The 55,868-nt window shown below is 65.3% G+C and carries 56 protein-coding genes (1 of these 56 only partly in view); 40 read left to right on the top strand and 16 right to left on the bottom strand.

Annotated features, from left to right (window positions below; translation table 11 throughout):
- Together FGS76_RS15230 and FGS76_RS15225 are read right to left on the bottom strand one after the other, a co-directional pair.
- Positions 1-1,129: the 5' portion of a CoA-acylating methylmalonate-semialdehyde dehydrogenase gene (locus tag FGS76_RS15230; RefSeq protein WP_138773492.1), read on the bottom strand. 377 nt of this gene lie to the left of the window's left edge; 1,129 of the gene's 1,506 nt are visible here — the first part of the coding sequence; its start codon is at positions 1,127-1,129; the stop codon falls past the left edge of the window.
- Positions 1,130-1,177: 48 nt separating this feature from the next.
- On the bottom strand, positions 1,178-2,488 hold the full coding sequence (locus FGS76_RS15225; protein ID WP_138773491.1) for a GntP family permease: 1,311 nt from the start codon (positions 2,486-2,488) through the stop codon (positions 1,178-1,180).
- A 141-nt stretch (positions 2,489-2,629) separates the two neighbouring features.
- Here FGS76_RS15225 and FGS76_RS15220 point away from each other — a divergent pair, with 141 nt between their 5' ends.
- The 5 genes from FGS76_RS15220 to FGS76_RS15200 all read left to right on the top strand — a co-directional run bounded on the left by FGS76_RS15220 (position 2,630) and on the right by FGS76_RS15200 (position 10,867).
- Positions 2,630-3,544: an AraC family transcriptional regulator gene (locus FGS76_RS15220; RefSeq protein ID WP_138773490.1), complete on the top strand. Its 915-nt coding sequence runs from the start codon at positions 2,630-2,632 to the stop codon at positions 3,542-3,544.
- A gap of 106 nt (positions 3,545-3,650) precedes the next feature.
- Positions 3,651-6,785 (top strand): carboxypeptidase-like regulatory domain-containing protein, encoded by a 3,135-nt coding sequence (locus FGS76_RS15215; protein WP_170214491.1) that lies wholly within the window; start codon positions 3,651-3,653, stop codon positions 6,783-6,785.
- 2 nt (positions 6,786-6,787) lie between these two features.
- Entirely contained in the window at positions 6,788-9,262 is a 2,475-nt protein-coding gene (locus tag FGS76_RS15210; protein WP_138773488.1) for a TonB-dependent receptor plug domain-containing protein, read from the top strand.
- The gene (locus tag FGS76_RS15205; protein ID WP_138773487.1) at positions 9,259-10,383 is read left to right on the top strand and encodes a cytochrome-c peroxidase; all 1,125 of its coding nucleotides are present in this window, start codon (positions 9,259-9,261) and stop codon (positions 10,381-10,383) included. The genes FGS76_RS15210 and FGS76_RS15205 overlap by 4 nt, the downstream gene beginning before the upstream one ends.
- 136 nt (positions 10,384-10,519) lie before the next feature.
- Complete coding sequence (locus tag FGS76_RS15200; protein WP_138773486.1) at positions 10,520-10,867, top strand: hypothetical protein; 348 nt, start codon at positions 10,520-10,522, stop codon at positions 10,865-10,867.
- A 118-nt stretch (positions 10,868-10,985) separates the two neighbouring features.
- Here FGS76_RS15200 and FGS76_RS15195 read toward each other — a convergent pair whose 3' ends face one another.
- Genes FGS76_RS15195 through FGS76_RS15180 form a run of 4 tightly spaced genes read right to left on the bottom strand, consistent with a single transcriptional unit; the run spans position 10,986 to position 14,623 of the window.
- On the bottom strand, positions 10,986-11,579 hold the full coding sequence (locus FGS76_RS15195; protein WP_138773485.1) for a hypothetical protein: 594 nt from the start codon (positions 11,577-11,579) through the stop codon (positions 10,986-10,988).
- An 18-nt stretch (positions 11,580-11,597) separates the two neighbouring features.
- On the bottom strand, positions 11,598-13,031 hold the full coding sequence (locus tag FGS76_RS15190; RefSeq protein WP_138773484.1) for a GTPase/DUF3482 domain-containing protein: 1,434 nt from the start codon (positions 13,029-13,031) through the stop codon (positions 11,598-11,600).
- Positions 13,028-14,365, bottom strand: a complete 1,338-nt coding sequence (locus FGS76_RS15185) for a DUF2868 domain-containing protein (RefSeq protein ID WP_138773483.1) — start codon at positions 14,363-14,365, stop codon at positions 13,028-13,030. The genes FGS76_RS15190 and FGS76_RS15185 overlap by 4 nt, the downstream gene beginning before the upstream one ends.
- Positions 14,366-14,623, bottom strand: a complete 258-nt coding sequence (locus FGS76_RS15180; RefSeq protein WP_138773482.1) for a hypothetical protein — start codon at positions 14,621-14,623, stop codon at positions 14,366-14,368.
- Positions 14,624-14,764: 141 nt separating this feature from the next.
- On the opposite strand from FGS76_RS15180, the gene FGS76_RS15175 reads away from it, so the two are divergent.
- The 7 genes from FGS76_RS15175 to FGS76_RS15145 all read left to right on the top strand — a co-directional run bounded on the left by FGS76_RS15175 (position 14,765) and on the right by FGS76_RS15145 (position 21,448).
- Positions 14,765-15,529 carry an ATP-binding protein gene (locus tag FGS76_RS15175; RefSeq protein ID WP_138773481.1) on the top strand — a complete coding sequence of 255 codons (765 nt, stop codon included), beginning with the start codon at positions 14,765-14,767 and terminating at the stop codon, positions 15,527-15,529.
- Between the two features lie 209 nt (positions 15,530-15,738).
- Positions 15,739-18,537, top strand: a complete 2,799-nt coding sequence (locus FGS76_RS15170) for a monovalent cation/H+ antiporter subunit A (protein WP_138773480.1) — start codon at positions 15,739-15,741, stop codon at positions 18,535-18,537.
- Positions 18,537-18,872 (top strand): Na+/H+ antiporter subunit C, encoded by a 336-nt coding sequence (locus FGS76_RS15165; RefSeq protein WP_138773479.1) that lies wholly within the window; start codon positions 18,537-18,539, stop codon positions 18,870-18,872. Before FGS76_RS15170 ends, FGS76_RS15165 begins: the two co-directional genes overlap by 1 nt.
- Entirely contained in the window at positions 18,872-20,353 is a 1,482-nt protein-coding gene (locus FGS76_RS15160) for a monovalent cation/H+ antiporter subunit D (protein WP_138773478.1), read from the top strand. The genes FGS76_RS15165 and FGS76_RS15160 overlap by 1 nt, the downstream gene beginning before the upstream one ends.
- Entirely contained in the window at positions 20,350-20,835 is a 486-nt protein-coding gene (locus FGS76_RS15155) for a Na+/H+ antiporter subunit E (protein WP_138773477.1), read from the top strand. The genes FGS76_RS15160 and FGS76_RS15155 overlap by 4 nt, the downstream gene beginning before the upstream one ends.
- Positions 20,829-21,098, top strand: a complete 270-nt coding sequence (locus tag FGS76_RS15150) for a K+/H+ antiporter subunit F (RefSeq protein ID WP_138773476.1) — start codon at positions 20,829-20,831, stop codon at positions 21,096-21,098. The genes FGS76_RS15155 and FGS76_RS15150 overlap by 7 nt, the downstream gene beginning before the upstream one ends.
- 17 nt (positions 21,099-21,115) lie before the next feature.
- Positions 21,116-21,448, top strand: coding sequence for a Na+/H+ antiporter subunit G (locus tag FGS76_RS15145; RefSeq protein ID WP_138773475.1), 333 nt, complete (start codon positions 21,116-21,118; stop codon positions 21,446-21,448).
- A gap of 568 nt (positions 21,449-22,016) precedes the next feature.
- On the opposite strand, the gene yihA is transcribed toward FGS76_RS15145, so the two are convergent.
- Positions 22,017-22,652, bottom strand: a complete 636-nt coding sequence (gene yihA, locus FGS76_RS15140) for a ribosome biogenesis GTP-binding protein YihA/YsxC (protein ID WP_138773474.1) — start codon at positions 22,650-22,652, stop codon at positions 22,017-22,019.
- A 217-nt stretch (positions 22,653-22,869) separates the two neighbouring features.
- Between yihA and FGS76_RS15135 the strand changes: the two genes are divergently transcribed.
- From FGS76_RS15135 to FGS76_RS15120, 4 genes are all read left to right on the top strand, one after another.
- Entirely contained in the window at positions 22,870-23,166 is a 297-nt protein-coding gene (locus tag FGS76_RS15135; RefSeq protein WP_138773473.1) for a c-type cytochrome, read from the top strand.
- A gap of 24 nt (positions 23,167-23,190) precedes the next feature.
- Entirely contained in the window at positions 23,191-23,844 is a 654-nt protein-coding gene (locus FGS76_RS15130; RefSeq protein ID WP_138773472.1) for a c-type cytochrome, read from the top strand.
- Between the two features lie 183 nt (positions 23,845-24,027).
- A complete protein-coding gene (locus FGS76_RS15125) occupies positions 24,028-24,675 on the top strand; it encodes a thiol:disulfide interchange protein DsbA/DsbL (RefSeq protein ID WP_138773471.1) in 648 nt (215 codons plus the stop codon).
- Positions 24,676-24,694: 19 nt separating this feature from the next.
- On the top strand, positions 24,695-25,594 hold the full coding sequence (locus FGS76_RS15120) for an endonuclease/exonuclease/phosphatase family protein (RefSeq protein ID WP_138773470.1): 900 nt from the start codon (positions 24,695-24,697) through the stop codon (positions 25,592-25,594).
- Positions 25,595-25,600: 6 nt separating this feature from the next.
- On the opposite strand, the gene FGS76_RS15115 is transcribed toward FGS76_RS15120, so the two are convergent.
- Entirely contained in the window at positions 25,601-26,788 is a 1,188-nt protein-coding gene (locus FGS76_RS15115; RefSeq protein ID WP_138773469.1) for a helix-turn-helix transcriptional regulator, read from the bottom strand.
- Positions 26,789-26,965: 177 nt separating this feature from the next.
- Here FGS76_RS15115 and FGS76_RS15110 point away from each other — a divergent pair, with 177 nt between their 5' ends.
- The gene (locus tag FGS76_RS15110; protein WP_240692570.1) at positions 26,966-27,310 is read left to right on the top strand and encodes a gamma-glutamylcyclotransferase family protein; all 345 of its coding nucleotides are present in this window, start codon (positions 26,966-26,968) and stop codon (positions 27,308-27,310) included.
- Here FGS76_RS15110 and FGS76_RS15105 read toward each other — a convergent pair.
- Positions 27,304-28,656 (bottom strand): deoxyguanosinetriphosphate triphosphohydrolase, encoded by a 1,353-nt coding sequence (locus FGS76_RS15105; protein ID WP_138773467.1) that lies wholly within the window; start codon positions 28,654-28,656, stop codon positions 27,304-27,306. The genes FGS76_RS15110 and FGS76_RS15105 overlap by 7 nt on opposite strands.
- A gap of 177 nt (positions 28,657-28,833) precedes the next feature.
- On the opposite strand from FGS76_RS15105, the gene FGS76_RS15100 reads away from it, so the two are divergent.
- A complete protein-coding gene (locus FGS76_RS15100; RefSeq protein ID WP_138773466.1) occupies positions 28,834-29,508 on the top strand; it encodes a type 1 glutamine amidotransferase domain-containing protein in 675 nt (224 codons plus the stop codon).
- Between the two features lie 9 nt (positions 29,509-29,517).
- On the opposite strand, the gene FGS76_RS15095 is transcribed toward FGS76_RS15100, so the two are convergent.
- A complete protein-coding gene (locus FGS76_RS15095; RefSeq protein WP_138773465.1) occupies positions 29,518-29,943 on the bottom strand; it encodes a DUF3617 domain-containing protein in 426 nt (141 codons plus the stop codon).
- Positions 29,944-30,127: 184 nt separating this feature from the next.
- Between FGS76_RS15095 and FGS76_RS15090 the strand changes: the two genes are divergently transcribed.
- The 18 genes from FGS76_RS15090 to FGS76_RS15010 all read left to right on the top strand — a co-directional run bounded on the left by FGS76_RS15090 (position 30,128) and on the right by FGS76_RS15010 (position 45,016).
- Positions 30,128-30,472, top strand: coding sequence for a hypothetical protein (locus FGS76_RS15090; RefSeq protein ID WP_138773464.1), 345 nt, complete (start codon positions 30,128-30,130; stop codon positions 30,470-30,472).
- A 249-nt stretch (positions 30,473-30,721) separates the two neighbouring features.
- Positions 30,722-31,663 (top strand): hypothetical protein, encoded by a 942-nt coding sequence (locus FGS76_RS15085; RefSeq protein WP_138773463.1) that lies wholly within the window; start codon positions 30,722-30,724, stop codon positions 31,661-31,663.
- Between the two features lie 111 nt (positions 31,664-31,774).
- Entirely contained in the window at positions 31,775-32,002 is a 228-nt protein-coding gene (locus FGS76_RS15080; protein ID WP_240692557.1) for a Flp family type IVb pilin, read from the top strand.
- 57 nt (positions 32,003-32,059) lie between these two features.
- On the top strand, positions 32,060-33,454 hold the full coding sequence (locus tag FGS76_RS15075) for a pilus assembly protein TadG-related protein (protein ID WP_138773462.1): 1,395 nt from the start codon (positions 32,060-32,062) through the stop codon (positions 33,452-33,454).
- Positions 33,451-34,254: a hypothetical protein gene (locus FGS76_RS15070; protein WP_138773461.1), complete on the top strand. Its 804-nt coding sequence runs from the start codon at positions 33,451-33,453 to the stop codon at positions 34,252-34,254. The genes FGS76_RS15075 and FGS76_RS15070 overlap by 4 nt, the downstream gene beginning before the upstream one ends.
- Positions 34,255-34,256: 2 nt before the next feature.
- Complete coding sequence (locus tag FGS76_RS15065) at positions 34,257-34,922, top strand: hypothetical protein (protein ID WP_138773460.1); 666 nt, start codon at positions 34,257-34,259, stop codon at positions 34,920-34,922.
- Entirely contained in the window at positions 34,919-35,092 is a 174-nt protein-coding gene (locus FGS76_RS19480; RefSeq protein ID WP_170214489.1) for a hypothetical protein, read from the top strand. Before FGS76_RS15065 ends, FGS76_RS19480 begins: the two co-directional genes overlap by 4 nt.
- 16 nt (positions 35,093-35,108) lie before the next feature.
- A complete protein-coding gene (gene cpaB / locus FGS76_RS15060; RefSeq protein WP_138773459.1) occupies positions 35,109-36,008 on the top strand; it encodes a Flp pilus assembly protein CpaB in 900 nt (299 codons plus the stop codon).
- Positions 35,998-37,308: a type II and III secretion system protein family protein gene (locus FGS76_RS15055; RefSeq protein WP_170214488.1), complete on the top strand. Its 1,311-nt coding sequence runs from the start codon at positions 35,998-36,000 to the stop codon at positions 37,306-37,308. Before cpaB ends, FGS76_RS15055 begins: the two co-directional genes overlap by 11 nt.
- Before the next feature lie 6 nt (positions 37,309-37,314).
- Positions 37,315-39,009, top strand: a complete 1,695-nt coding sequence (locus tag FGS76_RS15050) for a TadA family conjugal transfer-associated ATPase (RefSeq protein ID WP_138773457.1) — start codon at positions 37,315-37,317, stop codon at positions 39,007-39,009.
- On the top strand, positions 38,999-39,853 hold the full coding sequence (locus FGS76_RS15045) for a type II secretion system F family protein (RefSeq protein WP_138773456.1): 855 nt from the start codon (positions 38,999-39,001) through the stop codon (positions 39,851-39,853). The genes FGS76_RS15050 and FGS76_RS15045 overlap by 11 nt, the downstream gene beginning before the upstream one ends.
- Positions 39,846-40,733 (top strand): type II secretion system F family protein, encoded by an 888-nt coding sequence (locus tag FGS76_RS15040; protein ID WP_240692556.1) that lies wholly within the window; start codon positions 39,846-39,848, stop codon positions 40,731-40,733. Before FGS76_RS15045 ends, FGS76_RS15040 begins: the two co-directional genes overlap by 8 nt.
- Entirely contained in the window at positions 40,730-41,089 is a 360-nt protein-coding gene (locus FGS76_RS15035; protein ID WP_138773455.1) for a DUF192 domain-containing protein, read from the top strand. Before FGS76_RS15040 ends, FGS76_RS15035 begins: the two co-directional genes overlap by 4 nt.
- On the top strand, positions 41,046-41,501 hold the full coding sequence (locus FGS76_RS15030) for a tetratricopeptide repeat protein (RefSeq protein WP_138773454.1): 456 nt from the start codon (positions 41,046-41,048) through the stop codon (positions 41,499-41,501). The genes FGS76_RS15035 and FGS76_RS15030 overlap by 44 nt, the downstream gene beginning before the upstream one ends.
- The gene (locus tag FGS76_RS15025) at positions 41,498-42,295 is read left to right on the top strand and encodes a TadE/TadG family type IV pilus assembly protein (RefSeq protein WP_138773453.1); all 798 of its coding nucleotides are present in this window, start codon (positions 41,498-41,500) and stop codon (positions 42,293-42,295) included. The genes FGS76_RS15030 and FGS76_RS15025 overlap by 4 nt, the downstream gene beginning before the upstream one ends.
- Before the next feature lie 3 nt (positions 42,296-42,298).
- Positions 42,299-43,333: an OmpA family protein gene (locus FGS76_RS15020; protein WP_138773452.1), complete on the top strand. Its 1,035-nt coding sequence runs from the start codon at positions 42,299-42,301 to the stop codon at positions 43,331-43,333.
- Complete coding sequence (locus tag FGS76_RS15015) at positions 43,314-44,501, top strand: hypothetical protein (RefSeq protein ID WP_138773451.1); 1,188 nt, start codon at positions 43,314-43,316, stop codon at positions 44,499-44,501. Before FGS76_RS15020 ends, FGS76_RS15015 begins: the two co-directional genes overlap by 20 nt.
- A 38-nt stretch (positions 44,502-44,539) precedes the next feature.
- Entirely contained in the window at positions 44,540-45,016 is a 477-nt protein-coding gene (locus FGS76_RS15010; RefSeq protein ID WP_138773450.1) for a glutathione peroxidase, read from the top strand.
- A gap of 12 nt (positions 45,017-45,028) precedes the next feature.
- Here the strand turns inward: FGS76_RS15010 and FGS76_RS15005 are convergent, their stop codons facing one another.
- From FGS76_RS15005 to trhA, 4 genes are all read right to left on the bottom strand, one after another.
- A complete protein-coding gene (locus FGS76_RS15005) occupies positions 45,029-45,436 on the bottom strand; it encodes a DUF6691 family protein (protein WP_138773449.1) in 408 nt (135 codons plus the stop codon).
- Positions 45,433-45,873: a YeeE/YedE family protein gene (locus FGS76_RS15000; protein ID WP_138773448.1), complete on the bottom strand. Its 441-nt coding sequence runs from the start codon at positions 45,871-45,873 to the stop codon at positions 45,433-45,435. The genes FGS76_RS15005 and FGS76_RS15000 overlap by 4 nt, the downstream gene beginning before the upstream one ends.
- A gap of 2 nt (positions 45,874-45,875) precedes the next feature.
- A complete protein-coding gene (locus FGS76_RS14995; protein ID WP_138773447.1) occupies positions 45,876-46,214 on the bottom strand; it encodes an ArsR/SmtB family transcription factor in 339 nt (112 codons plus the stop codon).
- A gap of 101 nt (positions 46,215-46,315) precedes the next feature.
- Positions 46,316-46,975, bottom strand: a complete 660-nt coding sequence (trhA, locus tag FGS76_RS14990) for a PAQR family membrane homeostasis protein TrhA (protein WP_240692555.1) — start codon at positions 46,973-46,975, stop codon at positions 46,316-46,318.
- A 211-nt stretch (positions 46,976-47,186) separates the two neighbouring features.
- Here trhA and FGS76_RS14985 point away from each other — a divergent pair, with 211 nt between their 5' ends.
- The 4 genes from FGS76_RS14985 to FGS76_RS14970 all read left to right on the top strand — a co-directional run bounded on the left by FGS76_RS14985 (position 47,187) and on the right by FGS76_RS14970 (position 53,019).
- Positions 47,187-47,636, top strand: coding sequence for a Dps family protein (locus tag FGS76_RS14985; RefSeq protein ID WP_138773446.1), 450 nt, complete (start codon positions 47,187-47,189; stop codon positions 47,634-47,636).
- Between the two features lie 239 nt (positions 47,637-47,875).
- Positions 47,876-48,949 carry an efflux RND transporter periplasmic adaptor subunit gene (locus FGS76_RS14980; RefSeq protein WP_138773445.1) on the top strand — a complete coding sequence of 358 codons (1,074 nt, stop codon included), beginning with the start codon at positions 47,876-47,878 and terminating at the stop codon, positions 48,947-48,949.
- Positions 48,949-52,020, top strand: coding sequence for an efflux RND transporter permease subunit (locus FGS76_RS14975; protein WP_138773444.1), 3,072 nt, complete (start codon positions 48,949-48,951; stop codon positions 52,018-52,020). Before FGS76_RS14980 ends, FGS76_RS14975 begins: the two co-directional genes overlap by 1 nt.
- Positions 52,021-52,212: 192 nt before the next feature.
- A complete protein-coding gene (locus FGS76_RS14970) occupies positions 52,213-53,019 on the top strand; it encodes a metal-dependent hydrolase (protein WP_240692554.1) in 807 nt (268 codons plus the stop codon).
- Here the strand turns inward: FGS76_RS14970 and FGS76_RS14965 are convergent.
- Together FGS76_RS14965 and FGS76_RS14960 are read right to left on the bottom strand one after the other, a co-directional pair.
- On the bottom strand, positions 53,016-53,843 hold the full coding sequence (locus FGS76_RS14965) for a mechanosensitive ion channel family protein (protein ID WP_138773442.1): 828 nt from the start codon (positions 53,841-53,843) through the stop codon (positions 53,016-53,018). The two genes, FGS76_RS14970 and FGS76_RS14965, sit on opposite strands and share 4 nt — an antisense overlap.
- A complete protein-coding gene (locus FGS76_RS14960; RefSeq protein WP_138773441.1) occupies positions 53,836-55,791 on the bottom strand; it encodes an ATP-binding protein in 1,956 nt (651 codons plus the stop codon). The genes FGS76_RS14965 and FGS76_RS14960 overlap by 8 nt, the downstream gene beginning before the upstream one ends.
- Between the last annotated feature and the right edge of the window lie 77 nt (positions 55,792-55,868).

The raw sequence follows: 55,868 nt of genomic DNA, 5'->3' as shown, positions 1-55,868 counted from the left end.
CCATTTGGGGCGTCACATCGGAGAACAGGGTGGGGCCCACCCAGTGGCCATCCGGCAAGCCCTCCACGCTGCACTCGGAGCCGTCCAGCAGGCAGGTGGCGCCTTCTTCCTTGCCCTGTTGGATCAGGGTGAGAATGCGCTCCCGGGCCTTGGCGCTGATCTGCGGGCCATAGGCGGCCTGGTCGTCGTCCCAGGCGCCCGGGCGCACCGCCGCGAACTGGTCCTTGAGTTCGTCCAGCCATTGTTTCGAATCACCCACGAACACCGCCACGCTGATCGCCATGCAACGCTGGCCGGCGGCACCGCAGGCGGAACCCACCAGGTTGCTGAGCACCTGGTCCTTGCGGGCGTCGGGCATCACTACCATGTGGTTCTTGGCGCCGGCGAAACACTGGGCGCGCTTCAGATGGTCGGTGGCGGTGCGGTACACGTGCTGGCCCACCGGCACCGAGCCGACGAACGACACCGCCTTGATCTCCGCATGGGTGAGCAGGGTGTCCACCTGGGTCTTGCCACCGTGCACCACCTGCAGAAGGTTCTTCGGCGCGCCGGCCTCCAGGAACAGCTCGGCCAGCAGGTTGGGGGTCATCGGGTCCTGTTCCGAGGGCTTGAGCACGAAGCTGTTGCCGCAGGCGATGGCCATGGGGAACATCCACAGCGGAATCATCGCCGGGAAGTTGAACGGGGTGATACCGGCGCACACGCCCAGGGGCTGGGTCCAGGAATGGCTGTCGATGCCACGGGCCACGTTCTCCACCGTTTCGCCCATCATCAACGAGGCGATGTTGGCGGCGTGTTCCACCACTTCAATGCCCCGCCACACGTCGCCCTTGGCGTCGGCGAATACCTTGCCGGTTTCCTTGGCCAGGACCTTGGCGATGTCGTCATGGCGCTCCTTGAGCAGATGCTGATAGCGCAGCATCAGCCGGGCACGCTCGGACACCGGCACGTCACGCCATTCCAGAAAGGCGGCCTTGGCGGCGGCGATGGCCTGCTCCATTTCGTCGGCGGTGGCCGCCGGCGCTTCGCACAGCACTTCGCCGCTGGCCGGGTTGGTCACGGGGATCCAGGTGTCGGTGGCGCTTTGTCGGAACTCGCCCTGAATCAGTTGCGGAAGTCGGTTGCTCATAACGCTTTCTCCTTGCATTTTTTTGGCCGTATTCGGAGGCCGGCGTCGTTACACCAGCGTATACAGAACCACCGCCAATACCAGCACCACCGAGGGCACCAGCACACTGGCGATGAACACCATCGGGTAGGCCCGCTGGTGGGTTTCCTTGCAGACCGCGCGGATGGTGGTGACCACGTAGCCGTTGTGCGGCAGCGAATCCAGACCGCCGGAAGCCAGCGCCGAAATCCGGTGCATGGCGCCGTTGTCCAGGCCCATGCCCTGGTAGATCGGCGCCAGGATCGGCAGGGCGATGCCCAGGCCGCCGGAGGCGGAGCCGGTGATGCCGGCGATCACCGTCACCGCCATGGCCAGGCCGGCGTATTCCAGCCCGGGCAGGCCGGTGAGCACCGCCACGATTTCCTTGAACGCCGGCGTCAGTGCCGCCACCGCGCCGAAGCCCACCACCGCGCAGGTATTGGCGGTGGCCACCAGCGCGTTGTCGGCGCCGGTGCCCAGGGTGCGGGCGCGCTGATGAAGAGGACGGCGGAACAGCACGAAGCCGAGCAGCAGGCTGGCGCCCATGGCCACCAGCAGGGCCTCCACCGGGCGCATGCCCAGGGCCAGCGACAGCAGGTTGAAACCGCCCACCAGCACCAGCAGGGGCAACAGGGCCGCCCAGGTGGGCACCGCCACGCCGTCGTCCCGGCCGTGCTGGCGCACCGCCGCCGCCGGCGGGTCGAAGGTCTCGCCGGCGTTCACCGCCCGGCGCACCCGGTGGCGGATTGCCCAGGCGCCCAGCACCAGAATGGTCAGCGCGCAGATCACCCCGATCATGCCGCCGGCCACCGCGGTGGTGCCGAAATGCTCGGTGGGAATCAGGTTCTGTACTTCCGGCGACCCGGGGGAGGTCATGGTGAACGAGATCGACCCGAACACCATGGCGCCGGGAATAAAGCGGTGGGGCAGGTTGGCCGCCTTGAACAACTCGAAGGCGATGGGGTAAACGCTGAAACCGACCACGAACACGCTGACCCCGCCGTAGGTGAGGATCGCCGAGGCGCCCACCACCGCCATGATGGCGCGCTTCTCGCCAAACCAATGGCTGGACTGGCGGGCGATGGCCTTGGCGGCGCCGCTGTCGTCCATCAGCTGGCCGAAGATGGCGCCCAGCAGAATGGCCGGAAACCAGGCGGTGAAGAAGCCGGTGAAACCGGCCATGTAACTCTCCAGCATGGCCTGGTCCAGTGGCAGGCCGCTGCACACCGCCACCAGCATGGCGCACAGCACCGCGGAGATGATGATGTTGACGCCTCGCATGGTCAGCACCACCAGTAACGCCAGGCCGGCGAACAGCCCGAGGAAGCTGGCTACAAGCATGAGCTCTCCCTGTTTATCCTGTTGTTGTTCTTCCGATGAGGCAGGTTCGGCACCATCGCGTTTTTCAATTATTGCTATGGTGTACCACAGCCCAATGGGCGATAAGATGGCTTTAATTGATGGGGGATGGACAGAATTGCTATGAGCGGAACCGGTTCACAGGTGGAAACCTCCCAGTGGCCGCTGCCGGAAAGCGGCCGGCGGGTGGTGATTCCCCAGAGCCTGGTGGCGGAGCTGGCGACGCACCCGCTGTGCCGTGACTGCCTGCCCCTCGGCGCCGGTTTTTACCCCAGCGCCGCCGGCCATCACATGGATCGCCGGGCCCCCCGGGACCACCTGTTGATCTATTGCCTGGCCGGGTCCGGGGAGGCGCGCCTGGAGGGCCGCTGGCGGCCGGTCAGCGCCGGCGACGTGCTGCTGTTCCGTGAGGGCCGCCCGCACCGCTACCGGGCCAACCCGGACGACCCCTGGACCATCTACTGGGCCCACCTGGGCGGCGACCGGGTGGACGACTATTTCGACGCGGTGCTGGACCGGCCGGACGCCTTTGCCGCCCATGTCGGCCATCACCCGCGCCTTACCGAAGACCTGGACGCCCTGCTGGTCACCGTGACCCGCTTTCGCGGCGACCACCTGATCTACGCCGCCAACCTGCTGAAAAGCCTGCTCTCCTACATGGCCCTGATGCGCCGCCAGCGCCAGGAGCGCAGCGACGCCCTGGACGTGGCCCGGGTGCAGGCCTGGCTGCGCTTGCGGCTGCACGAACGGGTGGACCTGGACACCCTGGTGGCCGCCACCAGCGACCTGTCCCGCTACCACTTCATCCGCGAATACAAACGCCAGACCGGCCAGACCCCGATGCAGGCCTTTCAGCATCTCAAGGTCAGCCGCGCCTGCTACCTGCTCGACATCACCGACCTGAGCGTGGCCGACATCGCCCAGCAACTGGGCCACGACGACCCCTACTACTTCTCGCGCCTGTTCAAGAAAGTGATGGGCATGGCGCCCCGGGACTACCGCCGGGAGCATCTGGCCGGCGGTCAACTTCCTACATAATATTGCGAATCATTATCACTTAGATTATCTTCCCCGGCGTCCTTACACCGAAGCGAACCTGGGGGAACCCGTCATGTATCAGCGATGCACGCGCTGGGCACGGCCCGTGGCCGTGGCCCTTTTTCTTGCCCTGCTGGCCGCCTGCGGCGGCGGTGGGGGTAGCAGTGGCGGGGGGGACGGAGGCGCAAGCGGCTCAGCCGGCGTGTCCGGCCGCGTCACCGATCCCGGCATTGCCGGGGCGTTGGTCAAGCTGCAAAGCGCCAGCGGTAACGCCCTGGCGGTACCGGTGCGCAGCGACGCCAACGGCGGCTTCCGGTTCTCCGTCTCCTCCGGCGCCAACCTGAGCGGTGCCCGGGTGGTGGCCCAGGGTGGCGTGGATTCGCAAACCGGGCAGGACTTCACCGGGCTGACCCTGGTGGGGCCGGTGTCCGGCGGCAACGGCCTGGCCACGCCGGTGAGTACCCTGGTGATGGCGCTGGTGGACGACGGCAGCGATCTCGACAGCGCCGGCCAGACCGTGGCCGGCTGGCTCGGCCTGGACGCCACCCGGGTGCTGGACGACCCGGCCACCGACGGCGACCTGCAACGCCAGTCCCTGCGGCTCACGCTGCTGGGCGTGGCCCTTAACCGGGAAAGCCGGCCCATGACCTGGCTGGTCGACGCCCTGCGCGACACCGGCGACCTGGACGCCGCCCGTGAATGGCTGGCCACCGATCCCAAACTTACCGAGGCCAGCCGCCAGCGCATCATCGGGCTGGAACAGCAATTCCAGGCGGTGGCCGAAGCCGCCCCGGGCCAGGGCGCCGACGCGGTGGTGGCCGCCGCCAAACGCATCGCGGTGCGCCAGGGCATCACCCTCTACCTGCGCGATGCGTTCGGGCAAAACACCGACGACGAGACCAGCCAGGCCAACATCGCCGCCCTGGCCGACACCCTGATCAGCGCCAACGGTGGCGCCGGCGTTCCCGCCGGCGGCGCCCAGATTCGTAACCTGATGCGCTATGTGCTGCAAAGCTACCAGCTTGACCCGGCCGCACTGTCGCAAAGCGGCTTCACCGTCCCCGCCGGCCTCGGCGGCGACAGTGACATCGCCCGCATCACCGGCCTGCGCGCCCTGGACCACCGCATTCCGCTGACCAACGCGGAAAAACTCGGCATGGACAGCGACGCCCGCCGGGAATACTTCTACGCCTCCGATCTGTCCCCGTTCCATCGCGCCGAACGGCTGTTTGATGGCGTGCTCGACGACCTTATCCTCGACCCGGTGTATGAAGAAATCGCCGAAGGGTTGGCCTTCGCCGGCCAAGTTGGCGAAGCAAAAACTGTTCTAAGGACCCGCGTCTTCCAGCCTTTCCTGCGCGCGAGGACGGCGCAAAGGATCGCGTACAGGCTGATCGAGACGGGTTCGCATAACGAAGCGAAAGCGATGGTCGATACTTCCCTCTCCGAGTTGGACGGAATTATCGAGGCAAAGGGATTGGAAAACCTTACTGCCCCGGAAGCCGATCTTTACAACTCGCTGGTGCTGGACTACCGGCGACTGGGAGAGATTGAAGCTTCACAGAGGGCCATCGATAACGTGATCGATTACGTCTCCCTCTATGAGGGGCGCCCTTATCAGTCGGTTTACGGAAAGCTGCTGACGGCAATACGTGATAACGCTGAATTATCAGTAGAAAAAGCGGTTGAACAGGAGCTTGTAGAGCCCTTTCTGAATGATGCCATACAGAGTGTCGATCTTTTCACTCGATTTGTTCTCGGCACCGGATACCAGGTCAGAAGTGGTTGCACGCACTATAAGCTGCGTACTTTCTATCTTACCTATTCGGCCGGTTACTACTACGCGTTAGGTGCGGACCAGGAGCTCGAAAATATCATCGATCTTTTCGAGCAAACCAGAAATTTAACGCCATGTAACCTGGAGCAGACGGATGTCTACGTGGAAAGGATGGCTGCGTACTACGTCGCAACCGATCAAGTGGACCGTTACCTTCAACAGGTAGAAGAAACCATTACGGATCCTCGCGAGATTGAAGATGCTTTGCAGAACATCAATGTCGGAATAGCGTTTGAGGCTGTCGTGGAAGGAGATCTGCAAGGGGCTCTCGACGGCTTGCGGCGGAACTACCCAGAGCCGGAGGAATATCTGGGGTACCTGATTGATCAGTCGGGTACCGCGCACGGGCTCGCGGAGGCTCTCTACAGAAATGGCTATGTTTTGCTTGGCGATCAGGTAAGAGGCGCTGCCTGGAACTTCTATCTATCCGACGAATATCGGGATACGTACGTGCAAGATTACAACGCCTTGCTCGGTAACGGTTGTTTGAGACTGGTTCAGTTCGCGGAAAATTGGGGCGACATTGATACCGCCCGCAGCTGGATGGGCAATTGTGCCTCCGTTGCGGATGAGATTCTGAAAAGTATCACAGGCAAGGATGAGAGATTTGCAATTCTTACCGGGATTGCCATCTACCAGAATCGCCTGGGGCTGATTGCCGAGGGGAGCGCCACTATTGCCCGGGCGGAAAGTGAGATCTCCGCCATGTTGGGAAGGGATTACGACAAAGCATTACTACGGTTGATCTCTCTGTCGCTGGACAACGACAACCTGGGCCTGGCGCTGGACTACGGCCGCGAAGCGCAAACCCGCTACTTCCAGGAAGCGGCGGGCGCCACCAACGACAGCACCCGCAGCTCGGCCATGTCCGGTGGCCTGTCGTTGGCCACCAGCCTGAACCAGGTCGCCGAACAGGCGGGCCGCATGGCTCTGCGTGCCGGTGCACTAAACGTCACCGACCAGCAAAACGTGGCGGACGCCCGGGCGGCGGCGCGGGATCTGATTCTGGGTAACGGTAACCAGCTGGGCGTGGCCAACCTGGCCGACGCGCAGCTGTCCGACAGCTCACGGCTGACCTATCTGAATCAGGCCGTGCTGGTGCTGGCCAAAGCCCGCTACTACGACGAGGCGGTGGCGCTCACCGAGAAGGATGGCCTCTCCAACAACGACCGCAATCTGATGCTGCAAAGTATCGCCACGGCAATGACCGGTGAAAACGATTTCGCCAAGGGCGCCATCGCGGTACGGGATACGGATGGCGATGGCCGCCCGGACTTTTTCAACCTCGGGGTCGACGCGGAGGACATCGCGGCCAGTGCTTTGCAGCTGGATAACGATCTGGACGGTGACGGCATCACGGACGATGAGGATTCCACGCCCTTCTGCGCGTCCTGTGATGGCTGATCATGACTGACTACTCTTTTTGGCCGGCGGCACTGACCGCCGGCCTGTTTTTTTTCGTGCTCTCCGCCCACGCCGAGGACGACGTGGAAACCCTCAATCCGGTCTATGTGCACGGCGACGGCGCCGCCCAGCCGGTGACCACCGAGCCGGAGGGCAGCTACCGGCTGGACCGGCACATGCTGGACGACTATGGCAGCGCCAACGGCAGCGTTACGGAAGCCCTGGAGGTGTTGCCCAATATTCAGTTCAGCGAGGATCGTTATAAACCGGAAAGCCTCTACGATCTGAAACCGGCATCGATTTCCATTTCCGGCGGCCGTGCCTACGAGAATAACTTCCAGCTGGATGGCGTGGACATCAACAGCCGGCTCGATCCACTGGCGGACAAGCCCAACTCGATCACCGACGTGCCCGGCCATGAGCAGTCGCTGTTTATTGACGAGGACATGCTGGAATCGGTGACCGTCTACGACAGCAACGTGCCGGCGCGCTTCGGTAATTTCACCGGCGGCGTGGTGGACATGAAAACCCGCCGTGCCGGCCAGGGGCCGCGGCGGGTCAATCTGTCCTACAGCACCACCCGTTCCGATTGGGTGGACTACCGGGTGTTCCACCATGTGCCGGACGACGCCGAGAACCCCAAGGAGCCGCCGGAGCCGGACTCCTTCAAGCGCGAACGGATGGGCATCAGCGTGGACCAGCCGCTGGCCGGTGGGCGCGGCGTTTATCTGGGTGCCACCCGCTCCTATTCGCGCAACCCGGATGTGTCGCTGGGCGAGATCAAGGATCAGGAACAGGAGAACCTGGGGCTTAGCGGCCGCTTCTACACGCCGGTATGGGACCAGGGCTGGCTGGACCTGGGGCTGGCGGTGGCGCCCTACAAAGGTGAGTACTTTATCAAGGACGCCAAGGACAGTGACTTCAGCGTGCGCGGCGGTGGCCTAACCGGCAACGGCAAGCTGTCCTGGCTCACCGACCGCCACGACATCACCGCCCGCCTGGCGGTGTCGTTAAGCGAGAACAGTCGTCGCTCCCCGCAACACTTTTTCAACTGGCAAAACAGCCCGAGCCGCCACTGGGGCATCGAAAATGATCTGGCTTTCAGTCGCCAGGGCGGCTTCGGTGACCTGGACCGCGAGCAGCAACGCTACACCTTCGGCTTGGACGCCCAGCGCCAGCCGGTCCGCTGGCTGGGGCGCCGCTGGAACCTGGAGTACGGCGTCGACCTGAGTTATGTGCGGGTGATCGAGGACCGGCCGGCCACCTCCTACATTTACCAGAACGGCATCGTCAACACGGAGATCCAATGCCGGGGCGTCAGCCTGGATTGCGTGGACGGCGAGCAATTCTTTTCCACCCGCAATGTGTACGCGGCCCACGACCTGGACGTGGGCCTGGCCCAGGCCGCCGCCTACACCGAAGCCTCTACCCATTGGGGGCGGGTCAAGACGGTGTTCGGTGCCCGCTACGATTACGATGATTTTCTCGGCAACCTTAATTTTTCCCCGCGCTTTCGCGGCGCCTTCGATATGTTCGGCAATGGCCGCACCAACCTGACCTTCGGCGCCAACCGTTACTACGGCGCGCCGCTGCTTTCCTACAAACTGCGCGAAGCACGCCAGCCCCACTACACGGAATACCGGGGTTCCGTGGCCAACGTGGTGGGCGACTGGGAAAGCGATTCCGGCGGCGCCCGCACCCGCTATGTGTTCTCGGACCTGAATACGCCCTACAGCGACGAACTTTCCGTGGGCCTGAAGCAGGCATTCCTGGGCGGCATTGTTGATCTGAAATACGTGCACCGGGAAGGCCGCGACGAACTCTCCCAGCAACGCACGGACATCCAGGAAGATGGCTTCGAACTGTACCGGCTCAGCAACGACGGCAGCAGTCGTTACCAGGGCATTTCCCTGGCCTGGTACCGCACCTTCGGCCGTTACCATCTGGGGCTGAGCACCACCTGGTCGGAGGCGGAAACCTCCAACTCGGACTACGACGTAAGCGCCGATAATCCGCTCGCCGATGAATACATCTATTACCGGGGCAAGCGCATGCGCCAGGGCGAACTGGAGCAGGTCCGCTATGACTACAACCGCCCTCTGGTCGCCACCGTCAGCCTGGCGGCGGATCTCCATCGCAACCTGCGCGCCAGCCTGGTCACCACCTGGCGGGATGAGCAACGCTATATCGCCAACTCCGGCCGCTCGCAAAAGGGCGAAACCATTACCTTGCCGAATGGCCAGACGGTGACCGAATCCCTGCCGGTGTACGAGGACCGGCAGCGGCCGGCCACCTGGATCAGCAATCTGAAACTGACCTGGCAGGTCACCCGTAAGCCGGGTCTGGTGCTGGACGCGCAGATCAACAATGTGTTCAACGCGCGCACCTACACCGCCGATGACGGTAACCCCAACACCTATGATTCCGGCATCGAGATTGGCCGCAATTACTGGCTGGGTATGAAGGTGCGGCTATGACGTTGAGGTTGCGGTGGGCGGCGGTGGGTGGTTTGCTCGGTGCGATGTTACCGGCCTTGGCGTTGGCCGCCGACGCCTGCCCCGATGCCAACGCGGATCGTCTGGACCGTTACCGCGCCGGGCCGGCCTGCTGGCCGGCGATCCAGGTGGACGCCAGTGTGGACGCGCGGCCGCTGGGGCCGCTGCCGCCCACGCCGAAAGTGGACCGGGCGCTGCGCGACCTGGGCGAAACCCTGTTCTTCGATCCGCGCCTGTCCGGTTCCGGACAGATCGCCTGTGCCTCCTGCCACGATCCGGAATGGGGCTGGGCGGATGGCCGCCAGGTGCCCTACGGCCACGACCGTCAACGGGGCCGGCGCAATACGCCCAGCGTCGCCAACGCGGCCTTTCAGCAGGCCCAGTTCTGGGACGGCCGCGCCGCCACCCTGCGCGAGCAGGTGCTGATGCCCATCGCCAATCCGGAGGAGATGCACGGCACGCCGGACGGGGCGGTGGCATCGATCAACGCGGTGCCCGGTTACGCCCCCCTGGTCCGCGATGCCTTTGGCGAAGCCACCCTGAACCCGGAGCGGCTGGCCGACGCCCTGGCCGCCTATCTGACCACGGTGGTCACCGGCCCCACCCGCTTCGACCTGTTTTACGGCGGCGATGCGGACGCCCTCAGCGAAGCGGAGATTCGTGGCCTGGATCTGTTCCGCACCAGCGCCGGCTGCATGAACTGCCACCACGGCCCGTTGTTCACCGACGGTCAGTTCCACAACCTGGGGCTGCATTTCTACGGTCGCAAAAACGAGGACCAGGGCCGTTATGCCGCCACCGGCCGCAAGCAGGATATGGGCGCCTTCAAGACCCCGGGCCTGCGCAACGTGATGGCCACCGCGCCCTGGATGCACAACGGCAAGTTCACAAAGATGCACGGCATCCTCTCCCTCTATAACGCCGGCGGCGTGCATCCACGCCCCAAGGGCGCCGAGCAGGATGATCCGTTGTTTCCGGTGACCAGCCCGTTGCTCAAACCGCTTCGGCTGAGCCAGACCGATCTCGCCGACCTGGAAGCTTTTCTGCACAGCCTGGACAACCAAAAAACACCGTACTTCAAGATTCCGGATCTGCCGCGATAGCGGCGAGGATTATGCGGGAATGGGTAACGATCGGCCGGCCGCCTGTGCAATGGTTCTCAAAATATAAACAAAAATTTGTAATGCAAAAAAATATTCATTTCATAAGGGGGGGGGTGGTTAATGACAAGGAGAGAAAATGGCCCTTTCAATGGAAGAAAAACAGCGTTACCACGATTTAATACAATCTATATGGTCAGGGTCGGTGAGTTCTTCGCCGAGCCAGATTACCGAAGCTGTAGCGGATATCGTTGATTCCGTTCTCAATCAATCTTACCAGTGCTCAGAGAACTTTTCTGGAACCTTGAGTTTTTTAGCGGTGATCGGAGGCGCTTGGATATTGCCACGAAATATTGTTAAGCACTATTTCGAAGCCTTGAATACCTGGTTGTCCGCGGTCGAAGGGAGTGTTACCTACCGAGCCTGCTTGAGTCAGGCCGCTTTGAACTGGAAAAGCCCGCTGGTACTTGCTCTTATGGGCCTGTGAGATATGGATTTTCTTAGGGTTTGTTTCTGGATTCTCGCCGCGATAAGCACGGTCTGGTACTTCAAGGACCGGGATAGCTGGGTGTTCCGCGCTTCCTCGGCGGCGGCCACGATCTTGATCACCTTCCTGCTTTTTCGGAGGATATTGAGTTGATCGTGGCCGTTTGAAAGAGTTGGAGGGCTTCGGCTTCACCCATCAAAAGATCAATGTAGTGCGTTTTCTTATTCGTAAAAAGCATAGTGCGATATCCTGCGGAGTTCTTCGTGGTCCGCAGGTACAGCGAAGAACCTCCGATCTTCCTTACGCGGATTTCCGGAGGGAGCACCGTGGTGGATTTCTTCCCTGGCTCTATCGAAGGAAGGAGAATTTTTTTGGCTCGTTGTGCTTCAGTATGGCCATCTTTGTACAGCGCGGACTCTTTCTCGCTGAGCGTTCTGTGAGTGAGCGTATTCCCGTTCGCGTACTGGACGATAACGATGCCGTCACGGTGAGCGATGGTTTCCAGGCCGTGTTCGGGTAGGAGTAGCCTCAATGGGCCAAGCACGACTTTGAGGGGGGCGGGCAGAGCTGGTGCCTCGATATCAGGCGGGCCGGGTTGCTCCTTGGAGGCGGCGTTGGCCAGAGCTGGAAAAACAAATAAAAAAAGTAGCGTACTTGTTGCCATGATCCAGGCGTGTAGGCTTTTCCGTGGAATCCATCCCATCTGTTTCAAACCTCATTCGTAACCAGATTATTCGGAATCTTCATTGCCGCTTCGCCATTGCAGAAAAGCGCCGCCGGCGTTTTCCACCGCCTGTTCCAGGGCCTGGCGGCGTTTGCCGTCGCTGGGGTGGCGGGGCGGGTTTTGCAGGGCTTTTTGCAGGCGCTGGCGGTCGGCGCGGGGCAGTTGTTCGAGCCAGTGCCGGTCGCCGTGGTCCAGGGTCAGGGGGGCGCGGCCGGCGTGGTTGCGGTGGCTGACCTGGAACCAGTGCTCCAGGGCGCGGCCCAGCACCACATAGCCGAACTGCGGGTCGCGCACCGGGCCGAATTCCGCCCGGCGGCCGCCGCCGGCCAGGGGTGCCAGCAGTTTCAGGGCGCCCAGTTTGTCGGCGTACTTGCCGCCGTAGTAGAGGCTGCCGGCGGCGCCCAGCACGCCGCCGATCAGGGCGCCGGTGCCCAGGGAGTGGCCGGCGGCCAGGGCGTCGATGCCGGCACCGCCGAGGGCGCCGGCGCCGAAGCCGGCGGTGGCCAGGTAGGTGCGGCTCACGCCCCAGGCCCGGCGCGCCTGGTCGCTGAACAGGTCCTGGCCCGGTTCCCAGTCCAGCGCCTGTTCCCGCCGGTGCAGATGGCGGTGGCGGTAGAGGGCTTCCACGTCCCGACGCAGGCTCTGTTCGCGTTGCCGCTGGCGGTCCCGCCAGCGGCGGGCCAGGTCATGTTCCAGGGCGTCGCGGTTGTCGTGCTCGCCGAAGCGGGCGCTTTCCGCGTGGGTGAGCATGTCCGCCAGGGCCTCGGCGATCAGGGCCAGGGCGCGGTGCTGGCGGTGGTGCCGCTGGTCGCGCAGATGGTTCGCCGCCTCTTCCAGGGGGCCTTCCCAGTCCGGTGCCAGCTGGCCAAAGCCGCGCAGCAGGCTCAGGTGGGTGTCGAAGGGCGCGTTGACCGCGTCGAAGTCGCGCACGATCTGGAAGTACTGGCCCAGGGCGGCGCGCCAGTCGGCCAGGTGATCGCCGTCGCCGATGCGGTTGATCAGCGCCAGGCTGGGGCGGCCGGTCCAGCGCAGGATCTCCATTTCCGCTTCCTGTTCCGGGCTGTAGGGCACGGCGCCGTCCACCACATAGAGAATGCCGGCGCCCTCCAGGATCGGCGTGAGCAGTTCGCATTCATCGTGGAAGCGTGGGTCGTCCCGGTGCTGGGTGACGAAGGCGCGCACCGTTTCCGGCCGGTCCGAGGCGCTGGCGCTGTGCGCCTGCAGCCAGGCCAGCACCCTGCGCGGGCGCTGGAAGCCGGGGGTGTCGATCAGCTCGTAGAGAACATGGCCGTCCACGCTTAACGGATAGCGGTGGCTGTCCCGGGTGGTGCCGGGCTCCAGGGCGATGGCGATGCCGTCGTTCTGGGCCAGGGTGGCGACGATGCTCGACTTGCCCTTGTTGGGGTGGCCGACCACGGCGAAGCGGGGTGGGGCGGTCATGGCGTGGCGGCCTCCCGGTCCGGCGCCAGCGGCGGGCACAGTTGCAGGGCCGGGTCCTGGCGGCGGGCGAGAAAGCGCTGCCAGGGGGCCAGGGCCTGGTCGTCGGTGGCCAGGGGTTGCAGCAGGATCGGGGTGGCCGGGCCCCAGTGGGCGCGGGCGTCATCGAGAAAATCGGCCAGATCGCCGGTGGGCGGTTCCCAGGCGCGCACCAGAATCACCACCGGGCGGCCGCCGTCGGCCCGGTTCAGGGTGTCGCGGTCCTGCTCCAGGGTGGCGGCGCCACCGGCGTCCAATATTGGCACCTCGCCCACCAGGTGGCGGACCAGGTCGCCGTCGCCGGCGCCGGCCCAGCGAATCAGGGTGCCGGTGTCCGCCGGCGGGGGCGGTGCCGGGGCCGCCGCCGGGGTGGTCAGGGGCGTGGCGGCGGGGGCCTCGTCGCCGCTGTCCACCCAGGGGGTGGCGAAGCGTTCGCGCAGGGCGGCCACGCCGGGATGGTCGCGCAGCAGGCGCCGGGCCCGGCGGCGCAGGTGCGCCTGGGCGAGCAGCAGCAGGGCCAGCCGGGGCATCACCACATAGGTGAGCCAGGTCATCACCAGAAATGGCCACCAGCCGCCAAGCAACGCCGGGTCCGCCGGCGCGCCGCTCTCCAGCCGGAAGTAGCGGGATTGGGCCACCAGCTCCAGGCCCGGCACCGCCCCGGGCAGCCAGCCGCGCCAGGGCCAGGCCAGGGTTTCCACCAGGCGGTGATAGGCCGGCGCCGAGGTTTGCAGGGTGGTGCTCCAGCCGAACGCCAGGTCGCGCACCAGAATCTGGGCCAGCAGGGTGAGCAGGGCGGTGACCGCGAACGCCAGGCCGCCGGTCTGGGCGGCGCGGGCCGCCAGCTGCGGTTGCAGTTGGCGCAGCGCCGGGGCGCCCTGCTCGGGGCCGCCCCGGCCCAGCAGCCCGCCCCAGGGACGCCAGCCCACCAGGGCCTGGCCGGTGGTGGCCAGCGCCAGCAGCAGCTGCATCAGTACCAGCGCCAGAAACAGGGTCACGTTGATGCGCGCCGGGCCGGTGACATACAGCAGGCCGAGCATGGTCAGCACGCCGAGCACGCCACCGGCCAGCAGCAGACCGCCGTTCAGGCGCCGCCAGCGGCGCAGGGAGGTGGTGTCGTGGCGGCCGTTGCCCACCGCGTGCAGCCACTCCGCCAGGGACGGCGGGGTGGCGCCGGCCTGTTCACGCACCAGGGCCAGGCGGCGGTCCCGCCGGTGCAGAAAGGCCGGGGTCTGGTCACGGTCGCGGCGGTATTGGGCGTCGAAATCCAGCAGCAGACGCAGGGGTGACGATGACAATTAGCGCGTCTCCTTGCCCTCGGGCAGGGTGTAGTGAACGTTTTCCTGGCCACAGGCGTGGCAGGCATTGCCGAATTTGCCCACCGGTTCACCGGCGCGGTCGTAGCCGATCACCGGACGATATTCCATGGTGCACATCTGCGGGCGTGACTCCGGGCAGACCCGGGCTTCCTCGGGTAACTGAGCGGCGGGCTGTTGGGCACAGCCGCTGGCCAGGGCGGCCAGCGCGAGCAGCAGCGGGGGCAGTAAACGGGGCATCGAACTCTCCTTATTGCGATCAGGCATCCATGGTACCGCGTGGGCGGACGTTTGGGGGCCACCGTTTGCGCACGGGTGCCAAGACAAGCCCGTTGACCTTATCATTGGGCCCCGATACCCAGGTAAAGAGGACTCCGGAGCATGAACGAGGTGGATTGGCGAAACGAAGTGGCGGCCATCTGGCGGTCCCGTCAGCAGCGGCTGCGTCCGGTGCGCAATCTGGACCCGGTGCGCCTGGACGACCTGCTGGGTATCGAAACCCAGAAAGCCAAGCTGATCCAGAACACCGAACGTTTTCTGGCCGGCAAGCCCGCCAACCACGCGCTGCTGTGGGGCAGCCGGGGCACCGGCAAATCGTCGCTGGTGAAGGCGCTGCTCAATGCCTACGCGGCCAACGGCCTGCGTGTTATCGAGGTGGAAAAGCACGACCTGGTGGACCTGCCGGAGATCGTTGACGACATCCGCGAGCGGGCCCAGCGTTTCGTGATCTATTGCGATGACCTGGCCTTCGAGGACGGCGACAACCAATACAAGCACCTGAAAAGCGTGCTGGAGGGGTCCCTGGAATTGCCGCCGGCCAACGTCAAGCTGTACGCCACCAGCAACCGCCGCCACCTGGTCAGTGAGTACCGGTCGGACAACGACCAGAGCCGGGTGGTGGGCACCGAGATGCATCACGGCGACGTGGTGGAGGAGAAGATCTCTCTGGCGGACCGCTTCGGCCTGTCGCTGAGCTTCTACCCGATCAACGAGGAACGCTATTTCGAGATGGTGGACCACCTGTTCGGCCCGGTGGCCGACCCGGAGACGTTGCATATCCGCGCGCGCCGTTTCTCCATGGAGCGGGGCGTGCGCTCCGGGCGCACCGCCCGTCAGTTTTACAACCAGTTCATCGGCGAGTTCTGACAGCGGCCGGCACTCATGGCATACTGAGGCTTCATTTCGTCAGAGTCTCGTCCATGGAGCGCCATTCGCCCCACAATCGGATGATGATCACGCCCGCGCACTGTCCACGACGCGGGCGCCGCCCCTATTTCCCCGACCCGCCCCGTTGTCGCTGAGCCTCGACCTGTTAAGCTCAAAGCGGCCTTGCCGCGACGGATAACGGAACTTCTATGACTCTCGCTATTCTGGTGCTGCTGCCCTTTCTGGGAGCGGTGCTGCCCCCCCTGGCCGAGCGTCTGGGCGCCTCGCGCACGGTGCTGTCGCTGAGCGCCGCCCTGATGCCCGCGCTGGCGCTGGTGTTGCTGATCGGCCCGGCCGGGGCGGTGTTCGACGGGCAGACCGTGCATGCCCTGGTGCCCTGGGTGCCGAGCCTGGGCCTGGAGCTGGCTTTCCGGCTGGATGGCCTGGCGCTGCTGTTCGCCTTGCTGGTGCTGGGCATTGGTCTGCTGGTGATTCTCTACGCCCGCTACTACCTGTCCGCCAAGGAAAAGGCGGGCCGCTTCTTCGCTTTCCTGTTGCTGTTCATGGGCGCCATGCTGGGCGTGGTGACCAGCGACAACCTGCTGCTGCTGGTGCTGTTCTGGGAGCTGACCAGCCTCAGTTCCTTCCTGCTGATCGGCTTCTGGTCCCACCAGAGCACCGCCCGCAAGGGCGCGCGCATGGCGATGACCATCACCGGCATGGGCGGGCTGGCGCTGCTCGCCGGGGTGCTGCTGATCGGCCAGGTGGTGGGCAGCTATTCCCTGGGGGACGCCCTGGCCAGTGGCGACGCAATCCGTGCCAGCGGGCTCTATCCGCTGATTCTGGGGCTGGTGTTGCTGGGCATCTTCACCAAGAGTGCCCAGTTCCCGTTCCACTTCTGGTTGCCCCATGCCATGGCGGCGCCCACGCCTGTGAGCGCTTACTTACATTCCGCCACCATGGTCAAGGCCGGGGTCTTCCTGCTGGCCCGCTTCTACCCGATGCTGGCCGGCACCGACCTGTGGTTCGATGTGGTCTCCCTGGCCGGCATGATCACCCTGCTGTGGGGGGCGGCGGCGGCCCTGTTCCAGCACGATCTGAAGGGCCTGCTGGCGTATTCCACCATCAGCCACCTGGGCCTGATCACCCTGCTGTTCGGCCTCAATACCGAGCTGGCGGCGGTGGCGGCGGTGTTCCACATCATCAACCACGCCACCTTCAAGGCCAGCCTGTTCATGGCCGCCGGCATCATCGACCACGAGACCGGCACCCGCGACATGCGCCGCATCAACGGCCTGTGGAAGTACATGCCCTACACCGCGGTGCTGGCCATGGTGGCTTCGGCGGCCATGGCCGGGGTGCCGCTGCTGAACGGCTTCCTGTCCAAGGAAATGTTCTTCGCCGAGACCCTGGAATCCGGCCGGCTGGGCGCCATGAGCTGGGTGCTGCCGCTGGGCGCCACCCTGGGCGGGGTGTTCTCGGTGGCCTATTCGGCGCGCTTTATCCACGACGTGTTCTTTAACGGCGAGCCGGTCAACCTGCCCAAGTTTCCGCCCCATGAGCCGCCCCGCTATATGAAGGTGCCGGTGGAGATTCTGGTGGCCCTGTGCGTGGCGGTGGGGGTGTTGCCGTCGATCACCGTGTCCGGCCTGCTGGCGGTGGCGGCCAGCGCCACCCTGGGCGGCGATCTGCCGGCCTACCATCTGTCCATCTGGCACGGCTTCAACCTGCCGCTGCTGATGAGCGTGGTGGCCCTGCTCGGGGGCGTGGCGGTGTACAGCCAGCGGAACTGGCTGTTCCGGCAGTACGAGCGCTTGCCGGAGATCAACGCCAACCTGATTTTCGAGGGCCGCATGCAGAGGCTGGTGCGGGCCGCCTCGGCGCTCAGCGACACCCTGCGCAATGGCTCGCTGCAAAGCTACGCGGCCTGGTTGCTGGCGCTGGTGGCGTTGGTGCTGCTGGTGTACCTGTCGCCGGCGGTGCTGGACGGGCAGCGTCAGCTGCTGCCGCTGGATGGGGTATCGCTGCTGGCCGGCGCCATGCTGGTGGTGGCGGCGCTGATCACCGCCATTCTGCATCGCCACCGGATGACGGCGATCATGTCCCTGAGCGCGGTGGGCCTGGTGGTGTCCCTGGCGTTCGTGCGGCTGTCGGCGCCGGATCTGGCGCTGACCCAGCTGTCGGTGGAAATCGTCACCCTGCTGCTGCTGATGCTGGCCATGTATTTCCTGCCGGTGCGCACTCAGATGGAGTCCGGCTGGCCGAGGGTGCTCCGTGACATGGTGCTGGCGGTGGTGATCGGCGGCGGCGTGGGGGTGATGGCGTTCGCCATGATGACCAGCGACTTCCAGTCGATCAGCGGCTACTTCCTGGACAACGCCAAATCCGGCGGCGGTGGCACCAATGTGGTCAACGTGATCCTGGTGGACTTCCGGGGCTTCGATACCTTCGGTGAGATCACCGTGCTGGGCATCGCCGCCCTGGGCATCTACGCGCTGCTGCGCGATCTGGACCTGCGCTCCGCGTCCAGTGATTCCCTGGGCCGGCCCTGGGCGCGCGATGCCCATCCGCTGGTGCTGGTGACCATCTCCCGGCCGCTGCTGCCCCTGGCGCTGCTGATCTCGGTGTACATCTTCCTGCGCGGCCACAATCTGCCCGGCGGCGGTTTCATCGCCGGGCTGATCACCTCGGTGGCGCTGCTGCTGCAATACGTGGCCTCCGGGGTGGCCTGGGTGCACCGGCGCCTGCCCGGCGACTACCACCCGGTGGTGGCGGTGGGCTTGTTGCTGGCCGGTATCACCGGCGTGGCATCCTGGTTCTTCGGCCATCCGTTCCTGACCAGCACCTTTGACTACCTGTACTGGCCCCTGGTGGGCAAGTTCGAGGTGGCCAGTGCCATGCTGTTCGACATTGGCGTGTTCCTGACCGTGGTCGGCGCCACCCTGTTGATGCTCGCCAACCTGGGCAAGCTGTCCATGCTGGATGACAAAGCGAAGGAGGGTGCCTGATGGAAGCCTTGGTTGCCGTCATGATCGCGGTGCTGGTGGGCACCGGCGTCTACCTGGTGCTGCGCGCGCGCACCTTCCCGGTGATTCTGGGCATTACCCTGCTCAGCTACGGGGTCAATCTGTTCGTATTCATCTCCGGCCGTCTGGCCGTGAACCAGCCGGCCATTGTCGGTAACGGGCCGGCCTCCGACCCGCTGCCCCAGGCACTGGTGCTGACCGCCATCGTGATCGGCTTCGCCATGACCGCCTTCCTGGTGGTGCTGGCCCTGCGCGGCCAGGGCGAAACCGGCACCGACCATGTGGACGGCAAACGCGACGACGGAGGGGAGGGCTGATGGAACATCTGATCATCGCGCCGATTCTGATCCCCGCCTTCGCCGGCATGTTGCTGCTGCTGGAGGTGCGCGAGCATCAGCCGCTGCGCCGCTTCACCGGCATGCTGTCGGTGCTGGCCCTGGTGCCGGTGGCGCTGGCGCTCTACCAGCAGGCCGCCGGCGGCGAGATTCAGGTCTACCGGCTGGGGGACTGGGCGGCGCCGTTCGGCATTGTGCTGGTGCTCGACAAGCTCAGTGCTCTGATGGTGCTGCTGTGCACCGCGCTGGCGGTGCCGGCGCTGCTCTATGCCTGCCGGGCGGACGACAAGCGCGGCGCCAACTTCCATGCCCTGTTCCAGTTCCAGCTGATGGGCATCAACGGCGCCTTCCTCACCGGTGACCTGTTCAACCTGTTCGTGTTCTTCGAGGTGCTGCTGATTGCCTCCTACGGGCTGGTCCTGCACGGGCGCGGCCCGGCCCGGGTACGCGCCGGCATCCATTACGTGGTGCTCAACCTGATCGGCTCGGCGCTGTTCCTGGTGGCGCTGGGGTTGGTGTACGGCACCACCGGCACGCTCAACATGGCGGACTTCGCGGTCAAGGTGAACCAGCTCGACGGCGGCGCCCTGGAACTGGCTCGCATCGGCGGGCTGTTGATGTGGGTGGTGTTCGGCCTCAAGGCGGCGCTGTTCCCGCTCTACTTCTGGCTGCCGGCGGCCTACGCCAACGCCACCGCCGGGGTGGCGGCGTTGTTCGCCATCATGACCAAGGTGGGGGTTTATTCGGTGGCGCGGGTTTACGGCCTGGCCTTCGCCGACGGTGCCCTGGCCGGGCTTGGCCGCGATGCGCTCTGGGTGATGGCCCTGCTGACCCTGGTGCTGGCCGCCATCGGCGTGCTTGGTGCCCGGCGCCTGGGCGAGGTGGTGGCCTATATGGTGGTAATGTCGGTGGGCACCCTGATGGCCGGCCTGGCGTGGGCCACCCCGGAGTCGTTCGGCGCCATGCTCTATTACCTGATCCACACCACCCTGGTCAGCGGCGGGCTGTTCCTGCTCGCCGACCTGGTGGCCCGGGGCCGTGGCAAGCTCGGTGATCAACTGGTGGCCGGGCCGGCGCCCGCCGGCCGCGCCGGTCTCGGCGTGCTGTTCTTTATCGGCGCGGTGGCGGTGATCGGGCTGCCGCCGCTGTCCGGCTTCATGGGCAAGGTGGCCCTGCTGCAAACGGTGCCGGCGCCGTTGTACTGGCTGTTCCTGCTGGGCGGCGGCTTGCTGGCCCTGGTGGGGATGAGCCGCGCCGGCTCCACCCTGTTCTGGCGCGCCACCGGTGACGGCGCCGAGCGCCGGGTGGACCGGCCCCGTCTGGCGGCCACCCTGCTGCTGCTGGCCGCCGCGCCGCTGCTGGCGATCTGGGCGGAGCCGGTGCTGCGCGCCACCGTGGCGGTGGCGGCGCAGTGGGCGCAGCCGGAGCTTTACATCGACGCGGTGCTGGGAGGAGGAGTATGAGACGCCTGTTACCGTTTCCGATGCTGAGCCTGCTGCTGTGGCTGAGCTGGCTGCTGCTGAATGGCTTTTCCTGGGGCCACGGCCTACTGGGCCTGGTGCTGGCGGTGGTGCTGCCCCTGGGCACCCGGCCGTTCTGGCCGAATGTGCCGCACCTGCGCAATTTCCCCAAGCTGGTGCGGTTCGTGCTGGTGGTGCACTGGGACATCATCACCGCCAACGTGGCGGTGGCGCGGCTGATCCTGCGCTCGCCGCGCAAGCTGCGGCCGGCGTTCGTGGAGTTGCCCCTGGACCTGGAGGACGACTTCGCCATCACCCTGCTGACCAGCACCATCTCGTTGACGCCGGGCACGGTCAGCGCCGATGTCAGCGAGGATCACCGCACGCTGCTGATCCATACCCTGGATATGGAAGACGAGGCGGCCTTGGTGGCGCAGATCAAGCAGCGCTATGAGCGGCCCTTGAAGGAGATTTTCGAATGCTAGAGATCGCCCTGCCCATTGGTTTCGGCCTGATCGTGGCGGCCCTGGTGCTCAATCTGTACAGGCTGCTGCGCGGACCCACCCTGCCGGACCGGGCCCTGGCGCTGGACACCATGTACATCAACGCCATCGCCCTGATCGTGCTGTACGGCATCGCCAACAACAGCAAGCTGTATTTCGAGGCCGGCATGCTGATCGCCCTGATCGGCTTCGTCAGCACCGTGGCGGTGGCCAAATACATGACCCGCGGCGACATCATCGAGTAGCGGTACGGGAGAACGTTATGGATACCCTGGTTGAGTTTCTGGTCAGCGCCGCCATTCTGGTGGGCGGTGTGTTCGCCCTGATCGGGTCCATCGGGCTGGCGCGGCTGCCGGATTTCTATCTCAGGCTGCATGGCCCCACCAAGGCCACCACCCTGGGCGTGGGCGGCACCATCTTCGCTTCGCTGCTGTTCTTCTCATGGCAGGAGCAGGGATTGAGGCTGCAGGAGCTGCTGATCGTGCTGTTCCTGTTCATTACCGCGCCGGTGTCGGCGCACATGCTGGCCAAGGCGGCCATGCACCGTCAGCTGCGCCACCGGGAAGACACCCGGGGCCGGCCCTGGAAGCAGTAACGGGAGCAGTAAAAACAGGCGTTGGGAAAAGACGGCGCGCGAGCGCGCCGGAGCTTGGATTCGAGAGAAAAGATGAAATTTGTAAAACGTGAGATTACCGGGAAACTTTTTTGAATGGCGGCCGGTCCTAACTAATGGCTGCGGACCGGTACCCCCGATCCCCCAGTACCCTCACCGGTTCGTAGCTTCTGGACACCCCAGCCTCTCCCCCAGGAGGCTGGGGCGGCAAGCCTCCCTGGCAGCGCAGTCGTTCCCTTCCCCCCACTTGCTGCCAGGGATTTTTTTTGCCTGTCGAAACAGGCTTCCCCCCCTTCGGTGTTCCGTTCTCGGCGTATTCCACCCATTACCCGGGTGACTTCCGGCCATGTCCCCACATGCCCGGGCTGCCTTTGCCACTAAATAAGCAAACCCCGTGCCGCCTTTACGGCGCAGCTTCGTATTCCTTTAAAAACAGGTGCTTACGATAGGGGAGGCGAGAGGGCGCCGCCTTGACGGTCATCAATATAGTGCCGAAAAGCGTCGGCATTGTGACAGGGTGGGGCAGTCGGGCGGTCTGGCCGTCCGGTGGTCAGCGTGCCGGTGTGTCGTCCGCCGGCACCCGCAGCCATTGGCCGAGCCGGGCCCAGGCCTCGTCGCAGCCGGTGCCGGCGGTGGCGGAGAACAGCTGGGCGGTGAGCGGCGCCGGATGATCCTTGAGGGTCTTGCGGACCTGCAGCAGGGTGCTCTTGGCGGCGCCGAACTTGAGCTTGTCGGCCTTGGTGATCAGCAGATGCAGGGGCATGCCGGCCTGGGCCGACCAGTCCAGGATCAGCTGGTCGAATTCCTTGAGCGGGTGGCGAATGTCCATCAGCAGCACCAGGCCGGTGAGGCAGCGGCGCCGGGCCAGGTAGTCGTCCAGGTGACGTTGCCACTGCAGCCGGGTCTGCTTGTCCACCTTGGCGTAACCGTAGCCGGGCAGATCCACCAGCCGGCGCTGCTCGTCCAGTTCGAAGAAGTTCAGCAGCTGGGTGCGGCCCGGGGTCTTGGACGTGCGGGCCAGGGAGCGCTGGCCGGTGAGCCGGTTGATGGCGCTGGATTTGCCGGCGTTGGAGCGCCCCGCGAACGCCACCTCGAAGCCTTCGTCCGGGGGGCATTGCTCCACGGTCTGGGCGCTTTTCAGGAACTGGGCCTGGTGCAGCAGGCGCTGGGTGGGGTCTTGGGGCATGGCCGGATCTCGCTGTGGGCCGGGGGCGGAAAACCCGCACCCTTAATAAGGCATATGACGGGAGCGGACCTCTGGTATATAATGCGCGCCGTCGCGCGTTCGCCGCGTGGCCGATGTTCTACAGGTCTTTGTCTTTAAAGGCAAATCAAAGACAACGCCGGGAACAAAGACGCAGAATAAAAGCCAGCATGTCGCCAGCTCCACGGGGAGATACCGCATGAAAGGTTTGATCGCAGGGCTTGCCCTGATGTTTACCTTGAGCCTGACCACCGGCGCCCAGGCCGATGCCGTTAAGGAACGGTACGATCAGAGTTGTACCTATTGTCACTCCAGCGGTGCCGCCGGCGCCCCCAAAACCGGTGACCAGGCTGCCTGGAAGCCGCGCCTGGAGAAGGGCATGGATACGCTGGTCAAGCACGTCAAAGAGGGCTACAACGCGATGCCGCCGGGCGGCATGTGCGGGGACTGCTCCGACGAGGAATATCGCGCTCTTATCGAATACATGTCGAAGTAAGTCGCTGTTTTTGAAGGAAAGGCCATGAAGTGTTTCAAGCTGATCGTGCTGCTGACCGCCATGGCGGTCGCTCCTTTCGCGCTGGCGCAGGGTAATGCCGAAGCCGGCCAGGAAAAATCCCAGACCTGCGCGGCCTGTCACGGGCCCGACGGCAATTCTCCGTCCGGTATGTACCCGAGCCTGGCGGGCCAGGGTGAGAAATATCTGGTGGAACAGCTCCACGCCTTCAAGTCCGGCGCCCGGGAAAACGCCATCATGCAGGGTCAGGTGGCCAATCTCAGCGACCAGGACATGCAGGACCTGGCGGTTTACTTCGCCAAGCAGGACATCACCACCGGCCAGGCCAGCCCGGACTGGGTTGAGCAGGGCGAACGCCTCTACCGGGGCGGTGACGTGAGCAAGGACATCCCCGCCTGTTCCGGCTGCCATGGCCCGGCGGGCCAGGGCGTCGACGCCGCCGGCTTCCCGGCGCTGGCCGGCCAGCACGCGGATTACGTGGAGGTGCAGCTGAAAGCCTTCCGCGCCGCCGGCAACGAGTCGATTGGCGATATGGCCAAGCGGAGCAACGATCCGCAGGCGATGATGCGCACCGTGGCGGGCAAGATGAGCGACGCCCAGATCAAGGCGGTGGCCAGCTTCGTGTCCGGTCTGTCCGAAGGTCAGGCGGCTGCGGAATAACCGCATTCGCCGGGCATAAAAAGGAAGGCAGCCAGTGGCTGCCTTTTTTTTGCACGATTTTTACGCAAACCCGGCGTGGGCAAGCGCCCCGCTAAGACGTCATAATGAAAAACCGGGCCGTGGGGAGCGTTTGCCGCTCCGCGCGGTCACAGAGTGGACCAAGTCGACAACAAGGAGAATTTCATGCTGCGGAAGCTCATGACAGCGATGGCGCTGCTGGGGGGGTTGGCCCTGGCCGGTACGTCGGTGGCCGCGGAATCCGGCGACCATGTGCGCTATGCGGAAGGGACCCATTACAAGATACTCGATGCCCAGGGCAATGTGGCCGAGCCGGGCAAGGTGGAAGTGCGGGAGTTCTTCTCCTACATCTGCCCCCATTGCTACGCCATGGAGCCGCTGGTGGACGATTGGCTGGAGAACAAGCCGGACAACGTGAACTACGTGCGTACCCCGGTCACCTTCCTGCGCAACGGCGAGCCGCTGGCCCGCGCCTACTATGTGGCCGAGGTGCTGGACATGGTGGACGAGGTGCACAAGCCGATCTTCGATGCCATCCACAAGCACCGGGAACCGCTGTTCACGCCCACCGCCCTGGCCGATTTCTTCGCCAAGTACGGTGTCGACAAGGACGAATTCAACCAGCTGTACGGCTCCTTCGGGGTGTCCACCAAGCTGCGTCAGGCCGATGCTCTGGCCCGCGACTATGAAATCCGTGGCGTGCCCTCCTTCGTGGTCAACGGCAAGTACCTGGTGCTGCGCGAAGGGCTGAAGAGCAACGAGGAAATGTTCGACGTCATCGATTATCTGGTGGCGAAAGAAAGCAAGCAGTAGCCGGAGGCGCCGAGGGTTCATGTTGCTGGACCGCGCACGCATCGCCTATCAAACCTGGAAGGCCCGCCCCGCGGGCTTTTCGTTTGCCCGTGAGGGACACCGCCGCACCCGGCGGGTGCGCGAGGTAACGCTGCCGGAAGACAGCATCAGACTGCTCAGCTTCAACATCCAGGCGGGCATCGGCACCAGTCGCTTCCGCGACTATGTGACCGGCAGCTGGAAGCACCTGGTGGCGCATCCGCGCAGTGTGGAAACCATCGAGCAGATCGCCCAGGTGGTGCGTAACTTCGACGTGGTCGGGCTCCAGGAAGTGGACGGCGGCAGCCTGCGCTCGCGCAACGTCAATCAGCTGGTGCACCTGGCCTCGATGGCGGACTTTCCGTTCTGGCACCAGCAGCTCAACCGCAATCTGGGGCGCCTGGGACAGTTCAGCAACGGCTTCCTGAGCCGCCTCACGCCGTTCGCGGTGGAGGATCACACCCTGCCCGGCCTGCCCGGCCGGGGCGCTATCCTGATCAAATTCGGGCACCCGGTGCAGCCGCTGGTGGTGGCGGTGGTGCATCTGGCCCTGGGTGAGAAAATGCGCAACACCCAGCTGGGCTATGTGACCAGGTTGCTGCGCCCCTACCGCTACGCGGTGGTGATGGGCGACTTCAACTGCCGGCTGGAACACCTCACCAACTCACCGATCGCCGAACTGGAGCTGCGTGCCCTGGAAGGCGACCTCTATACCTTCCCCAGTTGGGCCCCGGACCGGCACATCGACCACATTCTGATGTCGCCGGAGCTGGAAGTGCGCCACACCCGGGTACTCACCGACTGCCGGCTCTCCGACCATCTGCCGCTGGCCACCGAGATCCGCATCCCGGATGCGGTGCGTGCCGCCACCCTGGAATACCGTCTGCCGTTGATCGACTAGCGCCTGTTATGGCCCGCCATGGGGCAGGGTGATGGGCGCCGCTTCCGCCGGTCGCAGGGCCGGGGATTTGAGAATGCAGGCGGCCAGTTCGTTCTGCCGCGAGGTGCCGGTTTTGCGGAACACCGCCTTGAGCTGGGCACGCACGGTCTGCACCGAAACCCCCCGTGCCCGCGCCAGGCCGGCGAGATCGTGGCCCTCCGCCACGCCCCGGGCGATGCGGGCCTCCGCCGGGGTAAGGTCGAACAGGGCGGCCAGCTGGCTTTCGTCCACCCGGCCTTCCTGTTCCGGCAGATGGAAATAGACCAGCGCCCGGCCGCCGCCGGGCAGCAGGGCGCGCGCCACTTCCGGCGCCAACGGGCTGACCACGCACACCAACGGCCGCTGGCCCGGGCGCGGTATCGCCAGGGCGCCGCCGGCATGGCTCCAGCCCCGGCCGGCGCCGGCGAGCACGTCGTGCAGCAATTGCCGGAAGTGTTCCCGCAGCCGGGGCGGGCGCGGCGTCAGGCGGCCGTGGTGGTGGATCAGCTGCGGTTCATTGGCCACCAGGATGCGCGCCCGCTCGCACAGATACTCCACCCGGCCATGGGCGCCCACCACCGCGTAGGGCCGGCAACCGGCCACCGCCGCCGCCGTCCCCTGCCAGCGCAGCCGTTGCCCGTGGCGGTTGAGTTCGATGGCCCGGCGCACATGGGGCACCAGATGGTTGAACCAGGCGGTATCCGGTTGGTCGTAGGGGCCCTGGCCGCCGGTGCGCTGCACCAGCAGCTGGATGGTGTGGTCATGGTCCCGGTGGACGGTGCCGCAGACGCCGTGGTGAATATCCAGCTGCCGGGCCCAGTCGTTGTAGAACTCGGTGCCATAGAAGCGTTTCTGGCGGCAGGAAAAATCCAGGTAGGTGGAATAAAGGCGGCCGCTCGGTTTATCCCGCAACTCCGGGCGCCAGGGGCAGGCGTTGACGAAGTAGTCCACATAGTCGCGGTGGGCGGCGTCGTCGATGTTCACCTTGGCGCTGGAGATCACCTGCTCCGCCGCCGTATCCATGACCAGCAGCCGCGCCGAGCGCGAACGGCTCACGCGTACCAGCTGCTCCAGAAAGGCCGGCCAGCATTGCGGGTCCATGGGCGTGGCATAGAGCGTGTCCAGCAGACCCTCGTAGGCGGTCCCCCGGTATGGAAGTACATTGGATGCTTCCATGGTTTCCCCCAGATCGTCTTGTTCCCCGAAGGGAACTATGTCACAAACCGCTGAAGGCAACGACCGTGTGATATCAAAAAGCCACCAAGCGGTGTGGTCGGTTAACCGGCGGCAACCCGCCGTTAACGCGCCCCGGGTGGCTGGGGAGGAATCGTTGGGAGTGCTGGTCCGTTGAGAGTGTTTGTCTATGGCACCCTGCTGGCCGGGGAGTGCAACCACGGATGGCTGGCCGGGGGCCGTTACCTGGGGAACTGGACCACGGCGCCACGCTACCGGCTGGTGGATACCGGCCCCTATCCGGTGCTGGCCCTGGGCGGGCGCACCGCCGTGCGCGGCGAGGTGTATGCCATCAACCGTCTGATCCTGGACCAGCTGGATGTGCTGGAGGGATATCCCGCCGACTACGGCCGGGTGTTGATCCCCACCGGCTGGGGCCGCGCCTGGGTGTACCGCCGCCGGCGGGCGCCGGCCGCGCGGTTGCTGTTTGACGGCGACTGGCGCCGCCGGCCCTTCCCTCAGTAGCGGGTTTCGGCCATGCCCGAGAACTGCTTGGCCAGATAGGTGGCATAGTTGTCGGTCATGCCGGAAAGAAAGTCCAACGCCCGCATGATGCACTGGTAGACGCGCTCCCGGTCGTCCAGCGCCTCCAGGCCGTCCGGGAAACTGTGCCGGCCGATCAGGTCGATGATCCGTTCGTGCCGGTAATTGCGCGTCGTGCCCCGGGCATGGGACAGGGCCGCTTGCACCAGGCCGTCGAGCAGGGCGCCCATCACCTCGAAGGCGCCGATCTCCAGTTCGATCTTGCGCGGGTGCTCGAACACCTTGCCACGGGCCAGCTGCTTGGCGTTCTCCACCACATCGTGCACCGCCGGCTCGCAGTGGTGGAGCAGGTCGCCTTCCATGCGGCCCGCCAGCAGGGCGTCGTGGTTGGCCACGAACGCCTCCACGCCGGCCTCGATAAAGCGCTCGATGATCTTGCCGCGCAGCAGCGCCGCCTTGCGGCCGTCGCGCATTTCCGAGCGCACCAGCTGGCGCACCTCGGCGTTGTCGGGCAGCGCCGGAGACAGCAGCGCATAGACCTCGTCCCAGTGCAGCAGGTCCATTTCCAGGCCGTCTTCCAGGTCGATGATGGCGTAGCAGAAGTCGTCCGCCGCCTCCATCAGATAGGCCAGCGGATGCCGGCAATGACGCCCCGGCGCCAGCTGGTGCAGGCCGGTGGCCTGGCACACTTCGTTGAAGGCCGCCGCCTCGGACAGAAAAGCGCTGTATTTACCAGGTTTGGCGCCACTTTCCCCGGCCCGGGACGACAGCCAGGGGTATTTGAGAAAGGTGGCCAGGGTGGCATAGGTCAGGCGCATGCCATCGTCGTACTGGTGGTATTCGCTTTTGGTGAGAATGCGAAAGCCCTGGGCATTGCCCTCGAAATCGATCAGGTCGCTCTGCTGTTCCGGGGACAACAATTCCAGGTAGCGCTGGCCGCGCTCCTGGAACCAGGCGCGGATGGCGCGCTCACCGGTATGCCCGAACGGCGGGTTGCCGATATCGTGGGCCAGGCAGGCGGACTGCACGATGTCGCCCAGGTCGGTGGCGTTGACGCTGTCCGGCAGGTGGCCCAGCCGCGCCAGCCGCTCGCCGGCGCGGATGCCCAGGGTGCGGCCCACGCAGGACACTTCCAGGGAATGGGTCAGGCGGTTGTGCACATGGTCGTTGGTGGCCAGCGGATGCACCTGGGTTTTGCGCGCCAGACGCCGGAAGGCCCCGGAAAAGATGATCTTGTCGTGATCGCGGAGAAAGGCGGTGCGGCCGGTCTCGTCCTTGGCATCACGCCCGCCCAGGCGGGCCTTGTTGAGCAGCTGTTCCCAGTTCATCCGCGCCCTTGTCTGATTGCCGCTGAGGATCGGTGGCCGGCGGTACCCGTTGAAATAGGTGCCGCCGCCCCCAACGCTGTGGGTATTGATCCTATCTTGATGCGCAGCCTGTCAGCGTCAAGGGAAATCTGGACGGTGCCCGGCGCGGGCCACCGACAGACACAGCAAGGAGTCGTTATGAATCTGGACAAGCCGCTACTGATGCTGGTCACCAGCGCTTCGCAAATGGGCCAGGGCCAGCAAACCGGCCTGTGGCTGGAAGAATTCGCGGTGCCCTATCAGGTGTTCAAGGACAACAATATTCCGGTGCGGGTGGCCAGCCCCAGCGGTGGCAAGATCCCCATCGATCCCCGTTCGGTACCCGATGACGACCAGAAGGAAGCCTGGAAGGACGCCATCGCCGAGCTGCGGGACACCCGTCCCCTGGAGGAAATCTGGGAAGACGGCTTCGTGGCCGTGTTCGTACCCGGTGGCCACGGCGCCATGTTCGATATGCCCGACAATCCCCTGGTGGCCGGCGTACTGCAACGGACCTGGACCCAGGGCGGGGTGGTGGCCGCGGTCTGCCACGGCCCGGCGGCCCTGATCGGGGCCTGCGATGAGGACGGCGTGCCGCTGGTCAAGGGCCGCCGGGTATCCTGCTTCACCAACGAGGAGGAGCGGGAAGTAGGGCTTGAGGAGGTCATGCCCTTCCTGCTGGAAACCCGCCTGGAGGAACTGGGTGCCCGCATCGAGAACAAGGGCAAGTTCCAGGCCCAGGCGGTCACCGACGGGCGTCTGGTCACCGGCCAGAACCCTCCGTCCAGCAAGGTCACCGCCGAGGCGGTGGTTGAGGTGTTGTACTCCGAATAAGCGCGATGCTCAGGAGTCGCAGGGGCCGGCCCAGCGGGCTTCCGCCTCGATGGTAAGCTGGCCCTGGGCGGTGCCGGTGGTGATCTCCGTGGTGTAGTGCTCGTCACTCTCCACGGTCATGGTGCCGCTGGATTGCACCGTCCGCTCACCGGACTGGCACTGGGTGGACCATTCCAGGGTGTCGCCGTCCCAGTCGGTGTCCGGGCTTTCACAACCGTTGCGCATCCAGTTCTGGCGCAGGGTTTCCTCGATGTCCGCCGCTTCCTCGGCGGTGACACAGCGCGAACGCTTCTTTTCCTTATCCATGCCCGGCGGTACCTGATCGCCGGCCACCCGTTGGGTGACTTCCCATTTGCCCGGTTTGATGTCGGCGGCCAGCGCGGGTCCGGCCAGCGCTGACAGGGCCACGGCGAGGGTGATGCAGGTTTTTTTCATGGTTCATCCTCAAACACTGAAAAAATCGCTGGCCAGTGTAACCGCGCGACACCCGCTGGAACCACGGCAGCCCTGTGACAAAGCGTGGTTGTGCGCAATTGGTCACGTTTCCGGCCCGGACGGAGCCGGGGCGCGGTGGTAAGGTCTGCATCTTGTTCCCGCTAGCGAAGACAAGGAGAAACCCGTGAAAACAGAAGCAATGCTGGCCGCCGCCCTGCTGACCCTGGCCGGCCCGGTGGCCGCCGAGGGCGTTGACGAGGACACCTGCTTTCGTATCAACCAGGCGGTGGCCGACGTGGAAATGGCCATGCTGGGCATGGGGGAGTTGCCCGCCGCGCGCCAGAAACTGGCGGCACTGCGGGATCAGGCGCCGTCCATGGCTGAGCAACTGGACGGCATGCTGGAAGTGGCCCGCAAAGCGGAAAACAGCAAACCGATGGATCCGTCGCACCCGATCCAAACCGGCGAACATGAAAAAGCAGAGGCTGAATATAGGAAAATATTCCGAAAAGAATGTGGCGAACTTTAAGTATTTATAATCGGAGCGCGGCGGAAAACACCGCGCTCCGCCTGTTCGAGAGCTTTAGAAAAACCCTATAAAACAAGCTGTTTCCCCCTGCTGCCCTCCGTTCAATGCCTCACCTTCAAAGCCAACTGGTTCCGGTTTTACGATCAGGCGGTGTGACCTGGTTAATAAAAAAAGGGACCGTCATCTACCTTTAATGGAAAAGGCGCCGCCGCTTCTCTATGTTCCCCGCCACAAGATAAGGGGCTTTCGATGAATCGGGTATTGGCGTTGTTTTTGACTTCCCTGGTGGTGTCCGCCTGCGACGGTGGTGACACCTCGCCGGTGCATGGCGGTGGCGAGCGCAGCCAGCGTTTGTCCGGCACTTATGAAGCGGCACAACGTTGCAACGGCCTGGGGCCGGTGGCGGTGGATTTCACCGCCCGGGCCCAGGGCAGTAACTACTTCCTGCTGGTTCGCGGCCAAGGGCCCGAGCCGGTCTACGCCGCCGTGGACCGCCTCGAGGTGCCGCCTTCCTGGAACGACGAGCAAACCGAGATTGAAACCACCGGCGACGGTGTGTCGCTGCATCAGTGGCATGCCCGGCTCACCAAGGAAGCCGGTTGGCTGAAGGACGGCGAGGGCCACGCGCAGCTGCCCGACGACGCCCGCATCGCCTTTGACGCGGACGAAAACCGCTTTTTCTTCATGCCGCCGGTATGCGAAAGCGAAACGCCCTCCCCCGAGCGGGTATTCCGCCACCGCCAGCCGAGGCTGGTGCTGCATGACCTGAACGTGGCCCTGGCCGGCGAACGGGATCGCCTGTATCGGGATGCCGGCCAGCGCTATAGCGAACAGCGCCGCGCTTATCAGGGCGGCTCCGGTGCCGAGGGCGTGACCGCCGGTCACGACGACCGCAACCGCCACCTGCTCAATGTGGCCGCCCTGATGAAGGCGGACGCGGAACGGAAAGTACCGGAACTGGCCGGCCTGGTGGCCGAACACCGGCCCGGGAAGGCGGCCGCCGCCGAACGGTACAAAAAAGAACTGCCGGCGTATCTGCGTGCCATGGCGAGAGCCCATGCACGCTGGTACATCGACGCGGCGGAGATCCGCCTGGACTGGTTTAACGGAACCTATCCGGACGGCGAAGCCGCGATCCAGGAAGGGATGGCGGAACTGGAAAGCGCCTATCTCTTGCTGGCGGAGCAGTAGCGCGGAACGCGCTTGAATAGCCGTATTCACCGCCGCTTGCCGGTGGTCCTATCAATGACCCAATTGAGAGAGGGGAGTATGAAGTTTCGCAATCGCCAGCTAGGACAGGGAATGACCGAGTACATCATCATCGTGGCACTGATCGCCGTGGCGGCGATCGGCGTTTACCGCCTTTTCGGTGACACGCTGCGCAACCAGACCGCCGGCCTCGCCAAGGAGATGTCCGGGCAGGAAAGCGATCAGGAAGTCAGCAAGGCGCAGACCTCGGCGAACGAGGCTTCCTCCCAGGCCGGCTCGGCCAAGGATCTGAGCAACTACGGCGAAGGGAACCAGAAGTAAAAGCACCACGGGTGTGCCCGGCACACGGGCACACCGCTTGTTTCTTCGGGGGAAAGCATGAACCGCCACTATCAGACCGGGCAGATGACCGTCTATGTCCTGGTGATGTTGTTTGCCGTGGCCGCCGCGATCTACTTCGTCCACGACGCCTACAACATCAGCAATGAGAAAACCCGTCTGCAAGCCACGGCGGATGCCGCGGCCTACAGCGTGGCGGCGGTGGAAGCACGCAATCTCAATGTGCAGGCCTACGCCAACCGGGCCATGATCGCCAATCACGTGGCGGTGGCCCAGGCGGTGACCCTGGTCAGTTGGACTCGCTGGCTGCACAACACCACGCGCAATATTTCCCTGGTCACCAAGTGGATTCCCTACCTCGGCCAGGCGATGACCGCCGTGGAGAAAGTGCTGGACCGCAGCGCCACCGTCATCGAAAACATGATGCGCGTGGCGGTGAACAGTCTGGATAAGGTGATCGGTCTGATCTCCGGTATTCAGGACTTCTCCCATGTGCAGACCCTGGCGCTGGCGCGGCAGGTGTTCGAGGAAGTGGTGGAGGAGAATGATCCCCAGGTGGACACCGCCTATACGCTCACCTCCCTGGCCTCCTTCGCCCGCGCGCACACCGCCATGGTGGGCCGCTACAACCCGGACCGGGCCCACGCTTACCGTGGCCGGCGCGGCAACCAGGACCACCGGCGGCGCAGCGATGAATTCCGCAATGTGCTGCTGGCCAGCCGCGACAATTTCACCAGCGGGCGCAACCAGGACCTGGACGTGGTCAACTTCTTCGGCCTGTTCGGCGTGGAGATCCGCAAGCGCGGCGGCACCGAGCTGGCGGACACCCGGCAGCGCCGGGGCGACTACTACACCTGGTCGGCGGTGGACACGCTTTCCGTGCACACCTGGGCGCTGACGCCCTGGGGCAAGGAACATGAAGAACTGCCGGTGGGCTGGGGTGCGTCGCAGAGCGCGCAGAGTAATACCCGCCGCCAGTACAACCTGGACGGCATTCATGGCCGCCAGGGCTACTGGCGCGACAACAGCCGGGCGTCCCGGGCGGCGAACGCGGAATACTGGCGCTCCAACGTGCAGCACAACTATCGGGGCATGCGCCGCTTCAGCGCCCTGAAACAGGACGGGCTGCTGGAGGAAGGGCCGGGCATCATCATCACCCTGACCAAGCCGTCCGGCTCCCAGGGCGTGGAGACCGCCTCGGACATCACCGGCGCGAAGGAGCGCATGAAGTTCGGCGGCCGGGAACATTTCCTCAACGGCCGCATGGCGTCCATTTCCAAGGCGCGGGTGCACTTCCGTTACCCCAACGATCTGTTCCCCCGGCGCGATGGCCGGCGTGAGTACGGCAGCCTCTACAATCCGTTCTGGCAGCCGTCGCTGGCGCCTTTGAACAGCGTGGAAAAAGCGGCGGCGATGGCGGAGCTGGGGCTGTGAGACAGGCGCAGAGAGGGCAGTCCATGGCCGGCTTTCTGGTGTCCGCCGCCTTTATTCTGCTGCCGGCCTTTATCGCCCTGAGCCTGCTCGCCAAGACCGGCGACATGACCTTTCGCGCCCGGGAAGCCTCGCGCTACGCGGCCTGGGAAAAGACGGTCTGGAAATCCGAGAGCCATGCCAAGGGCGATGGCGAAATCGGTTGGGAGGTGCGCAACCGGGTGTTCGCCCGGGGCGACGCGGCCATCGATTCGGAAAAGGACAAGCTCAACCAGGACAACCAGAGCCTGGACACCATGGCCTACACCACCTATGGCGAGCAGCGCGGTCGCCAGCCGTTACTGGCGGATCTTTCCGACAGCCACTCCGGCGTGCAGGTTACCACCTCGGCGCTGGCACCGGGCGGCACCCTGGCCAGGCTCAATGAACGGGCCGCCAGCGTTCTCAAGCTGGAAAGCAAGGGCTACCGGCAGGCCACGGTGGAGGTGCCGCTGATCCGTGCCAATCCGGATTATCTGCCGCTCGAACCGCTCACCCTGGACACCCGTTACGTGCTGCTCGATGACGCTTGGAACGCCGGCTCGCCACAGCGTGCGCGGGATTCGATCCGCCGTCTGGTGCCCACCGCCCTGCTCGACAACGAGGTGATTCGCACGGTGCAGAGCATCGTGGGCTTCGTTTTCGATGACCTGAGCCCGGAGAATTTTCAACTCGGCAAGGTGGATGTGGAGGTGGCGCCCTGTCAGCGCCTGGCCCGCTACGAGCGGGGCAAGACCGACGCGCCGAAGGCCTGTCTGGAGTAATCATGAAACGGATTTTGATGATCATCGCTTTGCTATTGAGTGGCGCCGCCGTGGCCGATGACTGGCCGGATGTGCCGGTGCCCGATGGCGTGAAACGGGAGTGGGTGGCCGACCGCATGATTTTCAACGGCGTGGCCATGCGCATCTTCACCTACCGCTACGACGCCGGCGTGGACGCGCTGCGCCAGTTCTACATCAGCGCCTGGGACCGGCGTGGCCGCGAGCACAAGCAAAGCCGTCAGGGCCAGTGGTGGGTGCTCAGCAGCCTGAGCGGCGATTACTACACCACCGTGCAGATCACCGATCTGCGCGGCCATGCCTATGCCCAGGTGGGCGTCAGCCGGATCGGCGACCTGCAAACCTCGGCGCCGCCGGGGGAAGGGTTTCCGGTGCTGCCGCGCAGCCAGGTGATCAGTGATATCACCGCCGACGATGCCGGCCGCGCCTCGCGCACGGTGATCGTGCGCAACCGGCATTCGGTGGGCAGCAACTACAACTACTACCTCAACCGCTATCGCGGCCGGAACTGGACCGTGGTGCGCAAGAACCTGGATCAGGAGCGCCGTGGCGCCAGTATCCACCTGGCCAGGGACGACCGGGAAATGAGCATCGTCATCAAGAGGGACGAGGGTGACGTCAACATCATGTTGGTGGAGGTGGGGCCATGAGCAAGCGGCAGCGCGGCCAGGCGCAGGCGGAATATCTGGTGGGCGCGGTGCTGGTCATCGGCGCGCTGCTGGCGCCGGTGTTCGGCGGCGACAGCGCCATCGGCCTGCTGATGCAGGCGTTTCAGGCCAATCAAGAATCCTACATTTGGGCCATGTCGGTCCCTGGCTAATGGGTTTCGTAACGCAATGAAGAAATACACCGCAATCATCATGCTGGTGATCGCCGTCGGCCTGGCCGTTCTCGCCGGCTGGCTCGGTCTCACCTATCTGGAGAACCGCGAAGCCTCGATTCGCAGCGAACTGGCCCGCCAGAAGGAGCCGGTGCAGGTGGTGGTCGCCGCCCGCGACCTCTACCCCGGCGATCCGATTGACGGCAGCACCATGGCGATCCGCGAGATCCCCAGGGAGTTCGTGCCGTCCGGGGCGATCAGCGTGGCCCAGTACGACGCGGTATCCGGCCTGCGCCTGAAGATGCCCATGAAGGACGGCACCGCGCTGATCTCCGCCTTTATCGCCGGCATGCAGGGGGTGGGTTCGTTCTCCGAACTGCTGCGCCCCGGCGAGCGCGCCATCACCGTGGACGCCAGCCCGCTGGATTCCGCCGAGGGGCTGCTGCAGGCCGGTGACCATATCGACCTGATCCGGGTCAGCGACCAGGGCCAGGCCTTCCATATGGAAAAGCTGCTCGACAACGTGACGGTGCTGGCCACCGGGCCGCGCACCATGGCGGACATGGGCTTCGGCGGCGACGGCCGGGCCTACTCCTCGATCACCGTGGGGGTGCCGGTGGAAGACGTGGCCAACATGCTGCGCGCCCGCTCGGCGGGAGAACTGGGCTTCCTGTTGCGCCACCCGGATGACGAGCGCACCGCCAATTACGGGCAGGTGCGCCGCGCGCCGGGCATCGGCATCGAGGTGCTGGCCGGCGGCGAGGCGGACCAGGGCCAGCTCAACTCGGGCATCTATCGCATCGGCAACAGCGAACGAAACTACTGGAGCGAGCAAACCGCGGGGCAGGGCCGGGTCTACCAGATGGCGGCCGACCCTTGGGATACGGAGGCTGGGAGTGAAAGTAATGAGAAGTAGCATCGTGGTGGCGTTGTTGGCCGCCAGCCTGTGGTCCTCGCTGGCATCCGCCGGCACCCGTTATCTGGACCTGTACGCCGGTGAGGCGCGCTCCTTTTCCCTGGGCACCATTACCCGGGTCGCCGTGGGCAGCCCCGGCGTGCTCAATTACAAGGTGCTGGATGATGGCTCCCTGTTGCTGATCGGGGTCAGCAAGGGGGTCTCCAATGTGTCGGTGTGGAAGCGCGGTGGCCGCAAGGACACCCTGGAAATCACCGTCTCCGAACTGCCGGTGGACCGGCAACTGAGCGTCTCGCAGAAGCTGGCGGAACTGTTCCATGGCCTGGAGGTGGAGCAGGTCGGCAAGTACGTGGTGTTCAAAGGGCGCGTGGAACAGCGCTTTCTGGAGATCATCAAGAAGCTCAGCGAGCAGATGCCCAACGCCATCAATATGGTGCGCGGCGACGGCTTCGAAGTGTCCGAGATGGTGCGCATGGATGTGAAGATCGTGGAGATCGGCCGCCAGGATCTGCAACGGCTGGGCATCCGCTGGGACGATCAGATCGGCGGCCCCGCCTACGGCATCCACTCCGCCGCCACCACCAATCCGATCTTCGGCGTGTACAGCACCGCCGAGAACGGCCTGCCCGGCGAGATCGCCGAAGCACTGAACAACGCCAACTTCAATTTCGACAGTTACGACACCTTTCAATACTTCGGCATCACCTCGGGCATCGGCTCCACCATCGAGGCCCTGGCCGAGGTGGGCGACGCGCGCATCCTGTCGGCGCCGCGCCTGGTGGCGCGCAGCGGTGACAAGGCCGAGTTCCGCTCCGGCGGGGATTACCCGATTCCGGTGATCAACCAGGACGGCTTTATCGACGTCAACTTCCGCGAGTACGGCATCATCCTCAACATCCAGCCGGTGGTGTCCGGCGACGACATCAAAGCCACGGTGGAAGCGGAGGTCAGCAATATCGACCTGGCCACCCAGGTGAACGGCGTGCCGGGGGTGCTGGTGCGGCGGGCGCTGACCACCATCAATGTGAAGGACCAGGACACCATCGTGATCTCCGGTCTGGTGGCCGGCAATCTTTCCAAACAGACACAGAAAGTGCCCTTCCTCGGCGATATCCCGATTCTCGGCAAGCTGTTCAGCACCACCGAGGACCGCATCGATGAAAGCGAAGTGCTGGTGATGGTCACACCGCGCATCGTCGATGCCAATGAGGAAACCAACCAGCAGTTGGTGGAGCGGGTGCGCGGTGAAGTGGAATCGATCCGCAAGGATATGGAAATCGACGCGCTGTTGATGGAGTAACGAAACATGTTCAGCGTTCTGGTGAAAACCCGCAAAGGTACCCTGGTGGGCAGCTACACCTGCGAGCAGGTGGAATGCGTGCTCGGCAAGGACAAGGAAAGCCTGGTGCCGATGGCCGGCTGGAAGGTGGCGGGGCTGCATGCGCGCCTGCAATGCCGGGAGGATGGCCTCCACGTTATCGATCAGGGGCATCGCACCGGCACCAGCGTTAATGGTCGCAAGGTGACGGAGTACGGGCCGCTGGACGAAGAGGACGTGATCGAGATCAGCGACTACCGGCTCAGTTGCCGCCTGCTCAACACCCCGGCGGCGCTGCGCCCGTCGCCGGCCACCACCATGGCGGACCAGCCCGATGAAGCGGAGCAAGCACCGCGCTACCAGGAACCGGAGGAAGCGCCGCGCTCCCACGAGCACGAAGCCCGCGTCACCCATTGGCGGGAACTGATCCGCCGTTCGCTGGTGGATTACATGGACCTGCGCCGGGTCAACGTGGCCGACATGAGCGACCAGGAACTGCGCCACTTCACCGCCGGCGCCATCGACAAGATCATTCGTGATCAGGACGGCATCGACGCGGACATCGACAAGGACGAGCTGGCCCGCCAGGTGCTGGCGGAGGCGGTGGGCCTGGGCCCCCTGGAGCCCTTGCTGGCCGACGACAGCATCTCGGAAATCATGGTCAATGCCCGCGACCAGATTTACTACGAGCGCAACGGCCGGCTTAACCAATCCCGGGTGACCTTCACCGACGACACCGCGGTGCTGTCCGCCATCGAGCGCATCGTCTCGCCCCTGGGTCGGCGCATCGACGAAAGTTCACCGATGGTGGACGCCCGGCTCAAGGACGGCTCCCGGGTCAACGCGGTGATTCCACCGCTGGCGCTCAAGGGCCCCAACATCACCATCCGTAAATTCATGAAGGAGCGCCTCACCGCCCGGCACATGCGCCGCTTCGGTTCGCTCAGCGACGAGATGGTGGCGTTTCTGGAACTGGCGGTGCGCCATCGCAAGAACGTGGTGATCTCCGGCGGCACCGGCTCCGGCAAGACCACCCTGCTCAATGTGCTGTCCAACTTTATTCCCGACAACCAGCGCATCATCACCGTGGAGGACGCCGCCGAGCTGAAGCTCTACCAGCCCAACCTGGTGTCCCTGGAAGCGCGGCCCGCCAACCAGGAGGGCCGGGGCGCCATCACCATCCGCGACCTGGTGAGAAACTGCCTGCGCATGCGCCCGGACCGCATCGTGGTGGGCGAGTGCCGGGGCGGCGAAGCCCTGGACATGCTGCAGGCCATGAACACCGGCCATGACGGTTCCCTGACCACCATCCACTCCAACTCGCCGAGGGATTGCATCTCGCGCCTTGAAGTACTGGTGCTGATGTCCGGCATGGAACTGCCGGTGCACGCCATCCGCGAACAGATCGCCTCGGCGGTGGACATCATCGTGCAGCAGACCCGCTTCGCCTGCGGCAGCCGCAAGGTCACCAGCGTGGCCGAGGTCACCGGCCTGGAAGGCGGCGTGATTCAGATTTCCGAAATCTACCGCTTCCAGCAGAAAGGCTATGACGCGGAGGGCCGGGTGCGCGGCGACTTCGTGGCCACCGGTGCGATTCCGGATTTCGTGGAGGAGATGCGCCAGCGGCACATCGAAGTGGACATGAACCTGTTCCGCAACCAGGAAGAGGCCCATGACGTTTAGCATCCTGCTGTTCGCCCTGCTGCTGGCCGTCAGCGTGTTTCTGTTCGCGTTGATGGGCTATCGCCTGTTCACCCAGGCGGCGGTGCGTTACGAGGAGCGTTTCCGCGAGAGCGCCGAGGCCAACCTCAAGGATCTGTTCATCTTTATCGATCCGCAGAAGCTGTTCCTGTTCAACCTGGGCATTCTGGTGGTGTCCGCGTTTCTGATCTGGGCCCTGTCCGGCAACCTGCTGGTCAGCGTGCTGGCGGCGGCGTTGTTGGCCGCCTGCCCGCGCATGGTCTATTCGCTGCTGCGTGCCCGCCGGGAGCGCAGCTTCAGCTATGCGCTGCCGGACAGTATGGCGTCGGTGGCCTCGATGCTGCGCGCCGGCTCCAACCTGCAGTCGGCCCTGGAACTGATGGTCAAGGAATCCTCCGGGCCGATCCGCCAGGAGTTTGGCCTGCTGCTGCGCGAGCTGAAGATGGGGGTGGATTTCAACGAAGCCTTGGACAACATGCTCGAACGGATGCCCGGCGAGGACCTGCGCATGCTCACCGCCGGCATGAAGATCGCCCGCGAGGTGGGCGGCAGCCTGGCGGACGTGCTGGCGCGGCTGGCCGAGACCCTGCGCCGCAAGCTGGAGATCGAAGGCAAGATCAAGGCGCTCACCGCCATGGGCAAGGCCCAGGGCTATGTGATGGCGCTGCTGCCCCTGGCGGTGGGCTTCGCCATCGCGCAGATCGAACCAGAGGCCATGGATAAATTGTTCACCACCATGGCCGGCTGGGCGGTGTGCGCGGTGGTGGTGGTGCTCGAGCTGCTCGGGTTCTGGTTCATCAAAAAGATCGTGTCCATCGATGTTTGAGTCCGAAGCGTTATACGCCGTGATCGCCGTGGCCCTGTTGCCGGTGGCCTTTATCCTCATGTTTCTGGCGGTCAGCCGGGCGCGCAAGGAAGTGGAGCGCGACCAGCGGGAATTCATGGACCCGCTGCCGCTGATGCTGCGTCTGGTGTGGCCGCTGGTGGAGTTCTTCGCCCATTACCTGGGCAGCCTGATGCGGGTGGAGCAGATCGCCCGGGGCAACCGGCTGCTGGCCCAGTCCGGCCAGGGTTTCATGATGAACGCCCAGCAGTTTTTCGGGCTGCAGGTGGTGTCCTCGCTGCTGTTCATGCTGGGCACCTGGCTGTGTCTGGCGATGCTGGAGCACAGCGATGGTTTGTGGGTGATGCTGGCCGGCCTGCTGGGCTTCGCGCTGCCCTATCTCAACGCCCGCGAAAAGCGTAAGAAGCGGCGCCTGGAGATTCTTCGTCAGTTGCCGGTCTTTCTCGATTATCTGGCCATGAGCATCCAGGCCGGCGCCAACTTTACCGGTGCCATCCGCCATGCCGTGGAGAAGGGCCCGGAAGGTCCCATGAAGACCGAACTGAGCAAGGTGATGCGGGATATCCGCTCCGGCATGGGCCGCTTCGACGCGCTGCGGTTGATGGCCGACCGGGTCGATGTGGACGCGGTGCAGACCTTCGTCAACGCGGTGGTGCAGGCCGAACGCACCGGCGCCAGCGTCGGCGAAGTGCTCAAGGGCCAGGCGGACCAGCGCCGCACCGAACGCTTCCAGAGGGCGGAGAAAATGGCCATGCAGGCGCCGGTGAAACTGATCCTGCCGCTGGTGGCGTTCATCTTCCCCACCACCTTTCTGATCATCGGCTTCCCCATCGCCATGAAGCTGTGGGAGGTGTTCCGATGAGGCTGCGAGTGGACGGCCGCCTTGCGCCGGTCTCGGTACAGGCGGCGCTGGATTACCGCCGGCGGCTGGTGGGGCTGATTGGCCGGCCCCATCTGGCCGCCGATGAGGGCCTGTGGATACCGGCCTGCCGCTCGATTCATATGTTTTTCATGCGCTTCGCCATCGACGCGATTTTTCTCGATGGCGACGGCCGGGTACTGCGCGTGCGCGCCGGTATCCGGCCCTGGCGCACCGCCACCGTATGGCGCGCCCGGTCGGTGTTGGAACTGGCCGCCGGCGCCGCCGCCACGCTCGGAATCAAGGAGAACAGCCATGTACAGATCGTTGCTGACGCTGCTGCTGGCGGCGGCGCTTAGTGCCTGCGCCACCACGGCGCCGTCCCGCGATGCCCAGGCCAGCGCGGACAAACTCCGGTTCGCCGAAAAGGCCTATCAGGACGGTTTGTTCGTGGAGGCGGAATCCTATTATCGGGAGCTGGTGGCCGATAATCCGGAGCTTTATGAAGGCTGGTTCCGGCTCGGCAATATCTACGCCCGCACCGGCCAGCTGGACGCCGCCATCACCATGTACGAGCGCTGCCTGGACCTGGACCCGGACCAGGCCCGTGCCTGGTACAACCTGGCCCTGGTGCGCACCCGCCAGTCTCTGCGCACCCTGGCCGACGCCGAGCAGCGGTTCGCCGACCAGCCGGCGGATCAGCGCCGTCTGGCCGCGCTCCGTGAGCGGCTGGTGGAGGCGCTGACCAGCAAGGGTGGAGAGCAACAGTGATCGCCGGCCGGCGCGGGCAGGGCGGCCAGGCCCTGACGGAGATGTTGATTACCTTCGTCTGGGGCGTGCCGCTGCTGCTGGCCATTATCCAACTGGGCCTGATGTACCGGGCCAAGGCCACGCTCAACGACGCCACCTTTCGTGCCGCCCGCGCCGGCAGCCTGCACCACGCCTATACCCACGAGATGAAGCAGGAGCTGGTGCGCGCCATGGTGCCCACCCTGTACGCGGTGCCCCCCGGTGAAAACCCCAGCCTGATCGCCTACGCCGCCCGGCGGGAGGGGCTGGCCGTGTTGTATGGCAACGACGCCCACCCCATCGCCCGGGTGGAAGTAGTGTCGCCCACCGCCCGGGGCTTCCGGGAGCTGTCGCGGCCCGCCTGGGGGCTCACCAAGGACTGTGGCCGGGGCGGCTGCCCCAACGGTGGCAACTACCGTGAGGTGGATGCGGACCAGCGGCTCTACGAGATTCCCAATGACAACCTGGAGCAGCGCCCCACCACCCTGGTGGACGTGGACGGCCGGATGATCAACGTCCAGGACGCCAACCTGCTCAAGATCCGCACCGTCTGGTGCCAGGAAATGAAAGTGCCCGGCATCAACCGGCTGGTCTGGGAAGCGGTCAATCTCAGCGGCCTGTTCAACTCCGAGGACTGGCGCCGCTGCAGCCTGCTGAGCGCCGCCGGGGACGGTTACTACTTTCCATTGTCCAGCCATGCCGTGGCGCGCATGCAAACGCCGGTGCGTTGCGAAGGCAATCCGCGGGGCAACACCAACTGCAAGAATCTGAGGTAAGCAATGATCAAGCGAATGCTGCCGGCGATGGCCTTGATGGCCCTGGCCGGTTCCGCGCAGGCGCTGCGGCCGCAGGCGTTGTTCGAACACGAAACGGTAATGGCGCGCACCTACCAGTCCAGCGCCAACCTGGTACTGCCCAGCTCACCGATGCGCTACCTGGATACCGACAACGGCCAGGGCTACGCCGCCGGCGGCGAGATCCATCTGGTCGGGCGCACGCGCCGCCTGGTGCTGGATCACCCCGCCGCCGACAGCGACCTGAGCATTATCGAGCACTACCGGTCCCGGCTCACCGGCGCCGGCTACCGGGTGGCGTTTGAGTGCCATGGCGACGGCTGCGGGGACGCCGCCGGCTGGCGGCTGATGCTCGGCCAGGGCGTGGTCGGGGACAGCGCCAGCCAGCATTACTTGCTGGCCCACAAGGGCGCCGGTGCCGAACGCGGCGACTATATGGCGGTGTACGTCAACGAGGTGGACGACCTGCCGCGCAGCGTGGCGGTCAGCGTGGAAGACGCGCGCCTGACCCGGGTGCGCAGCCTGGCCGCCGAGCCCGGCGAACAGCGGCTGTTCTTCGCGCTCAACCACAGCCGCCTGACCCTGGCGGACCTGTTGCGGGTGGACCGGGTGGCCACCGCCCTGCGCCAGCGGGACGACCTGCGGGCCGAGGTGAGCGGGTACGCGGACGGCGGCGGCGATGGCGATACCAGCGGCGGCGCCGCCACCACGATGCGCGAAAAAAACCGCGCCCTGGCACGCCAGCGGGCGGACCGGGTGGCCGCCTGGCTCACCGACCACGCCGGTGCGGAACAGGTCCTGAACCACGGTGGCCAGGTGCGACGGCCCGCCGCCGGTGAGCGCGGCGAGCAGTGGCGCCGGGTGGACCTGGTGCTGACACAGGAAACCCCGGATAGCCCCGCAACCCCGGACTCCGAGGCGGACGCCGACCCGGCGCCGTCCCCGTCGTCCGCGGCCCCGGCCGATGACGGCACCCCCCAACCACAAGGAGATTCACAGCATGAAACGGATTCAGTTTGAGTACCCGGCCCGGGCCGGCCTGACCCTGGCGCTGGCCGGCGTGCTCGCCGCCTGTGGCGGCAGTGGCGGTGGCGGTGGTGGGGGCGGCGCTCCCGGCGGCGGTGGCGATGGCGGCGGTGGCGAGCCGCAGGCCCTGTCCCAGGTGCCGCCGGCCACCTTCGACAGTGAGGAAACGGTGGCCCTGCTGGCGCCGGGTTCCACCTATGGCGACACCGTCGGCCTCACCGCCAGTGGCCTGGCGTTTTTCGGTTCCGTGGGCGATGTGGAAGACAGCCGTGTCACCGAGACCCGGGACTGTGATGACGGTGGCCGGGTGGCCTTCCTGTACCGTGAAAACCAGGCGGTGGACTCGCCCTACAACGGCGGCGTGTTCGACGTGGTGGCCACCGACGACCAGAACTGCCAGGACGGCGATCTGAACGCGCCGTCCTCGTTCGCCGAGACCCGCACCGACGGCGAGCGCCATATCGGCTACCCGGTCAGCGGCACCGGCAGCGGTGAGGCGGCCAGCGCCCAGGTGTTCATCGGTTATGAGCGCTCCGGCACCGGGCTGGACGATCCGTTCAGCGTGGTGCTGCGCACCGACGGTGGCGGCGGCCTGCGCTGGTCGCGCTACTGGGATGGCCATATCCGCATGGAGCGGGGCAGTGCCCAGGGCAGCCGGCTGGGCGACGGCGGCGGCGCCACCGAGCTGTACCAGGTCAGCCGCCTGCGCAGCGGCGGCCGCGACGGCATCGGCTACGATTTACAGACCGGCACCGGCACCGGGGACCGCTTCCAGATGAGTTTCCAGGCCATCAACCAGCGCCCCGCCTCGGAGTATCGCTCCGAGGCCTACCAGGGGGTGTACGGCCGCCGTTTCCTGAACCCGGACGGCCGCCCCATCGGCGGTGACTGCCCGGCGGGCCGTTTCCAGGTGGAAACCCGCTCCGACCTCACCGTGGACGTGCCCGACAACGACCAGTCCGAGCTGTTGCTGTTCGGCGATACCCGGTCCATCGTCTCCGGTGGCCTGGCCATGGAAGACAATGACGGCAATACCGCCCAGGTGGTCTATGATGGAAGCGCCGGTACCGTCCAGGTCACGCTGAACAACGGAACGGCGCGGACATTCACCTATCAGGCATTGAGCGACGCGCTACGCGCGCGTTGTTTCACGGCGCCCTGAAGCGGGGCGCCGTTCAACCTTCAGGAGGGAGGCGCCCCATGAGCATCTACGACTTTCAGGCCCGCACCCTGGACGGCGAGGAAAAAAGCCTCGCCGATTTCCGGGGCAAGGTATTGTTGATCGTCAACACCGCCAGCAAATGTGGTTTCACGCCCCAGTATCAGGGCCTGCAGAAGCTGTACGGCAACTTCTCCGATCGCGGCCTGGAAATTCTGGGCTTTCCCTGCAATCAGTTCGGTCATCAGGAACCCGGCGACGCCGGCGAGATCGGCGCCTTCTGCGAAAAGAATTACGGCGTCGGCTTCCCCATGTTCGACAAGATCGACGTGAACGGCGATCACGCCCACCCCCTGTTCCGTTTCCTCAAGGCGGAAGCCCCCGGGGTGCTGGGTACCGAAGCCATCAAATGGAACTTCACCAAGTTTCTGGTGGACCGGGATGGCCAGGTGGTGCGGCGTTACGCACCCAAGGACAAACCGGAAAAGATCGCCGACGACATCGAGGCGTTGCTGTAACGCTCCGGGGCGTCAGCCCCGGGTCAGGCGGAACAACCCCATCCCCGCCAGCATGGCGGCCACGAACAGCAGCGCCTGGCCATGGCCGGCGCCGGCCGCCACCAGGGCCGGGCCCGGGCAGAAGCCGGCCAGCCCCCAGCCGGCGCCGAACAGCAGCGCGCCGATCACCAGCGGCCGGTCCGCGCGGTTGGCCTCCGGGCGCCGCATGGGCTCGCCCAGCAGCGACCGCCGCCAGCGCCGCGACAGGGTAAAGGCCACCAGGCCCACCACCACGGCGCCGCCCATCACCAGCGCCAGGGACGGGTCCCAGGCACCGGCCAGATCGAGAAACGCCAGCACCTTGGCCGGGTTGGCCAGCTGCGAGACCAGCAGCCCGAGACCGAACACCAACCCCACCAGAAACGCCACCAAGCGGTTCATGACAGACCTCCCAACAGATGCCGTGTGATGTAGACGGTGACGAAGCCGGTGCCCATGAACAGCAGCGTCGCCACCAGCGAGCGCGGCGACAGCCGCGACAGGCCGCACACGCCGTGGCCGCTGGTGCAGCCGGAGCCCAGCCGGGTGCCGTAGCCCACCAGCAGGCCGGCGATGATCAGCATCGGGGTGGAGGCGTTTACTTCCAGGGGCGCCGGTCCGGCGACCAGGCGGTAAAGCCAGGGGGAGACCAGCAGGCCGGCGACAAACGCCAGCCGCCAGCCCAGATCCCCGGACACCGGTTTCAGTACCCCGCCGAGAATGCCGCTGATGCCGGCGATCCGGCCCACCAGCAGCCACAGGGCGGAGGCGGCCGCGCCGATCATCAGGCCGCCGGCCAGGGCGGTGCCGGGGGTGAAAGCACTCCAATCCACGGTCATTGTCAGCTCTCCTGATCAGGACAAAACAGGCTGTGCAGGGTTTGCAGCAGGGCCAGCACCCGGGCGTCGGCCACCCGGTACAGGCGCCGGCGGCCCTCCGCCCGGCTGGCCACCAGCCCCTGGCGGCGCAGCACGCCGAGCTGCTGGGACAGGCTCGGCTGGCCCAGGCCGACCCGGGCTTCAAGCTCCTGCACCGAGCACTCACCCTGGCTGAGCTGGCACAGCAGCAACAGGCGGTCTTCATGGGCGAGCGCGCGCAGGAAGCCGCAGGCGGCGCCGGCGCCGTCGCGCAGGGCGGCCAGGTCGGCGTCCGTGAGCGGCGTGGCGGTAAGGTCGGTCATGGCGGTGCTCGGCGATGAAAGAGGTCGTTTAACGAAAAAATATTATATGTATTTATATAATGAAAGGGCAAGCCAGGACCGCGTCCGCCCCGGGGGCCGGCTCAGGCCGGCAGGACGCTGAGGTAGACGGCGGCGAAATGGCAGGCGCTGCCGCCCACCACGAACAGGTGCCAAATGGCGTGGTTGTAGGGGAGGCGGTCGGCCAGGTAGAACACCACGCCGGCGGTGTAGGTGACGCCGCCGGCGACGATCAGCCAGAAGCCCTGGGCGTCGATGCTGTCCACCAGTTCACCGGAGGCGAACAGCACCAGCCAGCCCATGGCCAGGTAGATGCCCACCCGGGCCAGCTTGTAGCGATTGCCGAACACCAGTTTCAGAACGATGCCGGTGGCCGCCAGGCCCCAGATCACACCGAACAGGGTCCAGCCCACCGGGCCGCGCATATTGACCAGCAGGAACGGGGTGTAGGTGCCGGCGATCAGCGCGAAGATGGCGCAGTGGTCGAGCATCTTGTAGATCGCCCGGCTGCGCGGCGCGCGGCTGGCGTGGTAGAGCATGCTGGCCCCGTAGAGCAGCGCCAGGGTGGCGCCGAACACGCTGAAGCTGACGATCTTCCAGGGATCGCCCAGCCGGCTGGCGGACACCACCAGAACAATGGTGCCGACGATGCTGAGCACCAGGCCGATGCCATGGGTGAGGCTGTTGAGGAGTTCCTCCACCGGCGAATAGTCGGGCACCGTGGTGGCCGGGTTTGAGGTCAATGCCTGCTCCTGGTTGATAAACGCCTGTAGGTCGGCTTTTGTGCATCGGGAAGGGCGCATCATTGCCGGTGCCCGTCATGTTGTAAAGTTATCGAGGCGATAGTCCCGGCCCGGGTTCCGATCCGCTGCCCTGGCCCCCATGATCTTGTATAACCTGATAACGGAGGCCTTCAATGGAGGCCCCCTTCCAACTCTTCAAGGAGGTACCGCCATGATCGAGCACAGTAAGGAAGTGGCCGACGAGTTGAGCAAGCTGCTGGCCGAAAGCTACACCCTGTACCTGAAAACCCACAATTATCATTGGAACGTGACCGGCCCCATGTTCCACAGCCTGCACCTGTTGTTCGAGCAGCAATACACCGAGCTGGCCACGGCGGTGGACACTATCGCCGAGCGTATCCGCGCTCTGGGCAGCAAGGCGCCGGGCAGCTACGCGGCCTACGCCAAGCTGTCCACGGTCAAGGACGCGGAAGGCGATCCGGACGCCACCGAGATGCTCAGAACCCTGACCGAGGACCACCGGACCGTGGCGGAGCGCGCCAACAAGGTGCTGAAACTGGCCGGCCAGCACGAGGACGAAGGGTCCGCCGCCATCGCCAGTGACCGTATCGAGATCCACGAAAAGGCGGCCTGGATGCTGTCCGCCCACCTGGGCGACTGAGTCCGTCTCACCCCCTACCTTCCCGGCCGGCGCTTCGCCGGCCTTTTTCATTGTGCGCGCTGGGTTTGCCGCTGACGGGCCCTGTCCCTGGCCCCTGTTTTTCCGGTTTTCAATGGCCGCATGGGCTCTGGCGCAGGCCCTTCCGGCTTGTCCTCGACCATTCTTCGATTTATTGTACTGCCTGGTTCTGTTAATTCGCCACGCAGTCGGTGTGGGCCGTAATAAGAAGGAAGGTATTGATGAGCAGGGTGATCGGGGCAATCGGGAGTGTTGCTTTGGCGGTGCTGGCGCTGGCCGGCTGCGGCGAGCCGCCGCCTCGGGAAAAGGCCGGGCCGGTACCGGTGAAGCTGGCCACCGTGGACCGTGGCGAGGATGGCGGGCGCAGCTTTCCCGGCCGGGTGATGGCCACGGAACGCTCGCAACTGGCGTTTCGCGTTTCCGGCGAGCTGGTGGAACTGCCGGTGAAGGATGGCGAGCAGGTCAAGAAAGGGCAGCTGCTGGCCCGCCTGGACCCCCGGGATTTCCAGAATGAACTGGATCGCAGCCAGGCGGACGCGGAACTGGCGGAAAAAAACTACCGGCGCGGGCAGGCGCTGGCGGAACGGGGGGTGATCGCCGAGTCCGAACTGGACCGCCTGTCCAGCCGCTATCAACAGGCCCGTTCGGCCTACAAGCTGGCCCGGGACAACCTGTCCTACACCCGCCTGGTGGCGCCCTACGATGGCGTGGTGGCGAGCACCGAACAGGAAAACCATCAATTCGTACAGGCCCGGGAAACGGTCATCCACCTGCAGAGCAGCGCCACCATCGATGTGCGCTTCTCCGTTCCGCAGAGCTTTATCGCCCGGGCGGCGCCGCTGGACCAGAGCTTCCAGGCGGAGGTGATTTTCCCGGCCCTGCCGGAGCGGCGTTTCCCCGCCGTCTACCGGGAGCATGAGGCCCGCTCCGGGGCCACCCAGGCTTACTTCGTGGTGGTCACGCTGCCGGTGCCCGAGGATCTGTCGGTGCTGCCGGGAATGAGCGCGGAAGTGCGGGTCGGCAAGGACCAGCTGAACGGCGAACAACGGTCCCGGCTCCGCATACCGGTGGCCGCCGTGTTCAATCAGGATGGCCAGGAAGGCGCCTGGGTCTGGCGCTTGGACCAGGAGGCCGGCACCGTCCATGCGGAAACCGTGACCCTGGGCGAGATCTCCGGCTCCGGTGTGGAAATCGTCGATGGCTTGAAGGTCGGCGACCAGGTGGTGAGCGCCGGCGTGCACCGCCTGGAGGAGGGGCAGGCGGTGCGAGAACTGACCCGTGAGCGGGGTCTGTGATGAGTATCGCCGAATACGCGGTCCGGCATCGGGTCGTCAGCTGGTTGTTCGCGGTGGTGTTGCTGGTCGGTGGCCTGGTCAGTTTCACCCGGCTGGGGCAGTTGGAAGACCCGGAATTCACCTTGAAGACCGCGCTGGTCAATACCCCCTACCCGGGGGCGTCCGCCCTGGAGGTGGAGGAGGAAGTCACGCTGGCGGTGGAGAAGGAAATCCAGACGCTGCCCTACGTGGACTATGTCACTTCCATATCCAGCGCGGGGCTGTCCCAGATCACCGTGGAAATGAAACCGATCTATCGGGAAAAGGACCTCAAGCAGATCTGGGACGAGCTGCGCCGCAAGACCCACGACATCCAGTCGCAATTGCCGCCGGGGGCCGGCGGCATCCAGGTGCTGGATGATTTTGGCGATGTCTACGGCATCATGCTGGCGCTCACCGGCGACGGCTACAGCTACCAGGACCTGAAGAACTACGCGGACGTGCTGACCCGGGAGCTGGTGCTGGTCGACGGCGTGGGCCGGGTGCAGATCGCCGGCCAGCGCCAGGAACAGGTTTTTATCGACCTTTCGCGCAACCGCCTGGCCAATCTGGGCATCAGCCCGGATCGGATTTTTTCCCTGTTGGGCACCCAGAATCAGGTCAATCCCGCCGGCCTGGTGCGGGTCGGTGACGAGCGCATCCGGATCGCTCCGGATGGCGCCTTCACCTCGGTGGAAAGCCTGGGTGACCTGCTGATCTCCGACCCCGGCGCCGAACAGCTGGTGTATCTGAGCGACGTGGCGGAGATCAAGCGCGGCTACCGGGAGGTCCCGGACCATCTTTACCGGCACGCCGGCAAGCCGGCGCTGACCCTGGGCATCTCCTTCGCGCCCGGGGTTAACGTGGTGGACGTGGGCACGCGGGTGCGCGACCGCCTGGACCAGCTGTCCTACCGGCAGCCCGCCGGCATGGAGCTGTCCACGGTGTACGATCAGCCCGCCGAAGTGGACGCCTCGGTAAGCGCCTTCCTGTGGAACCTGGGTCAGGCGGTGATGATCGTCATCGGCGTGTTGCTGCTGTTCATGGGCCTGCGCTCCGGGGTGCTGATGGGCGGCATTCTGTTGCTCACTATCTTTGGCACCTTTATCGCCATGGCGATCATGGGCATCGAGCTGCAGCGCATTTCCCTGGGCGCGCTGATCATCGCCCTGGGTATGCTGGTGGACAACGCCATCGTTATCACCGAGGGCATTCTGGTGGGCATGAAACGGGGTCTCACCAAGGTGGCGGCGGCGGCGGAGATCGTCCGCCAGACCGCCTGGCCGTTGCTCGGCGCCACCGTGATCGCGATTACCGCGTTCGCGCCCATCGGGCTGTCCAGTGACGCCTCCGGGGAATTCACCAACAGCCTGTTCTGGGTGCTGCTGGTGTCGCTGCTGTTGAGCTGGGTGGTGGCGATTACGCTGACGCCGTTTTTCGCCAACCTGCTGTTCTCCGCCGACCGGGCGGCTGAAGAGGGCGACGACGCCGGCGAAGATCCCTATAAGGGCCGCTTCTTTCAAATCTATCGGGGAATGTTGCACCGCTCGATTCATCATCGGGTGCTGACCCTGGTGTTCATGTGCGTGCTGCTGGTGGCGGCGGTGGTCGGCTTCGGGCTGGTGAAACAGTCGTTTTTCCCGCCCTCCAACACGCCGATCTTCCTGCTCGACTACTGGCTGCCCCAGGGCAGCGATATCCGCGCCACCCGCGAAGGGGTGGAGAAACTGGAAGCGTCCCTGCTGGAAACCGACCATGTCACCTCGGTGACCAGCACCATCGGCCAGGGCGCCCAGCGTTTCATGCTGCCGTATTTTCCCGAGCGCCGTTACCCGTCCTATGCCCAGTTGATCGTGAAGGTGGATGAACGGGACAACATCGACGGCGTGATCGCCGGGCTCCAGGAGCGGTTGCCGGAAACCCACCCGTCCGCTTTTATCAAAATGAAACGCCTGATGATCGGCCCCACCGCCAGCGCCACCATCGAGGCGCGCCTGTCCGGGCCGGACCCGGACGTGCTGCGCGGCCTGGCGGTAAAGGTGAAGGAGATCATGCACCGGGACCCGGGCCTGCAAGCGATTCGCCATGATTGGCGGGAACGGGAGAAGGTGATCGTGCCGCGCTTCGAGCAGGCCGAGGCGCGCCGTACCGGCGTCACCCGGGATGACCTGGAACAGGCCCTGGCGATGAACTTTTCCGGCGTGCAGGTGGGGCTGTACCGGGACGGCGCGGATTTGCTGCCGATCATGGCGCGGCCGCCGGCGGATGAACGTCTGGGCGCCGATAACCTGAATCAGGTGCAGGTCTGGTCCCGGGTGTTCGAGGATTACATCGCCATCCGGCAATTGGTGTCCGGCTTCGAAACGGAGCTGGAGGATGGCCTGATCATGCGCCGTGACCGCAAGCGCACCCTCACCGTGCAGGCCGAGCCGGATATCCTCGGCGATGAAACCGGCGACCAGGTATTGCGGCGCATCCGTCCCGAGATCGAGGCGCTGCCGTTGCCGAGGGGCTATGAGCTGAGCTGGGGTGGCGAATACGAACTTACCAAGGATGCCCAGGCGGCGGTGTTCGCCAGCGTGCCGATGGGGTACCTGCTGATGTTCATCATCACCATTCTGCTGTTCGACAGCCTGCGCCAGCCGTTGGTGATCTGGGCCACGGTGCCGCTGGCGATCATCGGCGTCACCATCGGTTTGCTGGTGTTCAACGCGCCGTTCAGTTTCATGGCGTTGCTCGGCTTTCTCAGTTTGAGTGGCATGCTGGTGAAAAACGGCATCGTGCTGGTGGAACAGATCAAACTGGAAAGCGACGCTGGCAATGCGCCGCTGGACGCGGTGATTCATGCCTCCGTGACCCGGGTGCGGCCGGTGTGCATGGCGGCGGTAACCACCATTCTCGGCATGGTGCCGTTGTTGTTCGATGCGTTCTTCAAATCCATGGCGGCGGTGATCATGTTCGGCCTGGGGTTCGCCACCGTGCTCACCCTGATCGTGGTGCCGGTGCTCTATACCCTGGCCTATGGAATCCGGCCGGATGGCGAAACGGCGTGATGCCCGCCGGGCCGCGCGGGCCGTGTTGGCGCCCGAAAATGGCGCGACTTGCACTGGCCCGGCGCTGGCCGAGGACGCATATTGCGGGCATATCAATCGCTGTTATATGAATCGCTGTTTCAGAAAGGTGCCGCCATGAATGCTCAAGCCCCGGTTCGACGCACTAACAAGAGTGAGATCCAGCCGCGTCGGATGGATTTCTCCTTCGACCCGGAGATGCCGCGTTACTGGTTCGGTGGCGATCAGTTCAAGACCTTGCTGCTGACCGCCCTGTCCTGCACCTTCCCGGAAGGTGAGCGTTTCTTCGTGCGCTCCGTGCGTCACTACCAGAAGAACATCACCGACCCGGACCTGCGCGAACGGGTAAAGGGTTTTATCGGCCAGGAAGCGCACCACGGCAACGAGCATGAACACTTCAACGAATTCATGGAAAACAAGGGCGTGCCCACCCGCAAGGTGCACGACCAGGTCCATGAAGGCCTGAAGTGGATCGCCAAGAAATTTTCGCCGGAGCGGCAACTGGCCAAGACCTGCGCCCTGGAGCACTTCACCGCCATGCTCGCCGAGCTGATGCTGGAAGAGCCGGAGTTTCTGGAAGGCATGGACGAGCGCATGGTGCCGCTGTGGCTGTGGCACGCCATCGAGGAGAGCGAGCACAAGGCGGTGGCCTTCGATGTCTACCGCGACCAGGTGGACAGCTACTGGGTGCGCACCTCGGAGATGGCCTTCACCACGGTGGAATTCATCGGCTTCACCATCTACCACTACATCACCCTGCGCCAGGGCATGGACGACAAGGCCGACCTGCGCTCGGTGGCCAACGGCGTTAACTGGCTGCTCGGCAAACCGGGCTGGCTGCGTCGCCTGGGCCGCTCCTACGTGTCCTATTACAAGCCGGGCTTCCACCCGGAGAAAAAGGACAGCCGCGCGGTTCGCCAGCAGGCTTTGAAAAAGCTGGCCGCCATGCTCGGCCGCCCGGAGCTGGCCGACGCCGCCTAGGCGCTTTCCCCTCGCAATTCCCGGGGGCGGGCAATGCCCCGCTCCCGGAACAGACCGGTTACCCGCAGCACCACATCACTCTGGAACGCTTTTTCGTAGCGCACGTCGAGCACATAGGCCTTGGCGCGCAGACGCACGGCCAGGTATTCCGCCACCGCCACCTCCTCGATGGCGAAGGTCACCGGCTTTTTCAGAAACGCATAGCGGCTGGTGACGATCACCTCCTCGATAATGTCCCGGGCCGCCTGCAGGTCCGCGTCCAGGCCCACGTGGAAATCCGTCACCACCATCATGTCCAGCTCACCGCTGTTGCCGGAGGCCACCACGTCGGTGATGAAGCGGGAGTTGGGGATGGTCACCAGATTGTCGTCCAGGGTTTGCACGCGCACCGCCCGCAGCCCGATGGACACGATCTCGCCATAAGTATCGTCGAAGGTGACCCGGTCACCCACCTGAAACGGCCGGTCGAACAGCAACAGCAGGCCGGCCACCAGGGACGCGGCCACGTCCTTGAGGGCGAAGCCCAGGGCCACGGCGATGGAGCCGGCGGCGGCCAGAATGAACTCCCGGGGCGGGTTGAGCACCCCCAGAATCAAAGCGCCGGTGCCCAGGGTGTAGATGGCGAAGCCGATCAGGGTGGTCAGCTGAAGGATCAGAAAGCGCCGCGCTGGCACTCGGTCCATCAGCGAATGCCCCAGGTGCTGGATGCCCCAGTTCAGCGCCCACAGGCAAACGCCGCCCAGGGCCAGCAGCGCCAGCACGGAAACATCGAACAGATCCAGCACCGTGGCCAGATCGCTGACCAGATCACCGCTTTCATTCATGGAGCAGGTTCTTCCTGTTCAGGTGAGTGATCATGGCGTGGTACCACAGCGGCACCAGACGGTAGCGGCCATCTTCCTCGCTGGCGCGGATAAAGCCCGCGTCGAAGCCGGCCTTGAGCGCGTAGCGCACCACGTTTTCGGAAAGGTGGGTAACCGTCTGGATTTCGTCGCCGGACAGGTTCTCGTGGGTGGCGATGGCGGCGTACACGAACAGCAGGTTCTCGCCGGCCTTGTCCATGGCGGAGCTGGGCGGCAGCGACGGCAGTCCCACCAGCACTTCCCGCCGGCTCACCTTCACCGAGGTCTGCCACAGTTTCAGGGCGGTCATCGGATTGCCCCGGCAGGCGTCCCACAGCAGGCTGAAATAGCGCTGCTCCGCGTTCCGCACATTGCCCGCGTCCGGTCCCCGGGACGACAGCAGCACCTCGTCGTAGCGCAGCCGCAGCCCGCTGCGGTGATGGCGCGACAGAATCAGCGAGCGAATCTCCGCCGGGCTCCAGCGTTTCACCTTGAGGGCATTGCGGAACTGATACTCGCGGCCGAACACATTGCACAGATAGGCCCAGCTCTGGTTGTTGAGCAGGATCAGCCAGAACAGATTGTCGAGACGGGCATTGGTAAGGCGCAGCAGGGTGCGCCAACCGTCCAGGCCGCCGATCCGTGACAGGAACACGTTCTGGCATTCGTCCAGCACCAGCAGGGTGGGCGGCCGGTCGGCGTCGGCCTTGACCAGGCTGGCCGGGCCCTCGGTCAGATCCTCCCCCAGCGCCTCGGCGATCAGTTCGGTGAGCGCCTCCGGCGACACGGTTTTCGGTGGCACCCGCAGGGACACCACGCGCAGCTGCGGATCGTCCTTGGCCAGGCCCGCCACCAGGCGCCCGGCGGCCAGGCTCTTGCCGGCGCCCTTTTCGCCGGCCACCAGCAGGGTGTTCTCGTCGGTGCGGTCCTCCCGCCAGCGGCGGATCGACTTGCCCATGGCCTCCAGCAGGCCGGTGTCGATAAAGGGCGCCGACTCGTCGTCGGGCAGTTCGGCGGCGAACCAGCGCTGGTAGTCCCGGGCCGCCTGGCTGTCGTCCACCTCGCCGTCTTCATCGTCCTCGCTCCGGTTGCGCAGCCGGAACCAGCGGGCCTTGAGGCGCAGATAGGTGTCGAAGCCGGCGAACAGCCGGTCCAGGTAGCGGGTGGCGAAATACACCAGCGCCACCGGCAGCAAAAGGGGCGCGGTCCAGTGGAACAGGCCCCGGCGCAGCAGCGTCTCGGCAATCGGGTCCAGCCGCGAGGGCAGGATGCTCTGCAGGCACAGCACATAGTCCTCCGCCCGGGGCGCCAGCAAGCGCCCCACGGCGGCGTACAGGGACAGCGCCACCAACGCCGCCAGAGCGCCGTGCACCGGGCCCTCCGGACGCACCTGGGCGACCACCAGGAACAGGGCCCAGGGCAGCAACAGCACCAGCGACAGGCGGCGGGCGCGGCGCTCCGCCTGTTCCGCCTGGTCGCCCTGCATGTAATGGCCGGCGCCCTGGGCCACGCGCAGAATCAGCCACTCACCCACCAATCGTTGCAGGCCGAACAGCACATACAGCTTGGCCACCGGCAGCGCCCGCACCAGCCAGCGGGTGGACTCGGAAGCCCCCAGCAGCGGCTCCACCAGGGCGATGGCCAGGGCCAGGATCAGCCACGGCAGCAGCGGCGCCAGGCCCGCCACCAGACGGCTCAGGTTCCACAGCCAGCGCCGCTCGCTGCCCAGTTGCAGCACCCGGGCGTGCAGCGCCAGCAGGCCGCCCCGGGCGCGCTGGCTGCCCTTGGCCAGCAGCACGAACAGCAGCACCCCGACCAGCAGGGCCAGGCCGTTGCCGGCCAGATTGAAGGTGGTGGTGTCGGTGATACCGTAGAACGACCGGAGCGCTTCAAGCACATCCCGTGGCGCCCGGGTCCAGGAAAACCCCATGCTGCGTCCTTTGCCTTGGTTTGCGGACATTGTATGGGCCGGGGTGCCGGGCGTCATCCGGGGCGCGCCAGCGCCAC

This window comes from Alloalcanivorax gelatiniphagus, assembly GCF_005938655.1.
GTDB lineage: Bacteria > Pseudomonadota > Gammaproteobacteria > Pseudomonadales > Alcanivoracaceae > Alloalcanivorax > Alloalcanivorax gelatiniphagus.
This window is presented reverse-complemented; position numbering and strand designations above follow the sequence as displayed.

Excerpts from the sequence above, each read along its gene's own strand:
- FGS76_RS15225 (WP_138773491.1), bottom strand. The coding sequence starts at position 2,488 with ATGCTTGTAGCCAGCTTCCTCGGGCTGTTCGCCGGCCTGGCGTTACTG.
- FGS76_RS15220 (WP_138773490.1), top strand. The coding sequence starts at position 2,630 with ATGAGCGGAACCGGTTCACAGGTGGAAACCTCCCAGTGGCCGCTGCCG.
- FGS76_RS15210 (WP_138773488.1), top strand. The coding sequence starts at position 6,788 with ATGACTGACTACTCTTTTTGGCCGGCGGCACTGACCGCCGGCCTGTTT.
- FGS76_RS15205 (WP_138773487.1), top strand. The coding sequence starts at position 9,259 with ATGACGTTGAGGTTGCGGTGGGCGGCGGTGGGTGGTTTGCTCGGTGCG.
- FGS76_RS15200 (WP_138773486.1), top strand. The coding sequence starts at position 10,520 with ATGGCCCTTTCAATGGAAGAAAAACAGCGTTACCACGATTTAATACAA.
- FGS76_RS15190 (WP_138773484.1), bottom strand. The coding sequence starts at position 13,031 with ATGACCGCCCCACCCCGCTTCGCCGTGGTCGGCCACCCCAACAAGGGC.
- FGS76_RS15180 (WP_138773482.1), bottom strand. The coding sequence starts at position 14,623 with ATGCCCCGTTTACTGCCCCCGCTGCTGCTCGCGCTGGCCGCCCTGGCC.
- FGS76_RS15175 (WP_138773481.1), top strand. The coding sequence starts at position 14,765 with ATGAACGAGGTGGATTGGCGAAACGAAGTGGCGGCCATCTGGCGGTCC.
- FGS76_RS15170 (WP_138773480.1), top strand. The coding sequence starts at position 15,739 with ATGACTCTCGCTATTCTGGTGCTGCTGCCCTTTCTGGGAGCGGTGCTG.
- FGS76_RS15165 (WP_138773479.1), top strand. The coding sequence starts at position 18,537 with ATGGAAGCCTTGGTTGCCGTCATGATCGCGGTGCTGGTGGGCACCGGC.
- FGS76_RS15160 (WP_138773478.1), top strand. The coding sequence starts at position 18,872 with ATGGAACATCTGATCATCGCGCCGATTCTGATCCCCGCCTTCGCCGGC.
- FGS76_RS15155 (WP_138773477.1), top strand. The coding sequence starts at position 20,350 with ATGAGACGCCTGTTACCGTTTCCGATGCTGAGCCTGCTGCTGTGGCTG.
- FGS76_RS15150 (WP_138773476.1), top strand. The coding sequence starts at position 20,829 with ATGCTAGAGATCGCCCTGCCCATTGGTTTCGGCCTGATCGTGGCGGCC.
- FGS76_RS15145 (WP_138773475.1), top strand. The coding sequence starts at position 21,116 with ATGGATACCCTGGTTGAGTTTCTGGTCAGCGCCGCCATTCTGGTGGGC.
- yihA (WP_138773474.1), bottom strand. The coding sequence starts at position 22,652 with ATGCCCCAAGACCCCACCCAGCGCCTGCTGCACCAGGCCCAGTTCCTG.
- FGS76_RS15135 (WP_138773473.1), top strand. The coding sequence starts at position 22,870 with ATGAAAGGTTTGATCGCAGGGCTTGCCCTGATGTTTACCTTGAGCCTG.
- FGS76_RS15130 (WP_138773472.1), top strand. The coding sequence starts at position 23,191 with ATGAAGTGTTTCAAGCTGATCGTGCTGCTGACCGCCATGGCGGTCGCT.
- FGS76_RS15125 (WP_138773471.1), top strand. The coding sequence starts at position 24,028 with ATGCTGCGGAAGCTCATGACAGCGATGGCGCTGCTGGGGGGGTTGGCC.
- FGS76_RS15120 (WP_138773470.1), top strand. The coding sequence starts at position 24,695 with ATGTTGCTGGACCGCGCACGCATCGCCTATCAAACCTGGAAGGCCCGC.
- FGS76_RS15115 (WP_138773469.1), bottom strand. The coding sequence starts at position 26,788 with ATGGAAGCATCCAATGTACTTCCATACCGGGGGACCGCCTACGAGGGT.
- FGS76_RS15105 (WP_138773467.1), bottom strand. The coding sequence starts at position 28,656 with ATGAACTGGGAACAGCTGCTCAACAAGGCCCGCCTGGGCGGGCGTGAT.
- FGS76_RS15100 (WP_138773466.1), top strand. The coding sequence starts at position 28,834 with ATGAATCTGGACAAGCCGCTACTGATGCTGGTCACCAGCGCTTCGCAA.
- FGS76_RS15095 (WP_138773465.1), bottom strand. The coding sequence starts at position 29,943 with ATGAAAAAAACCTGCATCACCCTCGCCGTGGCCCTGTCAGCGCTGGCC.
- FGS76_RS15085 (WP_138773463.1), top strand. The coding sequence starts at position 30,722 with ATGAATCGGGTATTGGCGTTGTTTTTGACTTCCCTGGTGGTGTCCGCC.
- FGS76_RS15080 (WP_240692557.1), top strand. The coding sequence starts at position 31,775 with ATGACCGAGTACATCATCATCGTGGCACTGATCGCCGTGGCGGCGATC.
- FGS76_RS15075 (WP_138773462.1), top strand. The coding sequence starts at position 32,060 with ATGAACCGCCACTATCAGACCGGGCAGATGACCGTCTATGTCCTGGTG.
- FGS76_RS15065 (WP_138773460.1), top strand. The coding sequence starts at position 34,257 with ATGAAACGGATTTTGATGATCATCGCTTTGCTATTGAGTGGCGCCGCC.
- FGS76_RS19480 (WP_170214489.1), top strand. The coding sequence starts at position 34,919 with ATGAGCAAGCGGCAGCGCGGCCAGGCGCAGGCGGAATATCTGGTGGGC.
- cpaB (WP_138773459.1), top strand. The coding sequence starts at position 35,109 with ATGAAGAAATACACCGCAATCATCATGCTGGTGATCGCCGTCGGCCTG.
- FGS76_RS15055 (WP_170214488.1), top strand. The coding sequence starts at position 35,998 with ATGAGAAGTAGCATCGTGGTGGCGTTGTTGGCCGCCAGCCTGTGGTCC.
- FGS76_RS15050 (WP_138773457.1), top strand. The coding sequence starts at position 37,315 with ATGTTCAGCGTTCTGGTGAAAACCCGCAAAGGTACCCTGGTGGGCAGC.
- FGS76_RS15045 (WP_138773456.1), top strand. The coding sequence starts at position 38,999 with ATGACGTTTAGCATCCTGCTGTTCGCCCTGCTGCTGGCCGTCAGCGTG.
- FGS76_RS15040 (WP_240692556.1), top strand. The coding sequence starts at position 39,846 with ATGTTTGAGTCCGAAGCGTTATACGCCGTGATCGCCGTGGCCCTGTTG.
- FGS76_RS15035 (WP_138773455.1), top strand. The coding sequence starts at position 40,730 with ATGAGGCTGCGAGTGGACGGCCGCCTTGCGCCGGTCTCGGTACAGGCG.
- FGS76_RS15030 (WP_138773454.1), top strand. The coding sequence starts at position 41,046 with ATGTACAGATCGTTGCTGACGCTGCTGCTGGCGGCGGCGCTTAGTGCC.
- FGS76_RS15020 (WP_138773452.1), top strand. The coding sequence starts at position 42,299 with ATGATCAAGCGAATGCTGCCGGCGATGGCCTTGATGGCCCTGGCCGGT.
- FGS76_RS15015 (WP_138773451.1), top strand. The coding sequence starts at position 43,314 with ATGAAACGGATTCAGTTTGAGTACCCGGCCCGGGCCGGCCTGACCCTG.
- FGS76_RS15010 (WP_138773450.1), top strand. The coding sequence starts at position 44,540 with ATGAGCATCTACGACTTTCAGGCCCGCACCCTGGACGGCGAGGAAAAA.
- FGS76_RS15005 (WP_138773449.1), bottom strand. The coding sequence starts at position 45,436 with ATGAACCGCTTGGTGGCGTTTCTGGTGGGGTTGGTGTTCGGTCTCGGG.
- FGS76_RS15000 (WP_138773448.1), bottom strand. The coding sequence starts at position 45,873 with ATGACCGTGGATTGGAGTGCTTTCACCCCCGGCACCGCCCTGGCCGGC.
- FGS76_RS14995 (WP_138773447.1), bottom strand. The coding sequence starts at position 46,214 with ATGACCGACCTTACCGCCACGCCGCTCACGGACGCCGACCTGGCCGCC.
- FGS76_RS14985 (WP_138773446.1), top strand. The coding sequence starts at position 47,187 with ATGATCGAGCACAGTAAGGAAGTGGCCGACGAGTTGAGCAAGCTGCTG.
- FGS76_RS14980 (WP_138773445.1), top strand. The coding sequence starts at position 47,876 with ATGAGCAGGGTGATCGGGGCAATCGGGAGTGTTGCTTTGGCGGTGCTG.
- FGS76_RS14975 (WP_138773444.1), top strand. The coding sequence starts at position 48,949 with ATGAGTATCGCCGAATACGCGGTCCGGCATCGGGTCGTCAGCTGGTTG.
- FGS76_RS14970 (WP_240692554.1), top strand. The coding sequence starts at position 52,213 with ATGGATTTCTCCTTCGACCCGGAGATGCCGCGTTACTGGTTCGGTGGC.
- FGS76_RS14965 (WP_138773442.1), bottom strand. The coding sequence starts at position 53,843 with ATGAATGAAAGCGGTGATCTGGTCAGCGATCTGGCCACGGTGCTGGAT.
- FGS76_RS14960 (WP_138773441.1), bottom strand. The coding sequence starts at position 55,791 with ATGGGGTTTTCCTGGACCCGGGCGCCACGGGATGTGCTTGAAGCGCTC.